Origin of the sequence: Paenibacillus sp. FSL K6-1558 (genome assembly GCF_038002565.1) — a bacterium.
Lineage (GTDB): Bacteria > Bacillota > Bacilli > Paenibacillales > Paenibacillaceae > Paenibacillus > Paenibacillus polysaccharolyticus.
In genome coordinates this window covers 3,460,287-3,517,957 of record NZ_JBBOCV010000001.1, presented here as the reverse complement: position 1 = coordinate 3,517,957, position 57,671 = coordinate 3,460,287, and the positions used below count along the sequence as shown (strand labels likewise).

At 47.0% G+C, this 57,671-nt stretch carries 48 protein-coding genes (1 of these 48 only partly in view); 29 read left to right on the top strand and 19 right to left on the bottom strand.

Going from position 1 to position 57,671, the window contains the following annotated elements; all coding sequences use genetic code 11:
* The first annotated feature begins 132 nt into the window (after nucleotides 1-132).
* Together MHI38_RS15140 and MHI38_RS15135 are read left to right on the top strand one after the other, a co-directional pair.
* Nucleotides 133-1,467, top strand: a complete 1,335-nt coding sequence (locus MHI38_RS15140) for a helix-turn-helix domain-containing protein (RefSeq protein WP_341181374.1) — start codon at nucleotides 133-135, stop codon at nucleotides 1,465-1,467.
* 112 nt (nucleotides 1,468-1,579) lie between these two features.
* Entirely contained in the window at nucleotides 1,580-1,759 is a 180-nt protein-coding gene (locus MHI38_RS15135; RefSeq protein WP_341181373.1) for an aspartyl-phosphate phosphatase Spo0E family protein, read from the top strand.
* A 49-nt stretch (nucleotides 1,760-1,808) separates the two neighbouring features.
* Here the strand turns inward: MHI38_RS15135 and MHI38_RS15130 are convergent, their stop codons facing one another.
* Nucleotides 1,809-2,651, bottom strand: coding sequence for an aldo/keto reductase (locus tag MHI38_RS15130; RefSeq protein WP_341181927.1), 843 nt, complete (start codon nucleotides 2,649-2,651; stop codon nucleotides 1,809-1,811).
* 207 nt (nucleotides 2,652-2,858) lie between these two features.
* Complete coding sequence (locus MHI38_RS15125; protein ID WP_341181372.1) at nucleotides 2,859-4,079, bottom strand: MFS transporter; 1,221 nt, start codon at nucleotides 4,077-4,079, stop codon at nucleotides 2,859-2,861.
* A gap of 168 nt (nucleotides 4,080-4,247) precedes the next feature.
* Here MHI38_RS15125 and MHI38_RS15120 point away from each other — a divergent pair, with 168 nt between their 5' ends.
* The 3 genes from MHI38_RS15120 to MHI38_RS15110 all read left to right on the top strand — a co-directional run bounded on the left by MHI38_RS15120 (nucleotide 4,248) and on the right by MHI38_RS15110 (nucleotide 5,925).
* On the top strand, nucleotides 4,248-4,646 hold the full coding sequence (locus MHI38_RS15120) for a winged helix-turn-helix transcriptional regulator (RefSeq protein ID WP_090921468.1): 399 nt from the start codon (nucleotides 4,248-4,250) through the stop codon (nucleotides 4,644-4,646).
* On the top strand, nucleotides 4,643-5,320 hold the full coding sequence (locus tag MHI38_RS15115) for a TIGR00266 family protein (protein WP_090921470.1): 678 nt from the start codon (nucleotides 4,643-4,645) through the stop codon (nucleotides 5,318-5,320). The genes MHI38_RS15120 and MHI38_RS15115 overlap by 4 nt, the downstream gene beginning before the upstream one ends.
* Before the next feature lie 143 nt (nucleotides 5,321-5,463).
* On the top strand, nucleotides 5,464-5,925 hold the full coding sequence (locus tag MHI38_RS15110) for a MarR family winged helix-turn-helix transcriptional regulator (RefSeq protein WP_154889966.1): 462 nt from the start codon (nucleotides 5,464-5,466) through the stop codon (nucleotides 5,923-5,925).
* A 136-nt stretch (nucleotides 5,926-6,061) separates the two neighbouring features.
* Here the strand turns inward: MHI38_RS15110 and MHI38_RS15105 are convergent, their stop codons facing one another.
* Nucleotides 6,062-7,036 (bottom strand): aldo/keto reductase, encoded by a 975-nt coding sequence (locus MHI38_RS15105; RefSeq protein WP_341181371.1) that lies wholly within the window; start codon nucleotides 7,034-7,036, stop codon nucleotides 6,062-6,064.
* Between the two features lie 112 nt (nucleotides 7,037-7,148).
* Between MHI38_RS15105 and MHI38_RS15100 the strand changes: the two genes are divergently transcribed.
* On the top strand, nucleotides 7,149-8,210 hold the full coding sequence (locus MHI38_RS15100) for an LCP family protein (RefSeq protein ID WP_341181370.1): 1,062 nt from the start codon (nucleotides 7,149-7,151) through the stop codon (nucleotides 8,208-8,210).
* A 127-nt stretch (nucleotides 8,211-8,337) separates the two neighbouring features.
* Here MHI38_RS15100 and MHI38_RS15095 read toward each other — a convergent pair whose 3' ends face one another.
* On the bottom strand, nucleotides 8,338-8,928 hold the full coding sequence (locus tag MHI38_RS15095; protein ID WP_154889971.1) for an AAA family ATPase: 591 nt from the start codon (nucleotides 8,926-8,928) through the stop codon (nucleotides 8,338-8,340).
* A 286-nt stretch (nucleotides 8,929-9,214) separates the two neighbouring features.
* Here MHI38_RS15095 and MHI38_RS15090 point away from each other — a divergent pair, with 286 nt between their 5' ends.
* The 4 genes from MHI38_RS15090 (at nucleotide 9,215) to MHI38_RS15075 (ending at nucleotide 15,210) form a co-directional block, all read left to right on the top strand.
* On the top strand, nucleotides 9,215-10,012 hold the full coding sequence (locus MHI38_RS15090; protein WP_111271245.1) for an IclR family transcriptional regulator: 798 nt from the start codon (nucleotides 9,215-9,217) through the stop codon (nucleotides 10,010-10,012).
* Nucleotides 10,013-10,107: 95 nt separating this feature from the next.
* Nucleotides 10,108-10,752: a bifunctional 2-keto-4-hydroxyglutarate aldolase/2-keto-3-deoxy-6-phosphogluconate aldolase gene (locus MHI38_RS15085; protein ID WP_154889973.1), complete on the top strand. Its 645-nt coding sequence runs from the start codon at nucleotides 10,108-10,110 to the stop codon at nucleotides 10,750-10,752.
* A gap of 293 nt (nucleotides 10,753-11,045) precedes the next feature.
* Nucleotides 11,046-12,362: an MFS transporter gene (locus MHI38_RS15080; RefSeq protein WP_154889975.1), complete on the top strand. Its 1,317-nt coding sequence runs from the start codon at nucleotides 11,046-11,048 to the stop codon at nucleotides 12,360-12,362.
* Nucleotides 12,363-12,624: 262 nt separating this feature from the next.
* Nucleotides 12,625-15,210: a DUF2339 domain-containing protein gene (locus tag MHI38_RS15075; RefSeq protein WP_154889977.1), complete on the top strand. Its 2,586-nt coding sequence runs from the start codon at nucleotides 12,625-12,627 to the stop codon at nucleotides 15,208-15,210.
* A 135-nt stretch (nucleotides 15,211-15,345) separates the two neighbouring features.
* Here the strand turns inward: MHI38_RS15075 and MHI38_RS15070 are convergent, their stop codons facing one another.
* Nucleotides 15,346-15,771 (bottom strand): hypothetical protein, encoded by a 426-nt coding sequence (locus tag MHI38_RS15070; protein WP_154889979.1) that lies wholly within the window; start codon nucleotides 15,769-15,771, stop codon nucleotides 15,346-15,348.
* Between the two features lie 513 nt (nucleotides 15,772-16,284).
* Between MHI38_RS15070 and MHI38_RS15065 the strand changes: the two genes are divergently transcribed.
* Nucleotides 16,285-16,965 carry an FHA domain-containing protein gene (locus tag MHI38_RS15065; RefSeq protein ID WP_123063975.1) on the top strand — a complete coding sequence of 227 codons (681 nt, stop codon included), beginning with the start codon at nucleotides 16,285-16,287 and terminating at the stop codon, nucleotides 16,963-16,965.
* 138 nt (nucleotides 16,966-17,103) lie between these two features.
* Complete coding sequence (locus tag MHI38_RS15060; protein WP_261769302.1) at nucleotides 17,104-17,679, top strand: class I SAM-dependent methyltransferase; 576 nt, start codon at nucleotides 17,104-17,106, stop codon at nucleotides 17,677-17,679.
* 410 nt (nucleotides 17,680-18,089) lie between these two features.
* Here MHI38_RS15060 and MHI38_RS15055 read toward each other — a convergent pair whose 3' ends face one another.
* The 3 genes from MHI38_RS15055 to MHI38_RS15045 all read right to left on the bottom strand — a co-directional run bounded on the left by MHI38_RS15055 (nucleotide 18,090) and on the right by MHI38_RS15045 (nucleotide 22,078).
* Nucleotides 18,090-20,504 (bottom strand): carbohydrate-binding domain-containing protein, encoded by a 2,415-nt coding sequence (locus MHI38_RS15055; RefSeq protein WP_341181369.1) that lies wholly within the window; start codon nucleotides 20,502-20,504, stop codon nucleotides 18,090-18,092.
* Between the two features lie 67 nt (nucleotides 20,505-20,571).
* The gene (locus MHI38_RS15050; protein WP_308722590.1) at nucleotides 20,572-21,252 is read right to left on the bottom strand and encodes a DUF4956 domain-containing protein; all 681 of its coding nucleotides are present in this window, start codon (nucleotides 21,250-21,252) and stop codon (nucleotides 20,572-20,574) included.
* A complete protein-coding gene (locus tag MHI38_RS15045) occupies nucleotides 21,245-22,078 on the bottom strand; it encodes a polyphosphate polymerase domain-containing protein (protein WP_154889985.1) in 834 nt (277 codons plus the stop codon). The genes MHI38_RS15050 and MHI38_RS15045 overlap by 8 nt, the downstream gene beginning before the upstream one ends.
* A 249-nt stretch (nucleotides 22,079-22,327) precedes the next feature.
* Between MHI38_RS15045 and MHI38_RS15040 the strand changes: the two genes are divergently transcribed.
* From MHI38_RS15040 to MHI38_RS15030, 3 genes are all read left to right on the top strand, one after another.
* Nucleotides 22,328-23,005, top strand: a complete 678-nt coding sequence (locus MHI38_RS15040) for a response regulator transcription factor (protein WP_341181368.1) — start codon at nucleotides 22,328-22,330, stop codon at nucleotides 23,003-23,005.
* Nucleotides 23,005-24,405, top strand: coding sequence for an ATP-binding protein (locus MHI38_RS15035; RefSeq protein WP_154889989.1), 1,401 nt, complete (start codon nucleotides 23,005-23,007; stop codon nucleotides 24,403-24,405). Before MHI38_RS15040 ends, MHI38_RS15035 begins: the two co-directional genes overlap by 1 nt.
* A gap of 176 nt (nucleotides 24,406-24,581) precedes the next feature.
* Nucleotides 24,582-24,836, top strand: a complete 255-nt coding sequence (locus MHI38_RS15030) for a hypothetical protein (protein ID WP_145333845.1) — start codon at nucleotides 24,582-24,584, stop codon at nucleotides 24,834-24,836.
* 203 nt (nucleotides 24,837-25,039) lie between these two features.
* Here MHI38_RS15030 and MHI38_RS15025 read toward each other — a convergent pair whose 3' ends face one another.
* Nucleotides 25,040-25,807: an SDR family NAD(P)-dependent oxidoreductase gene (locus MHI38_RS15025; protein ID WP_154889991.1), complete on the bottom strand. Its 768-nt coding sequence runs from the start codon at nucleotides 25,805-25,807 to the stop codon at nucleotides 25,040-25,042.
* Between the two features lie 222 nt (nucleotides 25,808-26,029).
* On the opposite strand from MHI38_RS15025, the gene MHI38_RS15020 reads away from it, so the two are divergent.
* Nucleotides 26,030-26,665 carry a TetR/AcrR family transcriptional regulator gene (locus MHI38_RS15020; protein WP_167375745.1) on the top strand — a complete coding sequence of 212 codons (636 nt, stop codon included), beginning with the start codon at nucleotides 26,030-26,032 and terminating at the stop codon, nucleotides 26,663-26,665.
* A 70-nt stretch (nucleotides 26,666-26,735) separates the two neighbouring features.
* Here MHI38_RS15020 and cobA read toward each other — a convergent pair whose 3' ends face one another.
* Genes cobA through nirB form a run of 4 tightly spaced genes read right to left on the bottom strand, consistent with a single transcriptional unit; the run spans nucleotide 26,736 to nucleotide 31,209 of the window.
* Nucleotides 26,736-27,506, bottom strand: coding sequence for a uroporphyrinogen-III C-methyltransferase (gene cobA, locus MHI38_RS15015; RefSeq protein ID WP_341181367.1), 771 nt, complete (start codon nucleotides 27,504-27,506; stop codon nucleotides 26,736-26,738).
* Nucleotides 27,503-28,384, bottom strand: coding sequence for a formate/nitrite transporter family protein (locus MHI38_RS15010; RefSeq protein ID WP_221790014.1), 882 nt, complete (start codon nucleotides 28,382-28,384; stop codon nucleotides 27,503-27,505). Before MHI38_RS15010 ends, cobA begins: the two co-directional genes overlap by 4 nt.
* A gap of 49 nt (nucleotides 28,385-28,433) precedes the next feature.
* The gene (gene nirD, locus MHI38_RS15005) at nucleotides 28,434-28,751 is read right to left on the bottom strand and encodes a nitrite reductase small subunit NirD (protein ID WP_154889999.1); all 318 of its coding nucleotides are present in this window, start codon (nucleotides 28,749-28,751) and stop codon (nucleotides 28,434-28,436) included.
* Nucleotides 28,752-28,767: 16 nt separating this feature from the next.
* Nucleotides 28,768-31,209, bottom strand: coding sequence for a nitrite reductase large subunit NirB (gene nirB / locus MHI38_RS15000; protein WP_154890002.1), 2,442 nt, complete (start codon nucleotides 31,207-31,209; stop codon nucleotides 28,768-28,770).
* Nucleotides 31,210-31,856: 647 nt separating this feature from the next.
* Between nirB and MHI38_RS14995 the strand changes: the two genes are divergently transcribed.
* Both MHI38_RS14995 and MHI38_RS14990 read left to right on the top strand, forming a co-directional pair.
* Nucleotides 31,857-32,450, top strand: coding sequence for an ANTAR domain-containing response regulator (locus MHI38_RS14995; RefSeq protein ID WP_154890004.1), 594 nt, complete (start codon nucleotides 31,857-31,859; stop codon nucleotides 32,448-32,450).
* An 18-nt stretch (nucleotides 32,451-32,468) separates the two neighbouring features.
* A complete protein-coding gene (locus MHI38_RS14990) occupies nucleotides 32,469-33,545 on the top strand; it encodes an anthranilate phosphoribosyltransferase (protein ID WP_253499260.1) in 1,077 nt (358 codons plus the stop codon).
* A 12-nt stretch (nucleotides 33,546-33,557) separates the two neighbouring features.
* Here MHI38_RS14990 and MHI38_RS14985 read toward each other — a convergent pair whose 3' ends face one another.
* Both MHI38_RS14985 and MHI38_RS14980 read right to left on the bottom strand, forming a co-directional pair.
* Nucleotides 33,558-34,106, bottom strand: a complete 549-nt coding sequence (locus MHI38_RS14985) for an acyl-CoA thioesterase (protein ID WP_186809692.1) — start codon at nucleotides 34,104-34,106, stop codon at nucleotides 33,558-33,560.
* Nucleotides 34,107-34,352: 246 nt separating this feature from the next.
* The gene (locus tag MHI38_RS14980) at nucleotides 34,353-34,976 is read right to left on the bottom strand and encodes an acetate uptake transporter (protein ID WP_090921519.1); all 624 of its coding nucleotides are present in this window, start codon (nucleotides 34,974-34,976) and stop codon (nucleotides 34,353-34,355) included.
* A gap of 484 nt (nucleotides 34,977-35,460) precedes the next feature.
* On the opposite strand from MHI38_RS14980, the gene MHI38_RS14975 reads away from it, so the two are divergent.
* Both MHI38_RS14975 and MHI38_RS14970 read left to right on the top strand, forming a co-directional pair.
* Nucleotides 35,461-40,665: a rhamnogalacturonan lyase family protein gene (locus MHI38_RS14975; RefSeq protein ID WP_341181366.1), complete on the top strand. Its 5,205-nt coding sequence runs from the start codon at nucleotides 35,461-35,463 to the stop codon at nucleotides 40,663-40,665.
* A gap of 424 nt (nucleotides 40,666-41,089) precedes the next feature.
* Complete coding sequence (locus tag MHI38_RS14970) at nucleotides 41,090-41,266, top strand: aspartyl-phosphate phosphatase Spo0E family protein (protein ID WP_090921523.1); 177 nt, start codon at nucleotides 41,090-41,092, stop codon at nucleotides 41,264-41,266.
* Nucleotides 41,267-41,451: 185 nt separating this feature from the next.
* Here MHI38_RS14970 and MHI38_RS14965 read toward each other — a convergent pair whose 3' ends face one another.
* Entirely contained in the window at nucleotides 41,452-42,381 is a 930-nt protein-coding gene (locus tag MHI38_RS14965; protein WP_090921525.1) for a response regulator, read from the bottom strand.
* Between the two features lie 426 nt (nucleotides 42,382-42,807).
* Between MHI38_RS14965 and MHI38_RS14960 the strand changes: the two genes are divergently transcribed.
* Entirely contained in the window at nucleotides 42,808-44,244 is a 1,437-nt protein-coding gene (locus MHI38_RS14960) for an alanine/glycine:cation symporter family protein (protein WP_221790010.1), read from the top strand.
* A 198-nt stretch (nucleotides 44,245-44,442) separates the two neighbouring features.
* Here the strand turns inward: MHI38_RS14960 and MHI38_RS14955 are convergent, their stop codons facing one another.
* Complete coding sequence (locus MHI38_RS14955; protein WP_423246149.1) at nucleotides 44,443-45,282, bottom strand: methyl-accepting chemotaxis protein; 840 nt, start codon at nucleotides 45,280-45,282, stop codon at nucleotides 44,443-44,445.
* A 292-nt stretch (nucleotides 45,283-45,574) separates the two neighbouring features.
* Between MHI38_RS14955 and MHI38_RS14950 the strand changes: the two genes are divergently transcribed.
* On the top strand, nucleotides 45,575-46,267 hold the full coding sequence (locus MHI38_RS14950; RefSeq protein WP_090921529.1) for a Crp/Fnr family transcriptional regulator: 693 nt from the start codon (nucleotides 45,575-45,577) through the stop codon (nucleotides 46,265-46,267).
* Nucleotides 46,268-46,360: 93 nt separating this feature from the next.
* Here MHI38_RS14950 and pepT read toward each other — a convergent pair whose 3' ends face one another.
* Nucleotides 46,361-47,599 (bottom strand): peptidase T, encoded by a 1,239-nt coding sequence (pepT, locus tag MHI38_RS14945; protein ID WP_341181365.1) that lies wholly within the window; start codon nucleotides 47,597-47,599, stop codon nucleotides 46,361-46,363.
* Nucleotides 47,600-47,935: 336 nt separating this feature from the next.
* Here pepT and MHI38_RS14940 point away from each other — a divergent pair, with 336 nt between their 5' ends.
* Both MHI38_RS14940 and MHI38_RS14935 read left to right on the top strand, forming a co-directional pair.
* A complete protein-coding gene (locus MHI38_RS14940; RefSeq protein ID WP_090921533.1) occupies nucleotides 47,936-48,130 on the top strand; it encodes a 2-hydroxymuconate tautomerase in 195 nt (64 codons plus the stop codon).
* 74 nt (nucleotides 48,131-48,204) lie between these two features.
* On the top strand, nucleotides 48,205-49,239 hold the full coding sequence (locus MHI38_RS14935; protein ID WP_221786755.1) for an NADH:flavin oxidoreductase/NADH oxidase: 1,035 nt from the start codon (nucleotides 48,205-48,207) through the stop codon (nucleotides 49,237-49,239).
* A gap of 415 nt (nucleotides 49,240-49,654) precedes the next feature.
* Here MHI38_RS14935 and MHI38_RS14930 read toward each other — a convergent pair whose 3' ends face one another.
* Nucleotides 49,655-50,422: a class I SAM-dependent methyltransferase gene (locus MHI38_RS14930; RefSeq protein WP_341181364.1), complete on the bottom strand. Its 768-nt coding sequence runs from the start codon at nucleotides 50,420-50,422 to the stop codon at nucleotides 49,655-49,657.
* A 196-nt stretch (nucleotides 50,423-50,618) separates the two neighbouring features.
* On the opposite strand from MHI38_RS14930, the gene MHI38_RS14925 reads away from it, so the two are divergent.
* The 5 genes from MHI38_RS14925 to MHI38_RS14905 all read left to right on the top strand — a co-directional run.
* Nucleotides 50,619-51,038 carry an SRPBCC family protein gene (locus MHI38_RS14925; protein ID WP_341181363.1) on the top strand — a complete coding sequence of 140 codons (420 nt, stop codon included), beginning with the start codon at nucleotides 50,619-50,621 and terminating at the stop codon, nucleotides 51,036-51,038.
* Between the two features lie 338 nt (nucleotides 51,039-51,376).
* Nucleotides 51,377-54,472 carry a hybrid sensor histidine kinase/response regulator gene (locus MHI38_RS14920; protein ID WP_341181362.1) on the top strand — a complete coding sequence of 1,032 codons (3,096 nt, stop codon included), beginning with the start codon at nucleotides 51,377-51,379 and terminating at the stop codon, nucleotides 54,470-54,472.
* A 104-nt stretch (nucleotides 54,473-54,576) separates the two neighbouring features.
* A complete protein-coding gene (locus tag MHI38_RS14915) occupies nucleotides 54,577-55,746 on the top strand; it encodes a response regulator (protein WP_308722600.1) in 1,170 nt (389 codons plus the stop codon).
* Nucleotides 55,747-55,941: 195 nt separating this feature from the next.
* A complete protein-coding gene (locus tag MHI38_RS14910) occupies nucleotides 55,942-57,297 on the top strand; it encodes a cryptochrome/photolyase family protein (protein WP_341181361.1) in 1,356 nt (451 codons plus the stop codon).
* 186 nt (nucleotides 57,298-57,483) lie between these two features.
* Nucleotides 57,484-57,671, top strand: partial view of an effector binding domain-containing protein gene (locus MHI38_RS14905; protein ID WP_154890029.1) — the 5' portion only. It continues 301 nt past the right edge of the window; 188 of the gene's 489 nt are visible here — the first part of the coding sequence; it begins with the start codon at nucleotides 57,484-57,486; its stop codon lies off the right edge, out of view.

Sequence of the window (57,671 nt, the reverse complement as noted above, 5' to 3'; positions counted from 1 at the left end):
AGTTTAGATACAGCCTCTTTGGTGCTTTTTTTACGTGCTGGATAATATTTGGACCCATGAATGATTCTTAATTGGTATAGTTATGCACAGGGGATTCAACCCATTACTTGTACGTTTGTGGAGGTGTGTGTGATGGAGTGTGCAAATTCAATTCGAGAAAAATTGATGCAGTACATACAGGATAATCATATTAAACATTCACACTTTGCTGTGACATCAGGCATAAATTCAGGGACGCTCAGCCGTATTTTACAAGGAAATAAACCCATATCTATGAATCAACTTATAGCGATTACCGCGGGTATGGGGTTACCTGAAGATTATTTTTTTGATGATTATATAGACGAGTGTTTTTCAACCCTGATCTCCATCAGACGTATACGGCCGTTTATATTTCGTTGTGCTGATTTGAATCGAGTGGATTGTATCCAGCATATCACCAACCGTATTCTAGAAGACCTTGCTTATGTTCCCGTATTATTTGAAATGGCTGAGGAGTTATTTGACAATAACAAAAAAATGGCTGCAGCAGTTTTATACCGAGGGGTATGTGAAGCGGAAAAGTATCAGCATTCTGAACGTCTTGCACGCTGCCAATATCGTTTGTTTCTAATTGATCTAGGGGACAATATGGAAAAAAATATACGAGCGGCAACTCAGTTTGAGACATACGTGAACCGGCTGGATGAAACCGATCAACTTGAAGCATTAAAGCAGTTATCACATGCATTCGGAATGGCCCATAAATGGGAGAAGGTGAATACACTTGCCAAAGAGATGCAACGAATCGCCACGATACAATATGAATTGCAACACCGTTCTGTTCGTTCGGAAGAAGTAAAGAAGGAGACAGAAAGACCGCTTTATTATTATATTTTATACGCCTATCTGGCCCAAGCTACAGCAAGTGAGAAGTGCGGTGATTACAAAAGAGCACTGGAACTTGTAGGTCTATATGATAATGGGGAACGCTGGATTCGAGAGAAAGACGAGCAAGCTCAGCAGATTATTGGACAATTCTCAGAATGGGCTATTGCGAATACCTACCTGTATCGTCTGATGTCAGGAGAAGTGCAGATTATAAATGAATATGCTGATTATATAGCAACTCGCGAAGGTGAGATATTCATTGCTCTATGGCACATGATCCAGGCAGCGAATATATATCATTTCAATATTGATACGATTTTGGAACGATTTGCAGGATATATACCTTATCAATCGGAAAAAGCTGAATTCGGGGAGTATAAACCGACGATAATAAAAGAAAAATACGTGCAATTTTTAGGGGATTTGGCCGTGTATCGCTTCGTTGAAAGTAAGGATAATCAATCTGCCACAGAGCTTATGTTAGAGGGCTTGAATCTATCCATAGCTATGGGGAGTAGCACAATTCTTAATTCCTGCTTGGCTATTTTCGAAAAAATTAGAGATCGTTCAGAGTTTTATGAAGCTAAGCAAGGCTAGAGATGGGCGTGTATTGGGTCATATTTCATATAATTGCGCTCCTTTTGTGCCTTTAAATTAATAATCTATATTCTGACATCAGATTCTACAATGTTTCAGAGAGGCTGATTTGATGAGAAAAAGTGTGCTTATACATCTGAAAATGGAGCAGGCTAGAAGCCATCTGTACGAACTTGCGAAGAAATATAACGGATTTCTTCATCCTGAAGTAATCAAGCAGTCGGTGATTCTGGATAAACTCATTGACCAGTTTAATCATGAAGCAGAAAGCAAAAACAAAGCCGATGGATGAATAATCGACTTTGTTTGATAGGTTAGTGGTCTTACTTTAAAGAATTGAATTAGAAATCAAAGTTATCCGGGTCTGGGCCTACCCGCACGTTCTCGTTTAATGAGTTGATCTGTTCCATCTCTTCCGTGGACAGCGTAAAGTCAAAAATGGCTGCATTTTCGATGATCCGATGTTCTTTGGTTGATTTCGGAATAGTTACAACCTCATTTTGCAGATCCCACCGTAAAATAACTTGGGCGATAGATTTATCTTTGGATGCAGCGATCTTTGCTAATACTGGATTGTCCAGCAGTTCACCTTGCATCAACGGTGACCAGGCTTCAAGCTGAATGCCATGCTGTTTGCAGAATGCTCGCAACTCGTCCTGTGTTAGACGGGGATGGTACTCCACTTGGTTGACCATCGGTTTCACTTGTGCATCCTGCATCAGATCTTGCAGGTGATGAATTTGAAAATTACTTACGCCAATTGCACGGATTCGGCCTGCTGCGTACAATTCCTCCATGGCTTTCCAAGCACCCTTGTATTTGCCGGCTTTGGGCCAGTGAATCAGGTATAGATCGAGAACTTCCAGTCCCAGCTTGTTCATCGTGGTATCAAATGCGGCAAGTGTTTCCGTATATCCAAGATCAGCATTCCATACCTTAGAGGTAATAAAGAGGTCTTCGCGCTTTAACCCGTTTTCTTGCAATGCCTCAGCGATGGCCTGTCCAACTCCTGCTTCATTGCCGTAGATCGCTGCTGTGTCGATACTGCGGTAACCGTGTTTGATTGCACTTTTCACCGCCTCAATCAGTTCTGATCCCTCTTCGACCTTGAATACGCCTAGGCCAAACCAAGGCATGTGAACACCGTTATGCAATGTTGTAGTCGATTGTAGATTTTTTGCTATTGTCATGAGAAATCCTCCTTGAAATCTGTTTATATTTCCATTTAAAGTGATATTGCCAACAATTCATGATACAAAATTAAATCATACTAGATCAAATAACGCCCAACCTATATAGTAACGTATATAGTCTGTCGATATATAATATGAGGCCGGATACGGATTCGAGCGGTCTCTGATCTATAACGAGAAAGGTGCCTTTCTTCCAGATCAAACCTTAACAGGGTTTGGTTCCAACCTGTCTGAGTTTGTCGTAACTTGCTGTTCAAGATGTTGCGCCCATATTGTCAGGATTGCCGCAATAAGCACCATTAATGCACCGACCCATGTGGTATGGATCAAACCGATGGAGTCATTTACGACTCCGCCTAGATAGGCACCTATAGCAATACCCCCGTTAAACGCAGCAATATTAAAAGCCGACGCGACATCTTTGGCTTGCGGTGCAAGCTTTTCTGCGAGTGTAACCACAACGACTTGAAGGCCAGGTACATTCATGAAAGCAAGCAAGCCCATGCCCATAATGGTCACCAGTGCAGCCCATTTGAATGGAACGGTGAAATACAGGATGCCAAGGATGATCGTTTGCACAATGAACATGACAAGAAGTGACTTCAATGGCTTGCGGTTGGCTGCTTTACCGCCAATCATATTACCAATGGCAATGGCCACACCGTACAACAGCAGAATGATAGCGATCGTTTGATCCGAATAACCGCTGATGTCATGCAATAGCGGAGACAAGTATGTGAACACGACAAATGTGCCTCCATAGCCTACAGCCGTGATGATAAAAGCAAGCATCAGACGACCGCGTGTTACGAGTCTCACCTGATCCCGAAAGGCTGTACGTGTACCACGTTGTAACGTTGAGGGCACAAGCAAGAGGTTAGCGATCAGGGCAAGGATGCCAACAGCTGCAATCAGGATAAAGGCTGCTCGCCAGCCAAGATTTTGGCCTACGAATGTACCGATAGGCACACCGGTTACCGTTGCAATGGTCAGTCCCGAGAACATCGTGGCAATAGCACTTGCTCTGCGGCCTTCTGGTACCAGATCAGCTGCTATGGTGGAGCCAATCGACATGAACAAGCCATGTGCGAGAGCAGATATCACCCGTGCGATAAGAAGTACAGTAATCCCGGTGGATAATGATGCCAGGGTGTTACCGGCAATAAAAACCAACATGATCGCGAGCAGCAACGTTTTGCGTGATATAGCCGATGTAAGTGATGTTAGAATCGGTGCACCGAACATCACACCCAGAGCATATATGGTAACGGTTAGCCCTGCTGAAGATACACTAATATGAAGATCATTTGCGATCAGTGGCAAGAGTCCTACACTGATAAACTCCGTCGTACCGATTGCGAAAGCGCTGATTGCTAGTGCCAGTAGCGCCCAAGTGCTGTGTTTTGTCTCATGATGCATGTCCTGTTCAACTCCTAGAATGTAGATTTGCTTACCGGCAAATGCTATTATGAATTATTCGGTATGACATGAACAGTACGTACTTTTTAGTACCCTACGTACTTTTTGGTGCCTGTACATTAGCATGAACGGAAGCAAATCATAGATGCATCAGGGAGGAAGACAACGATGGAGCGCAAAAAATATAATATATCTGTTGAAGCAACGCTGGAGGTTATTGGCGGCAAATGGAAATGTGTTATTCTCTGTCACCTGACACATGGAAAGAAACGAACCAGTGATCTGAAGCGTATCATGCCCGCAATCACCCAAAAGATGTTAACGCAGCAACTGCGGGAGCTGGAGAATGACGGCATTGTAAAAAGAATCGTGTACAATCAGGTGCCACCCAAGGTAGAGTATGAATTGAGTGAATACGGCCGGAGTTTAGAGCCCATTCTGACCGCACTATGTAATTGGGGTGACCAGCATATCATCAAGGAATATGGCGACAAAGCAGCCGTGCTGGAGGATAATGGACTCAATGACTTTACTACCGACAATGACAGGGAGCTGATGAAACCGTGAAATACGAAATTCTATACGACGGCGCATTTGCTATGCTTAAGGTAGATTTACAGCGTGGAGAGCGTTTCAAGGCTGAAAGTGGAGCCATGGTGTCCATGTCGCCTACCGTTGAACTCAAAGGATCAGCAGAAGGCGGTATGCTCGCCGGATTTGGCCGTATGCTGAGTGGAGAGAAATTTTTCTTTCAGGAATTGACGGCCGCCGGGGGAAGCGCGGAGATTTTGTTATCTCCATCAACTCTGGGCAGTGTGGAGGCTGTAGAACTGGATGGCTCGTACTCTCTCTATGTACAGAAAGACGGATTTCTGGCAGGAACAGAAGGCATTCAGGTGAATACCAAAATGCAGAATCTGAAAAAAGGTCTTTTTTCCGGAGAAGGCTTCTTTATAATTGAAATCAGTGGACGAGGCACTGTGTTTCTGTCCTCATATGGTGCGATACATCCTATACAATTGGCTGCTGGCGAAGAGATTATTGTCGATAATGCTCACTTGGTGGCTTGGCCTCATTACGTTGATTATCGCATCGAAAAAGCATCCCAAGGCTGGTTGTCCAGTGTGACGAGTGGGGAAGGGTTGGTTTGCCGTTTTCGAGGAGAGGGCACCATCTTGATTCAGAGTCGAAATCCGCAGGGATTTGGTCAATGGATAAAACAGTTTATTCCTACACGATAAATCGTTATATTATTTCATAGATGAATGAATAGAGATGCAACGGAAGTGTATTTCGAAGCGTTATTATAACAGATTCGTTATACCATGTATGATATATACATACATCTCTGTTGCACAAGATCGTACATCACGGAGGTAGAACAATGAAAAGCTCACGATACACGAATCCGCAAGATAGTCCCGGATATCTGTTATGGCAGGTAACAACGATGTGGCAGAAGGAAGTGCGCAGGGTATTAGAGCCCCTTGATCTGACACAGCCCCAATTTATTTTATTGCATACTTGTTTATGGCTTAATGAGCGTGACTTGGAAGGCAAGGGAGTTACCCAGGTACAGATTGCTCATTTTGCCAATGTAGACGTTAATGTTACCTCCCAAGTGTTACGAGCCCTCGAAAAAAGAGGTTACGTTAAGCGTGAGCGTCATCAGACGGATACACGGGCGAATATCATTACGACAACACCGGAAGGCACAAGGCTGGCGATTGAAGGCATGAATCTCGTGGAGGAATCGGATAAAAACTTCTTCGAACTTCTCGCGGATCGTAAAGAGGGTTATATGGAAATCATGCAGGAGTTTATTCGGAATAGAGCAGAACATTAATACGGATTACATTTTGATTCATCAGCGGCTTACGTTTACATGAGTGAATTCATGATATATTTTGCGCGAAAAATGACGAAAAATGGATAAACCTCCCTAACCATGTAAGGTTGGAAGGTTTATTTGTCATTAAAATCTAATCCAGTCTGTAGGATGCGAATGGCTGGCCATAACGGAAATCCTCGCTCAGCTGATCCAGTTCAGTCAGCAATTCACCCGAAAGCTTGAGATCGAGGCTGGCCAGATTGTGCTCCAGCTGCTCCGTCTGCGTGGCTCCTACAATTACGGTGGATACGGCCGGACGAGTTAATAGCCAGGCGAGGGATAGTGTACTTGGAGAGCAACCGGCGGCCTCTGCCTTGGCACTTACCTGCTCGCTTAGCCGAATATTGTGTTCCAGCAAGAAGCGGTTGAACGACGGGTCGGTATCTGCTCTGGAGCCAGACGGAATACTGGCTTGTCCATTGTATTTTCCCGTCAGGATACCGCCAGCCAGAGGGAAATACGGGATAATGCCTACACCTTGATCGAGACACAGCGGAACGAGTTCGTTCTCAGGTGTTCGATCGGCGAGCGAGTAACTGGTTTGCGTGGAGATATACCCCGCATATCCGCGCATCTCGCTAATGCCGAGGGCTTTCATTAGCTCCCAGGCGGTGTAATTGGAGGCGCCGATGTAGCGCACTTTGCCGGACGTAATCATGTCGTCGAGCGTGCGCAGGGTTTCATCCAGCGGGGTATGCGGGTCAAAGGTATGGATCTGGTACAGATCAACATAATCCGTCTGCAGACGCCGCAGGCTATGTTCCAGCTCTTGCTGTAGATGGTAGCGCGAGGAACCGCGCCCATGGGGACCATCATGCCGGGGCAAACCGGCTTTGGTTGCAAGCACAGCGTTTTCCCGCCGACCGGCCAGTGCCTGTCCGATAATTCGTTCTGATTCTGTGCCAGCATAGATGTTGGCGGTGTCGATAAAGTTGATGCCACGGTCCAGTGCTGCATGAAGAATACGGGTTGAAGCGGCTTGATCGGCTCTTTTGCCAAATGCATTTGTGCCCAGACCGAGTGCAGATACGCGCAGACCGCTGTTGCCTAAACGTCGATACTCCATCTCTCATCGCTCCTTTGGTGTCCAGTATTTGTATAGCCGATTATAACGTAATCTATTGAAAACGTGTTATTAATATAGTTAAATGAATGAAGAAACCGCAACTAAAGGAGATATGATGGAAAACAGTGCTGCACATTTAACTAGACGGAAGCCGAAGAAACCGAAGAAAAAATGGAAGAAGCCCCTTATCATCATACTGAGTTTATTGATTGTGCTCGGAGGCATCGGATTCATCTATCAGAAACAACTCGTTGTGCTGGCATTTAACCTGTTCGCCTCAGGTACGGTGAAGGAAGCTTTGGATGATTCGTATAAAGCCGCAGGGGATAAGGATGCGCCTGTTGTTCAACATACCGATCCTTTTTCATTGTTGTTGCTGGGCATTGACCAGCGGGATAATGAGCCAAGCCGTTCGGACACGATCATCTATTCTGTCGTGCGTCCAGAGGATAATAAAGTGTTATTGTTATCCATTCCGCGTGACTCCTACACTGAAATTGTGGGTCGTGATGTGAAGTCCAAGATCAACTCGGCTTATGCCCACGGCGAAGCCAAAATGGCGATGGATACGGTGGAGAAGCTGCTGGAGAACAAAGTGGATTTCTATGCGGCGATTAACTTTCACGGTTTGAAGGACATTGTTGATGCGGTGGGCGGCGTGGAGTTGCCAATTAAGAAAGATATCGAGAACAAAAGTAAAGCGCATGAGAAGCTGTTCGTGCAAGCTAACAAACCGATCTATAACGGCGAAGAAGCACTGGGATATGTGCGTTATCGGGAAGATTCCGATTTCAACCGTACGATGCGTCACCGGATTTTCCTAAGTAGCTTCATGAATCGTGCGATGGAGGTCAAAAATCTGACCAAAATCCCGGACATCATCAAGATTGCCGGATCGAATTTTACAACAAATATGAAATCGGACTTTATTGTGAATTTTGCCGAGTCTCTATATATGAAGGACAGCATTCCAACTATCAGCAATTACATGCTGAAAGGTGATGGGAAGATGCGTAGCGGTACGTGGTATTATGACCTGTCTGATGAAGATCTGACTTATGCGCGCGGTATGATTACGAGCTGGCTTGACCCGAATACAACGCAGCTTATCGAACCTGAATCGACGGATGAGAGCGGCACAGTAGAAAAAAGCGATACATCAGATAAAAACTAGGTTTGCAGCAATGTGGAGCCATATGGAGCAATAGGGCTTCGCGTTTTGCTGATGATGAGATAAAGGATACTAAAGTACACTAAAGTACACAGCAGGGCAGATGCTCTCTGTGTACTTTTTTGCTTCCTTAAGAACCAAGTGAGGTTACAGCTAAGGGCAACTGTGAAGTCAGCCGCTCCAGGTCCAAATGTTCTGAACTGTTATCAACAGAGACAAGCTGTATATTTTCCCACGTACAAACGTTGGCTTTCAATCCTTGCACAAAAGTATTCCAGTGCTCCAGCTTCCATCTGTCCCTCTCCAGTCCTCGACTTCGCAAGCGCTGCTCAAGCACGTCCATATTTACATCGACCCGGAGTACAACAGGAATAACCTCTTCCCACCCATACGTGGAAACCAACCCATCAATGTAATCGCTTTTATGAAAATAACCAACAAAAGGCGCATCCAGAATAACCGATCTGCCTAGTTGCAGATTGTCGTTGGCTACGTTGAGTAACGTTTCGTACTCCAGATCCATCACGATATCGCGGTAATAGCTGTTGCCGTCACGATCGTGAGGAGAATACCCTTGCGTTTCCAGAAGTTTGCCTGTAAACGTGTTACACAAAACATCTTTATCCAAGTAACAAAACTGATGCTCGGTGGCTAGTCTCTTGCCAATGGTTGATTTACCCGAGCCAGCGGAGCCAATTAGAAAAATCAGTACAGGTTTCATGTGCTTCCCCCTACAGATGATCAGGATCATATCGATCATGAATAGATTTTACTCTTCATAAAGTTCGCATATACGAACCTTATTCGCGTTGGTGAACATTCGTTTCTAGAGTAAACTGTTTCTCTCAGAAAAACAATCCCTTTTGGAGAAAAAAGAATTCAGAAAAAAATTCGGGAAAGCGGTTGATATTTTCTGAAGGCCTGATCTATAATGAGGGCATCGTTCGGTGATGTGAAATTAGTTCACATATGCGAACTTCGACGTCGAAGAATTTGAAGGAGATAACATGGACAATATTCGCATGAATAAATCTGCGGAGCGTGTAGCGGATTTACTCGTTTTATTTGCCAAAAGTGGTGCTCCGTTAACACTGAATGAAATATGCAAACAGATGAACATGCCCAAGAGCAGCGGGTTTGAACTCGTGCAGACGTTGTTGCACAAAGGGTTTATTGAAATGGACGATGTACGTCTCAAGACCTATCGCCTGGGCATTGCAGTATTTGAGACAGGTATGGCCTATTTGTCCAATATGGGAGTTCCCCATATGGCCCGGCCTTTGCTTCAGGAATTGAATCGTCAGACAGGCAGTACCGCCTTTCTTGGCATTGAAGACAAGGGAAGGATTGTATATCTGGATAAAGCGGAGAGTTATTCCGTGATGCGTCCAACGGCCAAGCTGGGCTCTCGCCGGTATATGCATACGACCGGACTGGGCAAGGCGTTGCTTGCAGCTCTTCCAACCAGCAAGGTACTGGAGATTTTGGGAGAAGGCGAGATCCCTTCGCGCACATCCTACTCCAAAGTGACGGTCCCCGATATTTTGCAGGACATGCAGGAGATTCGTGAGCGCGGTTACTCTATCGATGACCGTGAGGATCATCTGGAGATGTATTGCATCGGGTCTGCTGTCTATGATCAGTGGGACGAGCCAGTGGCTGCAATCAGTGTAGCTAGTATGTATTCTGGAATGACCCCGGAACGTGAGGCTAGCATTGTAAAGCTGGTTAAAGAAGCCGCATGGAAGCTCTCAGGTCAACTGGGCTACAGCGGTGATCGCTTGTATCCGCAAAGACAAGAGTAAGGCGATGTGGAGAGAGGTTATTTTGTCATCGGAGTGAATTGTGTAAAATCTTTAGTTCAATTTATATAGACATATGAGTTAAGGGGGATACAGATATGTGGCGTAAGCTGGAGAACTTGAACACCATTGCCGAAACCGGCATTGTACTGATTATTCGATCAGAAAGTGAAGAAGAGGCACTATCCGTTGCAGAAGCTGCAATCGCAGGAGGAATCCGGGCACTTGAAATCACGATGAGTGTACCGGGAGCGCTCGATGTGATCAAGGTTTTATCACGTAAATATGCTTCCCAAGGCATTCTGATCGGTGCAGGTACAATTCTCGATGGGGAAACGGCGCGAGCTGCTATACTGGCTGGAGCAGAGATGCTGGTAAGTCCTCAACTCAACCCTGATATGATCAAGGTGGCTAACCGTTACCAGGCCGTAACCGTTAGTGGGGCGTTCACTGCCAAGGAGATCGTAGAGACACTTGAAGCGGGAGCGGATATCGTGAAGCTGTTCCCGGCAGAAGCTGTAGGGCCGCAGTATGTAAAAGCGATGTCTGCGCCTCTGCCTCAAGCTGCGATTGCGCCTACGGGTGGAGTTACGCCGCAAAATGTGCATGAGTGGCTTGCAGCTGGCTGTGTTGGCGTTGGTGTCGGCAGTTATATCACCAAAGCAGCCAAGGATTCCGGTGATTACGGACGAGTAACGAAGGCTGCTGAAGAGTTTCTGCAGGCGGTAGCTGCTGCGCGCTAATTAACCCAAGCAGATCGGATAACCCGTGCATAGGTAAACGAAGTTCACAGCGACCAGGATTTTGCACTACGCTGGTCGTTGTGAGTATGCAGGGGGACGAAGGTCTGGAGCGTGTTGGGACAACCACAGAGATATAGAGCGTTTTTAACCAGTTATGAAAACGTATACTTCAGTAAAATCTTTCCCTTGTTGGGGGAAGAGCAGCGCTTGCTCAAACCTATAATTTCCATATTTATTCATTATATATAATATGAGTAATTTAATATTTATGTATGTTGAGGAGAGTGACTTCCATGGCAACATTAAAACCATCACCATCCCCTGCTTCGGTACCTCAAACACCAAAAGTAGGTTTGAGATGGGGCATCATTTTATTATTGCTCCTGGGTGCTATCGTAAACTATTTGGACAGATCTAATCTAAGTATTGCAAATACAACGATAGCAGCGGAATTCGGGCTATCTTCCACACAGATGGGTTTGCTGTTATCCGCCTTTTTGTGGCCTTACGCATTGGCTAATCTGCCAGCTGGCTGGCTCGTGGACAAATTCGGACCTAAAAAGATGTTTACCTGGGCGTCTGGACTGTGGTCTGTCGCAACCATACTCAGTGCGTTTACCAATACGTATTCTCTGTTATACGCGATGCGGATGCTGCTTGGTGTATCGGAGTCTCCCTTTTTCACTTCGGGTTTGAAGGTAACCGAGCGCTGGTTTGCCAAGAGTGAGCGGGGACTGCCAACCTCCATTATTAACACGGGATCACAGATTGCAAATGCTATTGCACCACCGCTTTTGACGGTTCTAATGTTAACGATGACGTGGAGAGGGATGTTTATTTTTGTCGGTGTCATTGGTCTGATTATTATGCTAATCTGGCTCAAAGTGTATCGTGATCCGACATTTGCCGAAAAACAGCTGATCAAAGGACCGGAGGCTGCGACTGAACAGAGCACAGGTACGGATAAAGCAAAAACCGCTGATGCTCCCAAAGCAAACTGGGGTTCTTTGTTCAAACACAAAAGCACCTGGTTTATGATCATCGGAAACTTCGGTATTATGTTTACGATCTGGGTATACCTGACATGGCTTCCAAGCTATTTGGAGAAGGAGCAGGGCTTTACGTTGAAGGAGACGGGGTGGATTGCCTCGATTCCGTTTGTAGCCGGAATTATCGGCGTACTGCTGGGCGGATTAATCTCGGACTTTTTCATTCGAAAAGGAGTAAATGCAGTGACCTCTCGTAAGGTTCCTATCGTTGGTGGAGCTATTTTGGCCGCAGCGTCGGTAGCGCCTATCCCATTCATCGATAGTACGGTCGTGAGCATCGTTCTATTGTCTGTTGGTTACTTTGCTTCGCAACTACCATCAGGTGTCATATGGACACTGGCTGCAGACATTGCTCCGGGTGAACAAGTAGCCTCCTTGGGTGCAATACAGAACTTTGGCGGATTCCTGGGTGCTGCGCTTGCTCCTGTTGTAACCGGATACATTCTGGACACGACAGGTAGCTTTAACAATGTATTTTTGCTGGGCGCAGGTTTGCTGCTTCTGGGTGCATTGTCCTACGGTGTATTTTTGAAAAAACCCATCCCTAAACCGACGCATTGAGTCGATTAACGAAAATGACATTCTATAATTACCTTCCATAGTATAGTTCAATCGTTTTTTTTTTGATATCTCCACGCTGCTTCTATAAATAAGCATCAGCATCTTCTGGCATCTGTGATATCACAGACCTGGAATGCTGGTGTTTTTTTGTGTAGCGGATCAGAATTGTATCCGATGGAAAGTTATCGTGAAAACCTCAATTTTTGACATAAGTATAGTAAAATATAGGAAAACATCTTATGACAACCAATGGAGGAAGTCCATGAAGGAATTTAAGGAGCGGCTTAGGCAGGTTCAGGAGCAGCAGAGGCAACTCGCTAAGGACTATCAAGCCTTACTACAGGAGTATCAGTCCGATGACCTTACGGTTCGCAACGAACAGTTGCTGGAGCAGACGGAAACGCAGCAACTTAAACTGCAACAACTGGAACGTCGTGCACGCCAGATGGAAGAAGAGAATGCGCGTCTTCGCATGGCATTGTCCGAGCAGATGCTGGACGAGAAGCTGAATCTGATCCGGGTATCGCGGGAGAAGATGGAGACCTATTTTCAAGGCAAAACGGCAGTACATAACGACCATATCAGCGAATTGGAGCATCGAACCAAAGCTAATCTGAATACTATCTTCAATCAGGCTTCCCAGCATCTGCAAGAGGATGCGGCTGAAATGAAGGAACGGATTGCCTACCTGGCAAACGAGGTGAAGTCACGGATTGACTCACACAAACAGGCCGTATGGGAGAGAACTGAGGCTGTACGTGGACAGATGCAGCATAGTTATGACCAGATGGCAGATGAGCAACTGAGTGAGGAAACGATCCAGCGCCGAATCAAGCAGAATCGGATGGAGATGCGCATTGGGCTTAGCTGGATTAACAAAGTAGCCATTTTGCTCATTATTTTGGGGGTGGGCGCAGCCTTCCGATACTCGTATACGACGTGGTTTAGCGATGAGATGAAGGGTGCGGGTTTCTTTCTGCTTGGTGCACTGATGCTCGCGGGTGGGGAATGGCTGTTCCGCCGGAAAAAGAAAACATTTGCAATGGGATTGCTCGGCGGGGGAATCTCTGTGCTGTTCGGTTCGATCTTCTACAGTTACTTCCTGCTTCATATTATCGGGTTATATACAGGTCTCGGTCTATCCGTTCTGGTGTCGGCTGTGTCCGTGCTGTTGTCATTGCGGTATCAGTCCAAGACGATCTGTTCCTTTGGTCTTGTGGGGGGATATTTGCCCTTTTTCTCGTACCTTTTTACGTTTGGGCTGGAAGGCACAGCGGTCTATACCGCAATGATCTATCTGTTGCTGCTGAACGGCATCATTGTGTTTATTTCCTTTGGGCAGCGTTGGCCGGTAGTGCACTACATCAGCTTCCTGTTCCACACGCCGTCCATGCTGATTCTGTTGTGGCTGTCGCCGAGTGAACAGGTGGGGATGCTGTATTCTGTGGTGACTTTTGCCCTGTATCTGGGTATTACGCTTGCGTATCCGTTTAAACATCGGGTGAAGCTGACTTGGTGGGATTTTGCCTTGTTAGCAATGAATACGAGCTTGAGTTGTCTTGCTTTATATGTATTGCTTGATGCGGCGGGCTGGAATGATGCGCAGGGCTTGCTTGCTGTTATTTTTGCACTCGTCTATCTCGGACTTGCGAGGTTTGTTCAGCGACATATGGCGCAGGAGAAGCAGACAATTCTACTCTTCTATCTTACGTCGCTCACCTTTACCATTCTGTTTGTTCCGTTCCAGTTTGGTTCGAAATGGCTGTCGATGGGCTGGCTGATTGAAGGCGTGTTGCTTGTTACGTTCGGACATTTCAGAAAATTCAAGGCAGTCGAGCGTGCGGGTTGGGGCATTGTGCTCCTATGTATTACAATCTTCGTGCAGTATGATCTGTTGTCGTTATTCTTTGTAGGGGAACAATCGTACTTCATGTTAAAATACTCCAGTCTCACACTGGGCACCCTGCTCATTACGCTTTATTATGCTTGGGCGCTACGCGGAAATGCCTCCGAAGGAATGGGAAAACAATTTAACTACGCCCCATGGGAACGCGGTTTCCTGGATGGATTCAGGGTGGCAGTCCTTATAAATGTATGGTTATACGTGCTCTATGAATCGAATGAACTGTATGTCAGGACTGTTGATGAAACATTCATCTTACACATGTTCTACAAAATGCTTATGTTCGCTGCGCTGACGATTGCTTTGGCGTATGGACTGGGCAAAGTGAAATGGCTTCGTGACTCGTTCCTGCGGGGATATACACTTTTCTTGCATGCGGTTGGATGCTGCATTGCACTGGCAGTAACCTTGACGATGCCTGCATTGCAGCCAGGTGTAGAGCAGCATACGGCAGCCGAGATTGTCGGACTGGTGGTACTGATTATTTTCAACGTAGGTGTGTTCTTCGCTGGGCGAGACCTACTCATCGCGGGTATCCGTGGTCAGTTCAAAAGTGTCGAGTGGTATCCCGTTATTGCGGGCATCTACTTGCTCGGCGTCATCACCGTGTTCCTGACCATTCAGTTCCAGTGGGGCGACGTAGGACTGATGTTCAGCTTGATCTACCTGGTGCTGGCTATTCTCTATATCGCGTACGGGTTCCGGAGAAAATATGTCATGATCCGGCGTCTCGGTCTGGGCCTGACGTTGTTCGCCACAGGCAAGATGGTGTTCTACGATGTCAGTCTGTTGACGGCGGGCAGCAAAATCATCGCGTATTTCAGCTTTGGTCTGCTGCTACTGGGTATCTCGTATCTGTATCAAAAGGTGTCCAGCCGGATGGAGGAGATTCAGGCGAAGGATCGCGCAGCGAAGGTCGAGGAAACAGATGATGAACAAAATTGATGCAGGCGTATAACCAGTGTTGTTGTACTAATCATGTTAGGAAACGCTGTGCTTGCTACGTTGCATACTTCGTTGAACGTCGTCAAAGGACTCTGGAATTAAAGTGATTCAGAGTCCTTTTTAGTGCAAAAAATGCTATGGGATCGCTTCGTAGAGCTCAGTTATGAGGTCTGCCACTTCGCCCTGTGGCTCGATTGGCTGATGATTTATATTGGTAGGTGTCATATAAAATATGACGTTTTCTTGTTTAAACATGGTCACATGAAATAACACGCCTGTTGTGTCTTCTGCGTCTGGATGCTGAACAATTTTTACATGTCGAATCTTTTCAATCCAGTCATGGATCAACTTGGGATTGGTCGTTCTTTTTGTAGAACCGTCACTGCCACTCATGATTTCAATTGAATCTACTTCAGTGATGTTATCTGGATAGAACGACCCCAGCTCTCGTGGAGTTTTATTTAATTCCACTGGATTGGGAAGATCAGAGCTTTGACAATTGCTAAGGATCAAAGCAGCAAAAAGAGCACATGTGATTGCGTGAATGGTATTTCTTTTCACTGTAATTCCTCCCCTTATATTGTGGAACGAAGGACGTGCTACAAATGTTTCGTATAGATGACATTCGTGAAACGTTTTGTACAGGAGTCGCGTTTATAATAGAGTAGCTGCCACATTTAAGGTTGATTGTTCATTCGAAGCCACGAGATTTCGGAGGCTGATGTCCCTTCTGGTGATACACCGCCATCGTCACTCACGCGTGACAGCAAGGTTAGGGTGATTGATAAAGCGAAGGCAAGCAGCACGTATATCAAAATGTTTTTTTTCTTCATGGGAAATACCTCTCTTGTTGAATAAGCTAAAGCGTCCGTCAGGGCGTTATGAGAAAAAATGCACAACGTCTGGTATAGTTATAGAATGAGTAAAGAATGTTTAAGCCTGTTTAAGTCTATGGTGTTCCTGTATATCACTATATGAAATGGCAGACATGTAAACAATGGAACAAATCTGATGAATTTATCAGTACTCGAATGAAAAGATAGAGATCGAGTGACATTAAAGGTGGGGAATAACATGCGGGAGACGGCAAAAATCGTCATTCGTACGCCGGGACAGGAGAGCGATGGTTCATTCGCCTATGTGAGTCAGGGCCGCTCGATTACGGTGGGGCGTTACACAGGTGTCAGTGAACTGGACTTGTCCATCTATAATCAGATGATATCGAAGCGGCATTGCCGCATTCATTATGACACGAAAGAACAGCTCTGGATCGAGGATCTGGATAGCAAAAATGGAACCGAACTTAATGGGCAACGCCTCGTCCCATATGAGAAATATCCGTTTGGCGAAGGGGACAGCCTGACACTGGTCAACGGTTTGATTCACCTTCGGGTGGAAGGTGATCTCGGGGAGACGAGAGAATATCGTATATCGGACTTGCTCGGCGAGGGTGTGCGTTTACAGGATCATCTGCAGACGGTGCAGGTAAACGAAGATGAAATTCCGTTGTCCAAGAAGGAATACCAATTGTTCAAGCTGCTGTATAGTGAGCTGGATCATTTTGTAACGAGGGAGCAAATTATTGCTCAGGTGTGGCCGGAACGAAGTATGTTGGAGAGTGATCCGGTGGGTATCGACGAGATTAACTCGCTCATCTACCGCACGAATCGCAAGCTGGGCATTCATTTTACGATTAAATCCGTTTACAAAAAAGGGGTATACATGAAATCTCATGTCGGGGAAACTGGCGAATAGTCACATCACTTCCTCTAGACAGAATTACCAAGTAATATTAAGTAATAGTTATCATGCCTTTTAGAAGAATATGGACAAAGGGAAGCTTCCAAGCGATCATAGACCGCCGAAGCTTCCCTTTGTTATGATGAGTTCATGATGATTATTCAATTAATTCCATGGCTGATTGCCGTGTTAACTTTGATTGCCGTTGTATGGATCGTAATCGTAAGCTGGAAAAATGGAATCTCGCCCATGCCGACATCCCGCCCGGTCAGGCAGGTAGTGATACAGGAGGTCAATCGAATAACGGGTTATGCAGATATTATGGAGGCGGGTTCGGGATGGGGAACACTTGGCATGGATGTAGTAAAGCATTGTCCTGGCAAAAGACTGACGGGCATTGAAAACTCACTCATCCCACTGTGGACTTCTCAATGCCTGACATGGCTGAGTATATGGCTCCACCGCGCTAGAGGACAACAGCATTCGTTCAAGGGACGTCTGCGCTTCATCCGCGGCAACATCTATACATGTTCCTATGCGCATGCCGATGGTGTGATCTGTTATCTGTTTCCGGGTGCAATGACTCGGCTCGTGGACAAGTTCCAACGGGAACTGCCGCCGGGTGCGAAGGTGATCAGCGTCTGTTTTGCACTGCCGGGCAAAGAGCCACTGCGCACGATTACCTGCCGCGATGCGTTGCGAACCAAGGTGTACGTGTATGCTTTTTGAGAGTAGGCAGGTTGGAATTTTCTATAGCTGTAAAATGGTTCCCTCCTTATCCTTGATTTCGTCTCAGCTAACTTCTAACGATCCCCAGTGACGCTATTTCGGTAGAAAAGCTATATTTTGGCCGTTTTTTGGCATGTTTCTTGGAAATAAGCTTTGTGGAGATCGTTAGAATTTGAAAAGGGCGTTTTACTGCCAAATAAGCTCCGTGGTGATCGTTAGAAAACCTTTAGAATATATATCCATATTTGCGTTAGGCTTACAGGTTCCTGTTGGATGACCTATCTTCCCCATGTGAAAAACAAGCAAAGTCCGGCTCTGATTTCACCTTGATTGTGAAATCAGAGCCGGACTTTTTAAAGTTGTGTAGGTCAGGGCAGGCTTGCCCTTTCGGCTCACAAGTACATCATCAGTTACTTTGCCGAATCCGTAGTTCCTGTAGTGCCAGTTGTGCTTGTCGTACCTGTTGTATCTGTAGATGTACCGGATTGTGAACGATTTCTTCCACCGCCGAATCCGCCTTGTCCATTGCCACCGCCAAAACCACCCATGCCGGAGCGCGCTGTTGTTACGCCTGATTCATTCACCCAAGTCACATTACTTGTGGATTGGAAAGCAACGATTTGGGTTCCGCCGCTATACGTACCGCCAGTGTAGAGTCCGTCCACCGCTTTGCCTGTTGATGTCCCGCCAGAGAAGATGACATATGATCCATCTTTTGCGAGATCCGGTGAGCTAACGACTACGTTTTGGTAGTCTTTGGCTGGTGCAAACGTCAGAATATTATTTCCTTTGCTGTCCTGAACATGAACCAGTGTTCCAGCTTTTTGTGTCTCAGGGAAGGTCATCACGATTGTATTTTGAGTTGAATCATCGGAAGTGCCTTGCGCCATACCGGAGCTTCCCGCAGCCACCAGATATCCGCCACTGATTACAAATGTGCCGTCATAATCCAGTGCTCCATTACCGTTAGTCGTTGGGCCATTCACGATAACCGTTCCGCCCGTCATTGTGATAGAGCCATTGGAATCCAGACCATCACCACCAGCATTTACGGTAAGGGTTCCGCCGTTGATGTGAAGCTCGTTATTGCCTGATGATTCGCCTGCCATACCGCCAGGGCCACGGGTTTGCTGGCTTGCGTCCGAACCTTGTGCCGACTGATCTGACGTGGATGTGGTACCCGTCGTTCCAGTGGAGTTAGCAGTGTCTGTATCTGCTGATTTGTTTGTGTCGGTAGCAGAACTGCTGTTATTTGTAGCTTTTCCCGTTGTAGTTGCTGTTGTGCTGCTCGTTGTTGCCTCACCACCAGCGGCATTCACCCCATCATCTGACGCCGTTACGTCTACATCCCCATCATTTAGGGTGATAATTGCCCCTTCGAGCCCTTCATAACTTTTCGTAATTCTGATTGTTCCACCGTTAATGGTCAGCGCCTGATCGGCGTGAATGCCATCATCTCCAGACTGAATGTTGAAAGTCCCATCGTTTACTGTCACATTGCTATTGCTGTGCAAGGAATCATCCATAGAATCAATGGTGTATGTTCCGCCATTCACCGTGAGATCGGTTCCTGCTTTAAGTGCTTTGGCGCTTATAGATTCTTCCTCTGTTGTTGTCGATGTATTGTCTGCATCGGCGTTGGTATCAGAGGATACTGTAGTAGTGCTAGTTGTACTCGCATTTGCCGCCTTCGTGGAGTTCGTTGTTGTTCCGCTGCTTGCATTGCCATTTGGCATTGCTGGCATATCGGCAGGTGGTTCACCATCCGGTGGTGTGCCCATATCGGTTGGAGGTGTGCCGCCATTCATTGCGCCATCACCACCGAAGCCACCGCGGCCTCCGCCAAAGCCGCCACCGCCGGGGCCTTCTTCGACCTTGGCAGGTGCATTTGCACTGCCGCCAGCCGTCACGATGTTATACGTACCGCCATCTGTGACAAGTGCGGTTTCCGCCTGAATGCCGTCGCTGCCGCTCTGAATGTTAAAGGTACCGTCTGCAATCGCGACAAACCCTTTGCTGGTATCGGTGTCATTGGTCGATTTAATTCCGTCACCTGTTGCATCAACAGTAATGGTACCCGACTGAATGGCAACCATATCTTTGCCTTTGATGCCGTCGTCGGCTGCCTTGACGTTAATGGAGCCGCTGATGATTTTCAGATCATCTTTGCTTGTAATCCCTTCATTATAGTTGCCTGTGACGGTCAACTGACCTGCACCGTTAAACGTAAGATCGGCTTTGCTAAAGATGGCCGCATCCGGCTCATCGGTGCTGCTGTCTGCATATACGTATGTTTTACCATCGGAAACGGCGTTTTGGGTTCCTTTTTCAAGCGTAATCACCGCTTTGCCTGCCTTTTGAATGTAGATTCCTGCACTGTCATTGTCATGAATAGTTGCGCCGTTCAACACGAGATGTACCACACCTTTATCGGCAACATTGACCACGATCTGGCCGTCGGTTAGCTCACCGCTCAGCACATAAGTGCCTGCTTCCGAGATGGTAACTGAACCGCTCGCTGCCTTTGCACCCGAACCTGTAATTGTTGCTGACGTACCGTTCAGCTTGATCATGGTTGAAGCCGCTTCAGTCCAGCTGACATTCGTATCATCGGCATCCAGGGAGACCAGATCGGCATACTTCACGGACGTAGACTCGCTGACGGATACGATTTTGGTTGTTCCTGTTGTGGAGACGGCTGCATTGGCTGTGTTGCTTGTCGTTGCCGGAGCACTGCAAGCTGCGAGCAGACTGGTAATCATGGCGATGGACCACAGTTTGCTGCCTGTGATGATGTTTTTACGTTTCTGAGTATTTTTCTTCATATATATCGTTCCTCTCCAAATCATAATGGTGGTAATCGAACAAGCGAGCGAACTATTCTTCCAAATTTTAATATTCTGTCGTTGGACTCATCGTTAACGAGATATCCAGATTGCCGTTCCGTGTACGGATGGCATCGAGGAATTGCTTCTGATTCACGCTCTCGTGAATCGTGACGTTATAGACCAGTTCGTACAGGCTACCGAGTTCGGTCGTTCTGATTTTTTTCAGATCAAATGGGATATTAAAGGTATGGAATACTTCGTTCAGAGCCTCTTCATAACTCAAATTCTCGGGAATGGTAACCTTGAGCGTCTTCTGTTGACTCTTTTTCCCACCAAAGTTAAATCGGTTCAGTACAAACATCAGCACGCACAGGATAACGGTGAACAGAACAGCGTAACCAAAAGCCCCTACACCACAAGCCAGACCGGATGCCATCGTGAACAAAACGTAAGCAATGTCTTTCGGATCACCAGGAGCACTGCGGAAACGAATGATGGAGAAGGCTCCCGCCAAGCTGAAGGCCCGGGCGATATTGCTACCGATCAGCAGAATGATGATGGCAACAATCACGGGAAGCACAACCATAGTCAGCGTAAAACTCTGTGAATAGGTGGCCTGGTTAGTTTTCATATAGGTAAGGCTGATGATAAGTCCCAGGAAAATGGCAAGTCCAATCGTGATGACAGCACTGCTGAAACTCAAGGTTGAATCGTCTAGGGCGGAACTGAAAAGGGCATCAAGCATAGAGTACACGCTCTCTTTCTCTAATTAATTTCTCTTGTGAAGTAACCGGGGCCGCATCGTTAGGATTGAAATCAGTACCCGGGATAAGTTCTCGTTCGTTCTGATAATTCAGATTGGTGGTTCTCACCAGATGTCTGTATTCATTGCCGTATTTGGAAAATCCGGTCCGGTACAACCTGTGCTCCGACAGTAATTGGGACAGCCACATCGGAACGGTTTTCTCGGCTTTGACTTCCATCAGCCAGCGCCCGTCTTTCACGAGCGGTTCACCGTAGTCTCCCTGTTCCAGCTTCAGATCATATCTACGGCTGCGGATGTTGGTATCAAAGGTAATGCGAAGATCGCGGCTGTTCTTATCGAACAACGCCTTGCGTTCGTAGGCCAGATAAACTTTAGGTTCAAGATCGTAGAGCCGGAGAAAATATTTGATCTCTTCCAGCACCTGCGGGTTCATGTAGTCGGCCAGCTCTGGCGCTTGTCCCGAGCGGACAAAATCGTAAGCTTCATCCAGCTTCAGCGCAGTTCTGCGTTTGTTGACGAGGCCGAACACTTTCTTTTTGATCTCCAGATATACTTTCGCATTCTCTTCAGGTACACCATAAGCTCGCAAACGCAGCTTTTCCTTGTATTTCGGTTTGGACAAACTCGCTCGAATCAGTGAATCCTGCGGTGTATCGAAGTACAGATTACTGATGGAGTAAAACTCATGTTTTTTGTTGTAGGCATCCAGTTCCATGTAGTGGAGCAGATCATTGTAAAAGTGCTGGTATTGCTCATCGGTCAGCAGGTACTTGCTCTCATATCGGTTGAATACTTCAATCGCCACGACGGTTCAGTCCTTTCGGGTATGGATAAGTTGGTGTATGTTTTGATTATGTTGGGTGTGTGGTGTGTTGCTGTCATGTCTGTATCTTAGCGAAGCAACCTTGAATGAATCTTAAATCGTTTTACATTGCGTTAACATTTCTTTTCCTTCATCTATACCGTGAGGGTGTTCCAATTATTAAGGTTGATTCAAGGTTTAATTGATAGAATAAGAACATACAAACCATCGTGAGCAGAGGATGAATAGAGGATGAGAATTTTAATTGCGGAAGATGAGGTTCATTTGGCAGAGGCCGTATCTCAGATTTTGAAAAAAAACAACTACTCCGTGGACATGGTCCACGACGGCAGGTCAGGACTGGATTATGCGCAGAGCGGCATCTACGACCTGTTACTGCTGGACATTATGATGCCGGAGATGAACGGCATAACGGTGCTTAAAACGCTCCGCAGTGAAGGAAACCATACTCCGGTTATTTTACTCACAGCCAAAGGAGAACTATCGGACAAAGTATCTGGCCTCGATTACGGTGCCGATGACTATATTGCAAAGCCTTTTGCCACGGAAGAATTGCTTGCCCGGATTCGGGCAGCCTTGAGACGCAAAGGGGAAGTGGTTCCGGAGGATGGATTGAAGTTTGGCGATATCGAGCTGAATACCACGCAGTTGAAGCTGAGTGCACAGGGCAAAGAGATCAAATTAAATCTAAAGGAGAACGAGCTGCTGGAGCTGCTGATTACCCGCAAACAGGCGATCACCTCCAAAGAGCAGATCATTGAGAAGTTATGGGGATTCGACTCGGATGTCGAGTATAACAACGTGGAGGTCTACATCTCTTTTTTACGCAAAAAACTAACCTTCCTGAATTCGGCTGTCCGCATTAATACGATTCGGGGCGTGGGGTATGTACTTGAGGTGATGAGCTAATGTTCAAGAAACTCCGTAATCGGTTCCTGATTGTCAATCTGGTGTCGATCTCGATTATGATGCTGGTGGCTTTTGTAACGATTTACACGATTACGTACCAGAATGTGCAACGCGAGACGAATATGGAGCTGTATAAGGTATCTGATTTCTACCATAGCCCGTTTGGTTTGGGTGCTCAGCAGTCACGAGGTGAAGGGCAAAACGGGGGAGCAGGAGTAGGGACAGGAACGGGAACGAATTCCGGATCGGCAACTGTACCCTCTTCTCCGAGTAGGGGCGGGGGCAACAACAGTAACGGCATGAGCGGTGGGAACTTCGGTGGGTATCGAGGACCGGGTGGAGATTTCGGCGCACCTCCTGCCCGGTCGGTTTCTTTTATGATTCAGACCGATAAGCAGTGGAAGATTACCGATACCCATTCGCGGTTTGATATGGAGGACTCGTTTTACACACAGGCTCTGCAAAAAGTAGATCAGGAGAAAACCGGTCAAGGTGACAGTAGTCGGTGGACTGGACAATTTGCACTGGATGGCACGGACTGGGCCTATGTGGTTGATCCAAGCGGGGACGGGCACATGATCGTATTCATGGATGTGACTGCGCAGCAGGGTATCCTGACCAATCTGATTTACACTTTTACCGTGGTTGGACTGATTATGTTGATCGTCATTTACTTCCTAAGCCGTTATTTTGCCAACCGCTCCATTGCGCCTGTGCGTGAAGCGTTTGAGAAACAGAAACAGTTTATCGCCGATGCCTCCCATGAATTGAAAACACCTCTGGCAATCATTAATACGAACACGGATGTCTTGCTGGCGAATCAGGAGGAGACCATCGAAAGTCAGGCCAAATGGCTTCACTATATCAAATCGGAAACCGAGCGGATGTCTGGACTAACGAATGATCTGCTGTATCTGACTCAGATGGAGGACTCACGTTCCAACCTGATCCATACCAGGTTTAATATGAGTGATGCGGTGGAAAGTATTATTTTACCGATGGAAGCTGTGATTTTTGAAAAAAATATCTCCCTGGATTACAGCATTGATCCCGATCTGATGGTTCATGGAAACCCGGAGCAGATCAAGCAGGTGGTTCTGATCTTGCTCGATAACGCTGTGAAATATTCCGGGCCAACAGGGGCCGTGAACATTACACTTCAGAAGCAAAACCATGATGTGATGCTGACCATCTCCAATACGGGTGAGGGGATCGCGCCAGAGCATCTGGATCGAATCTTTGACCGCTTCTATCGCACGGATGCATCAAGAGCGCGTAAACACGGAGGACATGGCCTCGGTCTGGCAATTGCCAAGTCTATTGTAGAGCAACATAAGGGAGAGATTTACGCCAAAAGTGTGGTGGGGGAGGGGGCAGCGTTTTACGTGAGGTTATCGTAGGTGCGGATGCTAAGGTGGAAACTGGCGAAAATGAGCACATTGTCATAAAGGCCGCCACAAAAGGCCGGGCATAAGTTCTGCCCGTAATGGGATAACCTATGCTACAATGACAGCAAGAAGAATAACCAAGGAGATGAACATACGTGGCAGACAACAACGCAATTAATGAGCAGGAAATGATGCAATACATCGCGGACAAAACAAAGGCCAGTAAAGCAAATATCGAACTTGTATTGAAGCATGAGCAAGCTTACATCAACAAGGCACATGAGAATGCTAAAGGTAAAGACGTCGATATTGACGGCGACGATCTGTCTGACTACATTCTAAGCCGCAAAGATGTGAAGCTTGACGAGCTGACTGTCGAAAGTATTTTGGATGCGGAAATGGATTATTTGATGGACAAAGGTCACGCGGGATACGTGGATTAAAAATCCTAACGATCACCAGCGACGCTATTCAGGTGTTTATACCGAAATAGCGTTCATGTTGATCGTTAGCGTAGTGGAGTGGCACAAATAGCACAGATAGTGCCTGATGGATATACGTTAGTGCATACGAGAAAAAAGACCTCAACATCACACAAGGGAAGTGCCCTTCATGGTGGTGTCGAGGTCTTTAGTTTTATGCACTATTACTGACCCATCATGCCGCCGTCTACAGTGTAGAGGGACGCGGTCACGTAAGATGCATCTTCGGATAGCAGGAAGTTCATCACGGCTGCGACTTCTTCCGGTTCACCGTACCGGCCCATTGGAATGGCGGATACCGTAGCGGATTGGTAGTCTTCTACGTTGCCGGAGTTGGCTTCGATCTGACGCATCATACGAGTATTGATGGTGCCTGGCAGCACAGCATTTACCCGAATGTTGAACGGTGCCAGTTCATTGGCAGCGGTACGTGTGAGACCAACAACGGCATGTTTGGACATAATATATGGAGATACCGCCGGAGCGCCCATCAGACCAGCAAGGGAAGAGGTATTCAGAATCGCACCGGATTTTTGTTTTTTCATCACAGGAATGACGTTTTGCAGACCAAGGAATACCCCGCGAATATTTACGTTGTATACTGTATCAAGTGCTTCAACACTCAGGTCTTCAATTAGACCCGTTGGCCCTTCAATACCGGCATTATTCGCAAAATAATCGATACGTCCAAATGCATCCATTGCTTTTTGTACGTAATTTTTAACATCTGCTTCATCGGATACATTGGCTTTGACCGCAATGGTATGCTCTTGATCTAGATTCAATTCTGCAATCGTTTTGGCAATCGCTTCTTCGTTCAAATCAACCAAGACCAGATTGATTTTACGTTCAGCCAAGCGACGTGCAAGCTCTTTACCAATTCCTCCGGCAGCTCCTGTAATGACAGCGGTTTGTGTGTAGGATGTACTCATGATTGAATCGTCTCCTTATAATATATAATGGGCAGGTAATCTCCATAGGAATTAAATAATGAATTCAGTGGGTGAAAACCTGTCGTCTTTAGTTCCTGTCTTAATGTTAAGATATACATAAATATGTGACAATAATCATTGACAGCGCAAATGTCAGCTACTGAACACAGATGTAAGCGTTGTTCATTTAGGTTACAATAATGGACAAAGGAGGCGGAAGTGTTGATTATTGAACACCCTCAGGATCGGAGAGCACGAAGAACGCAGGATGCGATCATCGCTGCGGCGGTTTCTTTAATATTGGAAAAGGGGGCTGACGCCCTGACCATCCGGGATATTACGGAACGAGCCGACTATAATCGGGGGACCTTTTATTTGCATTTTCCCGGCAAACCGGAGCTACTGCAATTTCTTCTGGAAGACTTCCTGCAAGGATTAGGACAGGCTTATGCCTCACCGTATGCTAACCTTACAGAAGTAGATATGACCGGACTGTTACCGTCGACTATGCCTGTGTTTGAATATATTGAAAATCATCAGGATCAATTCAAGGCGCTCATGACAATGCATGGGGATATGGCGCTCAGGATCAACAATGTGTTCCGGGATTACCTTACTCAGGACTTCATTTTGGTAACTGAAGATAGTGAGCAAGTGATCAATTATGACATTATGTTAAGTTATCTCGTATCCGCAACCGTGGGGGTTATTATGCATTGGGCAGAGGTGGGGTTCAAATATTCCGCCCATTATATGGGGGAGCAGCTGACAGCTCTTATTAACATCAAACCGACCCGTCTGCTGATTGAACCAGGGCAGAAGGGTCGGATGATGAATGAGCGTATGTTTTCGGACTAAATACATGCAAATACATGCTTATTATACTATGTGAATGCGTTCCGCTGCGGGATCTGCGTGCAACTGAAGGTTAACCCGTCATTGAAGCAGATGCAGCGCGCTGCATCTGGAGTAATTGTTCGCGGATGAGTACGGACTCTCCAACCATAATTAAAGCTGGATTACAGATGTGATGCATATTAGCTAATGTCTGCAGTTCGGCAAGTGTGCCTGTGACAATTCGTTCTTCACTTGTTGTTCCTCGTTCAATTAGTGCGGCTGGTGTATGCCCGGCTTTGCCATGACGAAGCAACTCTTGCTGTATCTGTGATAACTGGCTTATCCCCATGTAAATCACAAGCGTATCTACGCTATGCGCAAGCAGGTCCCAGCGAACAGAGGATACACTTCCATCACTGCCGGTTCCCGTTACGCAGGCAAAAGAAGAAGCGACCCCGCGATGGGTTAGTGGAATGAGCGAAGAAGCGGAAGTACCCACAGCCGAAGTGATGCCGGGGATAATCTCGTACGGGATACCAGAATCCGCCAGCACCAGCGCTTCTTCACCTCCACGGCCGAAGATGAACGGGTCACCACCTTTAAGCCTGACAACGTGTTTGCCTTCTGCTGCATGAGAAGCCAGCATACGTCCGATCATCTCCTGGCTCATAGAGTGAAGCCCGGGAGCTTTGCCACAGTAAATACGGAGAGCGCCATCCCGCGCCTCAGCAAGTAATTCATCCGTGACAAGTCGATCGTACATAATAACATCAGCAGACTGAATCCGTTTCAGGGCTTTGACTGTAATCAGTTCGGGATCACCAGGACCAGCACCGATGATACTTACCAACCCTCTGCTCATGACCGTGTCCCCCATTTCGAAGTTGTATTGGGAGCTGTTAGCCCTGATCTGCCACCTTGAATGGTCGCTAGCGGAGATGATAGCTTAAGCGAGCTTCCCCAGTGATGCGCAAAATACAGACCAAGACCTGTAAATACAGCGCCGCCCAAAAAATTACCTGCCAGCACCGGAATCTGATTCCACAGCAACCAGTCTGTAATCGTGACATGAGCGCCAAGCATCATGCCGGCCGGGATCACAAACATATTCACAACGGCGTGTTCAAAGCCTTGGGCAAAAAAGATCGTAATGGGCAGCCACATCGCCACGATTTTCCCCAGTGTAGATGTAGAGGTCATCGCCATCACGGCTCCGAGCGCAACCATCCAGTTACATAGAATGGCCTTTATGATGACAAGCACGATGCCTGCCCCGCCCAGATGCTGATATCCCAGTGTTTTCGTTTCGCTGGTTTGAATCAGTGTTTGAACGAGTGGGTTACTCATATCTGTGCCCATTTTGGTTATCGTCAGGCCGTATAATAGTGCGTAAAATGCACATCCGATCAGGTGACCGATAATTACCCAAAAGTAATTACGAAGCATATCGATAAGTTTGACTCTGCGCTTCATCACTGCGAGCGGAATCAAGGCGAAGTTTCCTGTCACCAGTTCAAGACCGAGCAGAATAATGATTGCGAATCCTGCCGGGAAGATGAGTGCACCCGCCAAACCAAGCGAAGTTTGAGACACGGCAGTATACGCCAGTGTAGTGGCAAAGGCAAGGATGGCGCCAGCCAGAAAACCGCGGATCAACATCTGTACCCGATTCATTTTGGCTTTATGTTCACCAACGTCAACCATGGCTTGCAATACTTCTGCAGGTTTAACAAAATCCATCGTGCACCCCTCCTTCTGTCAGCATTGTCTTGTGGCACTAATCAATTGGTTAACCTGCAATCGTAATATAGATATCTCCGCTATCTCCGTCCACTTCTGTTTGGTACGTGTTCAAGCAACCATCGTCCGGTTCATGGACCTTGCCGCTTCGCAGATCAATCTTCCAGTCATGTAATGGACAGTGAACGGCTGTTCCGCAGACCATTCCCTCCGATAGCTTGCCGCCCTTGTGAGGGCAGCGATTCTCTACGGCATGAAGGCTGCCGTCGCTCAGTTTGAAAACGGCAATTTCGGTATCCTCGACCAGAAAGGTACGAGCCCCTTTTTCATCAATATCGGCCAGATGCCCAATGCGAAATCTATTCATCGCTGATCCTCCTCTTCTAGTGAGCTACCGGTTCTGCACCGGACAGTGGGGTGAAGTTTTTACGCAATTTCTCATCTTCAATAATCTCTTTCCAAGGATCTACCGTGTGACCCAGTGTCACTTCCAGACGTTCAACCAGTGCGAGACGTACATCTCGATCTGCCAGAGCCTCCTTCACATGATCCAGACCTACCCGTTCAATCCACGCCGCTGTTCTCTCATTCCATCTTGCGTTCTCTCTATAATATTGCAGGTAAGCATAAGTCCACTCTTCGACTTCAGCATCTGTTTTCACCGTACATAACAGCTCTGCTGCGCGAACCTTCACACCGCCGTTGCCTCCAACATGAAGCTCCCATGCGCCATCGATGGCGACAACGCCCAGATCTTTAATGGTTGCTTCGGCACAGTTCCGTGGGCATCCCGAGACGGCCAATTTTACTTTCGCTGGAGCGACCATCTTGTCGAGTTTCTTCTCCAGACGAATGCCCATCTCGATCGAATCCTGTGTACCGAAGCGACAGAACGTATTACCTACACATGTTTTTACTGTCCGTAAAGCTTTGCCGTAACCGAAGCCGGAAGGCATGTCGAGTTCTTCCCATATCTTCGGCAGGTTTTCCTTCTGTACACCCAGTAGATCGAGTCGTTGTCCGCCCGTAAATTTAACCATCGGTACGTCATACTTCTCAGCAACCGTTGCGATCTTGATCAGTTCTGCCGGGGACGTTACACCACCGTAAATTCGCGGAATAACGGAATACGTGCCGTCCTTCTGGATATTGGCATGGTAACGTTCGTTCGTGAATTTGGATACCCGCTCATCCTCATATTCTGTAGGCCAGATCATACCAAGGTAGTAGTTAAGGGAAGGACGGCATTTGGAGCAGCCTTCTGGCTCATCCCAGCCCAGCACGTTCATGACTTCTTTGACGGTTTTCAGGCCCATTTCCTTGATTTGAGCCACAATTTCATCCCGGTCATAGGAAGTACAGCCGCAGATGCCTTCTTTAGTCTGCTCGCCAACATTGTCCCCTGCATAATACGTGAGCAGTGATTCCACGATTGGTTTACATCCTCCACAGGAAGCGGAAGCTTTCGTGCAGGATTTGATAGCACCGACAGTGTTACATCCTTTATTGAGAACAGCATCACCGATGGCAGCTTTCGTTACACCGTTACAGCCACAGATGATCTCATCATCTGGCATGGCAGCCATGCGCTCGGCTACAGAAGGGCCGGAACCGGAACCGCCAGAAGGCACGCCGAGCAAAATTTCTTTTTCACGACCGCTGATGTCCTCACCGCTTTTAATTAAGGAAAAGAGGGATGCGCCATCGGTCGTATCACCAAACAACACTGCACCGACGAGCTTGCCGTCCTTGATCACCATCTTTTTGTAAACACCGTCTACATCATCCTGAATGCGAATGCTGCGTGTGTCTGGCGAGTCCTTGAATTGTCCGGCAGAGAATACGTCGACTCCCGAAACCTTCAGCTTGGTTGAAGTGACCGACCCTGCGTATCCTTCGGTTGCTGCACCAGCGAGCCGTTTGGCAAGAACCATACCTTGTTCATATAACGGAGCTACGAGTCCATAGGCAATACCGCGATGCTCCGCACATTCTCCTACAGCAGAGATTCCAGGGATATTGGTATGCATATAGTCATCCACGATGACCCCGCGATTAACATCCAGACCGCTGTTTCGAGCCAGTTCGATCTGCGGGCGAATACCGACTGCCATCACAACGAGGTCTGCCTCAAGCACCGTTTGGTCGGTGAAGCGAAGTGCTTTAACCCGGCCTTTGCCTGTAATCTCTTCCGTATGTTTGTTCAAAAGGAACTTCATGCCCTGCTCCTCAAGCTCTCGCTGAAGCATTAATCCAGCAGGCAGATCCAGATTTCGATCCATCAAGTGTCCGTTAATATGAATGACGGTTACGTCCATACCCAGATTTAATAGTCCGCGGGCAGCTTCCAGACCGAGTAGTCCACCGCCGATGACAGCCGCCTTGCGGTACTTTTGGGATGCCGCCATCATCGTTTCACAGTCTTTAATGTCACGGAAGCCGATGACCCCTTCTTTATTCGCGCCTGGAAGAGGCAGGATGAAAGCCTGTGAACCTGTCGCCATAATCAGCTCGTCATAGGATGCGTGGACCCCATTCTGAGATACAACTACTTTGCGTACCGTATCGATCTGCACGACAGGGTCACCCGGATAGACATGGACACCGTTATCTTCGTACCAGCTCCAATCATTAATCACGATATCTTCAATGGATGTTCCGCCTGCGAGAACGGAAGATAGCATGATTCGGTTGTAGTTTGGATGCGGCTCTGCGCCAAAGACGGTAATGTCATATGCATGTGGTGCGAGTTTCAGAATATGCTCAATTGTACGAATTCCCGCCATACCATTGCCGACCAGCACCAGTTTTTTCGTTGTACTCATTGTGGTTAGCCCCCTCAGATCCATTTCTGTATTCTGTTTACTACGCTACCTTCGTCTGTTCCTAAAAATCGAAAAAGCCTGTCATGCCTCGGAGGACTGCGCATATACATACGCATCCCTTATCTCCGAATTTGCAAAACAGGCTTCATTGCCGTTTCAACCAGCTACGTCGTTGTAACTGTGAGTGATCCTTCAGTTATGGAGTTCTTATGGGTTAACTATAAAAGAATGATTTGTTCATGTCAATATAGTTAACATAAAAAAGTATTTGAAATTTGAAGTTAATTATGTTTACATGAGTTTAAAGAAAAGCTGAATCGGCTACGTAAAATATGCTTTAAATTACAAAAAATAAGAAAATAAATCCATGTATCACTTCGTAAACGCCATATAATGTAGGAAATGTGCCATAGTACTCATGATTAACCCATTATTTGTTCCATTTTAATTCATTAGGATCAGACCGAGGATCAGAATGCATCTCATGATGCTACTTACGAATACTTCAGAGCACCTGGAATTTTGAAATATAGATGTTTATTCCTTGATTTTTGTTAGGTAACATGACATTATAACGCTTTCATGTGGTAATGTATTAAAAGTGAGCGTGGGTACTGTATATCAATATAAGGAGGGATTGATCCATCATGCGATCCATATTGGTCATCCGTGTACATCCCATTCAGGCCGGCTCGTCCGAAGCAATCCCTCTAACACCGGAGAAGCTGCTGGGAGCAGTTGGCTATCATGTTAAGGTCTCGGACAGGGAGGATGAGGTGATGAAGCTTGCTCGTGAAGTCGATGCCTCCATCCTGCATTTGTCTCTTGCGGACGTGGCTTATTGGGTAAAGCGGCTGGGTGAGGAGAAGTCGGATACTCCGCTTCTCTGGTGGTGTGCTCCGGATACAGCATCTTCCTCTGTAGAAGACTGCGAGGTTGATACCTCGTTTGATGGCATTCTTACACCGTCTATGGCTGGGCCGGAGATTCATTGGACGCTGCACTTTGCTGCGCGGCGTTATATGGAACGCAAGCAATGGGAGCAAGAGCGAAAGCAACTGCAGTCCAGATTGGAAGATCGGAAATGGATTGATATGGCGAAGGCGATCTTGTGTGATTTAAAGCAGATCTCCGAATCGGAAGCCTATGATCTGTTACGCAAAAAAGCGATGGATGAACGCAAACGGATGGTCGATGTAGCTACAGCGATTGTGAAAGCACATCAACTGCTCCAGTCATAATTGGAAGGAGGATGCTCTATGGATATGTCTCAGATCCTCAGAGAGGTAGGGCGCGGCAAACGAGGCTCACGTGATCTGAATTATGCAGAGGCATTGAACGTTGCCGAGCATATATTGAAACAGCAAGTTTCTCCTGCCCAGACGGCCGCATTTCTTATGGCTGAGCGGATGAAGATGGAGAATGTCGAGGAAATGGAAGCCTTTGTCCATGCGTGCCGGAACAGTGCGGAGCGTTTCTCCGTATTTCAGGATAGCTTGGATTGTGCGGGTCCTTACGACGGACGAACCAAGTCATTTATGGCGACATACCCTGTGGCATTTGTACTGGCGGCAGCGGGTTTACCGGTTACGCTACACGGTAGTGAACCTTTACCGCCTAAATGGGGAGTTACGCTGTCTGTTGTATTGAGAGAGGCAGGGATTGATACACGGAAGATCGACCGGGAAAATGCCCGGAGTGCTGCCCTCCATACAGGTGTAATGTATGTTTCTGCGGAAGACTGGTGTGAGCCGTTACGCAGACTTCGTCCATTACGGGAAGAACTAGGTTTTCGAACGGTACTGAATACAGCCGAGAAGCTGATTGATTATAATCATTCGCCTTATCTTGTTTTTGGAGTGTTTCATAATACGTTTCTGGATCGAATAGCCAAGCTTCTTACTCGTTTTCAGTATCAACGTGCTTATGTTATTCAAGGTATGGAAGGGTCGGAGGATCTCTATATTGATCGTCCTACACGTGTATATGCTGTCGAGGATGGTGAGATGAAGCTTGAACTTGTAGATCCTTCAATCTACGATCTGGATATGCCTGTGCCGGATATGATCTGGACCGCGGCGAAGCAGGTTGAGGTGGCGGAGAGTGTACTACGCGGGGATGGTCATCTTACGTTTGTAAATCAGGTGCTGTTAAATGCGGGCTTTCGACTATATGTTGCAGGACGTGTCCCTTCCATAGAGCAGGGTATATACATGTCTAAGCAGTATATCGAAAGTGGAGCTGCGTTCCGGCTCTATCAACAGTGGTGTGTTTCTATGGGAGGAGAGTTACCGGATAGCAGAACGATATCGATCTATCCGGCATCCTCTGGTTAAACTGTTCTGTGCTTATTCCCAAGGATACGTTACGGTCAGGAAGTCAGCGAACTTTTTGCTCTCTTCCCGCCGTTGTTTCCGCATGGCTGCGCGGTCAGGCGCAGTCTCGTACAGTTTTTTCTCCTCTTCAGTCTCCGGAATAATACGGGGCACGATCAGTTTGCGGTTATTTTCATCCAGGGCCACAAAGGTCAGGAAGGCTGTTGCCGCGATTTTTTTCTCCCCCGTTATCAGATCCTCACGAATAACCTTCACGAAAATTTCCATGGAACTGCGGCCAGTCCACGTAGCGAACGATTCAAGTGTTACGGAGTCCGTAGGATTAATCGGGTACAGGAAATCGACGGAGTCGGTTGATGCAGTAACGGTATTTACCCTGCACAACTTGGAGGCAGCGATGGAGGCAATATCGTCAATGTAGGACATCAACTTGCCGCCAAACAAGGTGTTATGATTGTTGACATCTGTCGGGAATACCCGTGCCGTTTTGAAGCAGCGCGTTTCACGTACATACTTTCTCTCCGTTTGATCCATCTCCGTTGGTTTCGGTATCTCTCTCATGTTTCTTCCTCCTTACAGTATGGCTGCTATGATTGTGTTTCTAAATGCAGCATTTCTTGTGGGCTCTTCTTTGTTCAAAAGGTTTGCTATCTCATCGGAGTGGGCTGTGTAAAATCTTTGAGTTCAACTTATATAGTATAGGTGTCGGTTAGGAACATATTCAAATGTAGAGGTACGAGACGAGGTAATACGAAAAAACCGCCAGGCGCGGACCGGCGCGCAGGCGGTGGAACTTCAATCTGTATATTAAGCCTTAGGTCTGAAAATACCGGACGGTTTGCCGATCGGCAGGAAAGTATAACCGAAGTGAGCATTCAGAACCGAAGCACCTGTACCATACAGTGACACGATACCGATCGCCATCTCAGCGTATGCAGCGATCGTATGGAAGATATGTGGTGCTACGCCGAAAGCGTCAAAGGTCAGACCAAGGAACAAGAAATCGATCAGAATGAAAATGATAAGCAACACTTTATTGGCTTCAACAGCCCCAATCGTCATGAACAAGGTGAAGATCAGGTATCCGGCAAAAGCGAATCCAAGCTGCTTGCCATCGGTTTGCTCAGCGAGTGTAGAGCCGAACACGCCCATTTTAATCATCCAGTTGGCACCCATAGCGAACCAGAAGAAGGCATAAGCGCCGAAAGCGGTGGTGCCGAAAGTGTTATTGCGTTTGGAATCCTGAATACATGCGAATAGTTGGGCGAAAGCACCCAGGAAGATCGCCCACGGAATAGCGTAGCTAAGTCCGTCGGTAATGCCGAGTTTTTGGGAAGAAGCGACCAGGGTTACAATCGCAAGCCCAAATAATCCCATCGCGCTGGGATCGGCGTTTATGATTTTGACTTTAGTCTGTGACTCGGTTTGCATGGTGTTGATAAGCCTCCAATTAATATCAAATCTGGATGATGAACCTGTACAGTGTGCAGGCCATTCTCGAAACTGCATGTTGGCATCCGCCGGACCCGGACACACATATCGCCCTATTGTAACCGAATGACCCGGTTATGGAAAGGGATATTATTACCTGAAACATCGGAAAACGGTTGCTTATGTGACAGTCAGTTGAATGGGGGGATAATATATCGGGTTTGTGGTGAAAAAAGACGGATAATTACATGTTATTTCCAGGACATTAACGTTAGTATCGAGGGGAAATCAAATCTGCAGTTCGGTGTGAGCCTGGAAGCGGCGGCATAAACTGCGGTGGGAAAGGGGGAGGTGGACGTGGAGTCAGAGAGGAACAGGGAGAGTTGTAAGAATCGTAGGAGGGTTGTACATCAACAAAATGCAAGCGCTTACTTTATTTAATTCAGCAGAAGGACATGTTGAAGAAACGAAAGGGTGGGTGTAGATGAGTGCAAAACATACGCGGCAACTCGGTTTAATTGTGCTGATATTCATATTTACGATTTCCAGCTTGGGATGGGGTGCATTCTATGGTACGACAACAGTGAGTGCGGCAGCACCGGATTCAGCTGTTGATACTGGGGAAACAACCGTTTATCGATATGATTTTGGATCAGGAGTCGTGGCGGAGGGGTATACGGGTGTGGGAGCGGATGCCGTTTATACCTCGGAACGGGGATATGGTTTTGCGGATGCATCCAAGGTGACGGTGCAGGATCGTGGAACGAGTGATCCAATCAAGTCTGATTTTGCAACATTTGCTGCAGGTGGACAATTCAACGTGGATTTGCCGAACGGTGACTATACTGTTTCGCTTGTTGCCGGGGATGCAGCCGGAGCTACAGAGATTGCCATCGATGTAGAAAGCATGAACAAGGTGCAACTGAACAGCAAGGCGGCAGGCGAGTATCTGGAGATGGACTTTGACATCGCGATGGTGGATGGTCAGATGAATCTGGTATTTTCCGGTACCGCTGCGAATCTGAATGCATTGGTTATTACCAAGCAAGCTGAGCGTGATGCGGGAAGCAAACCTGTTCTGTATTTGGCTGGAGATTCCACGATGCAGACCTACAATCCGTATTGGGAGCCGCAAGCGGGCTGGGGGCAGATGTTTCCTTCCTTTTTTAACGATACCGTGGAGATCAAAAATCATTCCATCGGTGGACGCAGTTCCAAGTCGTTTATTTTCCAAGGGCGGCTGGATGAAATTCTGAGAGTGATCCGTCCAGGAGACTATCTGTTTGTACAGTTCGGACATAATGATGCGACCATCAGTGTGCCTGACCGCTACGCTTCCCCGGCCGATTACAAAATCTATCTGAAAACCTACATAGACGGTGTGCGGCAACGGGGGGCAACGCCGATTCTGGTAACGCCGATGGGGCGCAGGGACTTCAATGCAAGTACGGGAAAATTCAATGTTTCCTTCCCTGAATATGTTCAGGCAGCCAAAGAAGTAGCGTCCGAAAACAATGTGCTACTAATTGATCTGAGCAAACTCAGCATCGAATATTATGACTCGATTGGGCCTGAGGCTACACTGTCGGTGTTCCTGCATGTTGCACCGGGTATTTATCAGGCGTTCCCTAACGGAGTTGCTGACAATACGCATTTTCAGGAGTACGGTGCCATTCAGATCGCAAGAATGGTTGCTGGTGCGGTGCGTGAACTTGATATTCCACTGGCCGATGCCGTGAAAGATGCTGAAGTGCCTGCCGAGGTTCCAGTGAAGCCAAACGGTCTGAAAGCTGGCAGCATCAGTAATGCCGGTGCTGTATTGAAATGGACAGCAGATGATGCAGCAGATATCTATAAAATCTATCGCAAGCTGTCTTCCGAGCCAGCATCTGCGTATACGCTAGCCGGAACAGCAACGGTTCCAACCATGAACTTATCTGGCCTTACCGAAGGTGAAAGCTATACGGTACGTGTCACTGCCGTGAATGGTCGAGGCGAATCCGAGCCTTCGGACGAGGTGAGCTTCACAACGAAGTCGGCTGCATTTCGATACGATTTTGGCCCCGTTGGCTCTCCAGTCGCGGAAGGGTATAACGAAGTGACTCGGAATACCTTATACACGCCGGAGCGCGGCTACGGCCTAACCTCTTCGGCGAATATGGCGGATCGGGATCGTGGCAATGCCACGGATGCGCTGCGCCGCGATTTTGTCATTTATTTTGGCGGAAGTTATGAATTCAAGGTGGATTTACCTAACGGCAGTTATTCGGTTAAGGCTTACATTGGAGACTGGATCGGCTCCGCACGAACGAATATCAATATCGAGGGCAAGGACTACGGGACCGTATCCTCGGGTGCCCAAAATATCGCTGAGAAGGTTATCAACGATGTTCAAGTGCAGGACGGCCAGATGAATCTGGTGTTCAGTGGACAGACCGCACATCTCAATGGATTGGAGATCACACCAACCTTTATGTCTCCATCCGGGCTTCAACTGAATGAACTCGATCTGAACAGTGATCCGATCCGTGCAGTGTTGTCGTGGGAGGCGGCTGCTGGAGATGTTCAGTACAAGGTCTATCGGCAATCTGCGGGAGCAACTAAATCAGAATTGCTCTCCACAGTTGATGAGCCAGCCTATACGGATAATCAGATCGAACTTGGCATGGATTATGTATACACGGTAACAGCGGTGGATCAGACGGGAACGGAATCGCTCGCGTCCAATGCGCTGAATGTATCTACGATTGATCCAAGTGTAACGAAAGCAGAAGCACCTACCGGGCTGGCGTTACAAGAGATCCGGAAAAACGATGTTTCTTTCACATGGCATGAAGCTGCTGGTGCACGATTTTACCAAATTTACCGTTCCAAAAGCCAGAATGGGCCTTATGAGATGATTGGTCGGACCAAGGAAACTTCGTTTAAGGATTCCACCATTCTCAGTACGGTTCCTTATTACTATAAAGTGGCCTCAGTGAATGCAGGTGGCGTATCCGAGCTGTCCAGCGTGCTTGAAACTCCGGTAGCTACAACGCTGAACCGGGCAATGGAGTATTTGGATCGTGCACCGGTTGCGGTGAAAACGGAGAAGGGAAACTACATTGGCTGGCGCATGCTGGGGCTGGATACGGATTCGATTGCTTTCAATCTGTATCGTGATGATGTGAAGCTGAACGCAGAGCCGCTGACGGGCAGCACGAACTATACGGATGCCGAAGGTACGGACAGTTCTAAATACCGTGTTACGACGGTAGAAAATGGAATAGAGAAGCCGGCGACGAAAGAGTTCGGTGTATGGCAGGAGCAATACCTGTCTGTGCCGCTGCAGAAACCTGCCGATGCGTATACCAAAGACGGGCAGCCGTATTCCTACTATGCAGGAGATGCCAGTGTCGGGGATGTCGATGGGGATGGCGAGTACGAGATCGTGCTCATGTGGTCGCCGAATAACGGTAAGGATAATTCTCAGGCCGGAATTACCGGCATTGTATATATGGATGCCTACAAGCTGGACGGAACCCGTCTCTGGCGGATCAATATGGGGCCGAATATTCGGGCAGGGGCACATTACTCACCGTTTCTGGTCTATGATTTTGATGGAGATGGCCGGGCTGAACTGATGATGAAGACCGCAGACGGAACCGTTGACGGACAAGGGAAAGTCATCGGGGATGCGAATGCAGATCATCGTAACAGCTCCGGTTATGTACTTCTGGGTGATGAGTTTCTAACCGTATTTGATGGAGAGACCGGGGCGGCACTGGATACAGTGAAGTATGATCCGCCACGCGGAGACGTTGCTGCATGGGGGGATGGATACGGAAACCGTGTAGACCGCTTCCTTGCGGCTGTTGCCTATCTGGACGGAGAGCATCCGAGTGCGATGTTTAGCCGCGGGTATTACACGCGTACAGTACTTGCTTCTTACAATTTTCAGGATGGTAAGCTCAGTCAGGTATGGCGTTTTGACTCGAACGATGAGGGTTACGGTTCCTATGCAGGTCAAGGGAATCACAACCTATCCGTAGGTGATGTGGACGGTGATGGCAAAGATGAGATTACATTCGGAGCAATGGCAATTGATGACGACGGTAAGCCACTTTACAACACAAGACTGGGACATGGAGATGCGATGCATCTGAGTGACCTTGATCCAACCCGTCCGGGGATGGAGGTATTCGGGGTACATGAGGACCGAAGCTCGAAATATGGCATGGAGATGAGAGATGCAGCCACAGGTGAAGTGCTTTGGGGAGTGTTTACGGGGATGGACACGGGGCGCGGTATGGCAGCTGATATCGATCCAAACTATCCGGGAGCTGAGGTATGGGCGGCTACGATTACCAATGAACAGCATATTCCGATTACCGGGCTGTATAGTGCCAAGGGAGAATTGATCACAACGAAGATTCCTTCCTCCACAAACTTTGGAATTTGGTGGGACGGCGATCTGTTGCGTGAACTGCAGGATGGTATTCGAATCGACAAGTGGGACTACGAGAATCAGACTACGGTTAACCTGCTGACAGCAACAGGAGCTGCTTCCAACAATGGAACCAAAGCCAATCCAAGCTTACAAGCTGATTTATTTGGCGACTGGCGTGAGGAAGTGATTTGGCGCAGTCAAGACAGCTCCGAGCTGCGGATCTATATCACAACCGATGAGACCGATGTTCGTCTTCGTACGTTGATGCATGATCCAGTCTATCGTCTTGGCGTAGCATGGCAAAATGTTGCTTATAACCAGCCTCCACACACAAGCTTTTATCTCGGTGCAGGCATGGAACAGCCGAAGGCTCCGAATATTCGCTATGTGGGTGGCCCGCAAGAGCCGGAAGACACCACACCTCCAGTCATTACAGGCATGCCAGCGGAGCAGATGAGCGAGGATGATGTGCTTCAAGTGAAGGTGAAGGCTGAAGACCCTGAATCGGGTATTACACATCTGGAGCTGACTTGGGATGGCGAGACTGTGCAGTCAGGGGATGAGATTGTGCTGGCTGGGCTTGTTGGTAAGCATATCTTTACAGCTCGTGCGGAGAATGGTGCGGGACTGATTGCTGAGACAACCGTTGAGATAACGGTGGTGGCTGGGGATCAGGTTACTGGTGCACCTGGAGTGCCTGTTCTATCTGACAATAACGGTCACGGAAACGGGCTTAGTGATGGAACCTACACGGTGACGATGAACATGTGGTGGGGGAACAATGGTACGGAGTATAAGCTGTATGAGAACGGAGAACTGCTAGATCGTCAGAAGTTATCTGCATCTACCCCTGCAGCGCAGAAGGCATCCACTTCCATTCAAGGTCGGGCCAATGGTACCTATATATATACGTGTGAGCTAACGAACGCAAAAGGTAAAACGGAATGTCAACCGCTCACGATAACCGTTCGCAATGCTGAACCATCTCAGCCGGAGCTATCCCACGACAATTGGGATGGAGATGGCAACTATACAATCACAATGAATATGTGGTGGGGCACGAATGCCACATCATACCGATTGTATGAGAATGGTACGGAGATTGACAGCCAGCCGTTGACGGCATCTTCTCCTCATGCGCAGACAGCCAAGGTTGAGATCAAAGATCGTGCCGTCGGTGATTATGAATATGTAGTGGAATGGGTCAATGATCATGGGAAGACAACAAGTGAAACAATACAAGTGAAAGTTACGAACTAATATTCCAAATTTAATAACAGATATCCAATGTATAAATATACGTCAGCATAACAGACAGGACAGCTTCATCCGACATGAATAAGAGATAACCGAGAGCATCTCTCCATTCTCAGAAGGACACCAACCATGGGGTTCGAGATTGGAGGGGTGCATTTTGGTTTATTTTTATAAAATACACAATTATGACACAAAGCCTTTTCGGGCGTGAAGAGTATAAACAAATGCTGCGTATAGAGTGGGAAGAATGTGACAACATGGCGTTACATCTGGTATTTTTCACCAATCTCTATTAGAATGAAATTAGCCCTTTCAAATTTTGGAGAAGCATACAAAACATCCATGTCTCCTATGCCATATGTTAATCCAACTATAGATTGACAGGAAACACTACAATGGAACACAAATGAAGGAGGTATCAGGGGCCATGGTTATGAGTTTGGATTTGAAAAACAAAATAGAAAAAGCCAGGCATAACCTTCATAAACTGGTGGAGCATAATAAGGGAAGGCTTGGACATCCTGAAGTCATTCGGCAGTCGATGGCACTAGATGAATTGATTAATGAGTATAATCGAGTATCCCGGAATCAGACACGCACGTGAAAGTGAACAGAACGGGAATGCAACTATATATTGCAACAATGTATCATGATATGAACTTGTATGGTTTGGGCGAACAGAGTAACACATCAACCCCAATCAAGGAAGGGCATGAAGATCGCCGTCAGGGCTAACCTCACATTACCGTGAGGGAGCTTTGGAGGTGGATCATTCATGCCCTTTTTGGTTTAATGAAGCATGCGCTTGGCTTCCAGGTACAACACCTGCACGAATTTTTTCGTATTGATGCGGGTTTGGGAAAGCGAGGGCTCCACGTTGTTTTGCAGTTCGAGCATTTTTTTGCGAATCTCTGTAAAATCAAAAAATTTAGAGGCGTAGTTCTCGAATTTTGGATGGGTATAGTCTGTCAATCCAAGAGACACCACATGACTTAGTGTCTGAAAAATGGCTCTGCGCACCCGCTGTTCCGATGCTTTCACCTCTTTGGTAATGTCTGCAGCCGATGCAGTCTCTCCTAGTTTACGCTGAGCTACTTGCTGGAAGATGTCTTTGAGCGAAGGGAAGGTGTAAGGTGATAGCTTATGTTCCTCCGTCTCTAGTTGTTCGAGATATTCCAGCATGTCCAGTAGATCTCGGCTGCCAGCCTCCCCGATCATGCCCATCTCGGACAACAGAAAATGACCTGTGGTAGTAATGGTTTTGTCCGGAGCCTGCACCTGCTTGCGCTCACCTGTCTGTAGACCCGTCAGTCCTTGCAGTGTACGCTGGATATCAGCAATAGACTGCTGCATACGCAATCTCTCTTCCACAAGGCGAAGCACGGATAGAATCTCCAGCCGGTTAATCGGTTTCGTAATATAATACTCAATGCCTAAGGAGTAAGCTTCTCCAATCATATTTTTGGACTCAATCTGGGAGATCATCACGATCTTGCCTTTGAACTTTCCTTCAAGTGCACGTACGGTCTGTATCCCATCTTGATGCGGCATCAGCAGATCGATTAGCAGGACATCCACCTTATGTAGTTCCAGCAATTCGGCATGAATATGGGCTCCATCCTCGGCTTCCCCGGCAATGTCACCCAATCCTTCATCTTCAATAATGTCCATTAGCATGGAACGCACGCTTGGATCATCATCCACGATAAAATAACGCAAATTGTTCACGTCCTTTCCAATTCATCACGGTATTTCCCTAAAAAAGCTTTATTTAAACGGCCGTTTGTCTCGCCATAAAATCCTGTTTTATTTTCATCATGCTTATCTCCGTATCCTGAGACATCTCTCCTATCATACTTCCCAAACGCAAATCTGCATAGAAGCTCACATGTAAGGTTAGATGACAATGACTGGATGAGAGAGGCGCATTTTCAAAAAAAATGTCCAGAAATCATGTAGGTATTTGTCTATTTCGGTAGATGCACTTGTAGTATAAGTAACATGCATCAGTCTGAACCTGTCGTTGTGTAAAATGTTGCAAATTTTCAGTTGTTTTAAGCACGGCACTCGGTCAGACACAGGGCTGGGATAAGAAACGAATGTAGTAGTCTTTTTTAATAATACATCATAATAAGGGGCGTATCGATGGAGCAAACAATACAAGATGTTGTCGTTCTTTTCAATGATTTTCTCTGGTCTAAACTGTTAATCATTCTGCTGGTCGTCTGCGGAGTCTATTTCACAACAAAAACGAAATTCATGCAATTCCGTATGATCGGTGATATGGTCAAGGTGCTCAGAGAGCCAAAGAGCAAGGAACCGGGTAAAATCTCCCCATTTCAAGCCTTCTGTATCAGTATGGCCGCACGTGTGGGTACGGGAAACATTACAGGGATCGCACTAGCTATAGCCCTTGGTGGACCTGGTGCTGTTTTCTGGATGTGGGTTATTGCGATCATCGGATCGGCTTCGAGCTTCGTCGAGAGCACACTGGCTCAGATCTACAAAGTTAAAGATAAAGGCGGATTCCGCGGAGGACCGGCCTATTATATGGAACGTGGGCTTGGAAAACGATGGATGGGGGTTCTTTTTGCTATCCTGATCACCCTTTCGTTCGGCTTAGTCTTTAACGCTGTACAGTCCAACACCATTACAGTGGCCTTCCAAAACTCCTTTGGAACAGATCGCTTAACGGTTGGCATTATTATGGCAGTTGTTTTTGCAGGTATCATTATGGGCGGGGTTAAACGGATCGCGAAAGCATCAGAATATATCGTGGTTGTGCTCGCAGTGCTGTATATTGGGGTGGCTGCATTTATCGTGCTCGCAAACATCACAGAACTTCCAGCCATGATTGCGTTGATTGTGAAAAATGCCTTCGGCGTCGAACAGGTCGCTGGCGGGACACTGGGTGCTGCGCTGATGAATGGTGTTAAACGTGGACTATTCTCGAATGAAGCCGGTATGGGTAGTGCGCCGAATGCTGCGGCAACGGCAGATACATCCCATCCGGTCAAACAAGGTCTGATCCAAGCCTTTGGTGTTTTGACAGATACACTAGTTATATGTACAAGTACGGCTATGATTATTTTGTTATCCGGGGTATATCAGGGTTCGGATCTAGGTGGTATTGAGCTGACTCAAGCTGCGCTCAGTGTACACATCGGTTCGTGGGCTTCAGGCTTCCTGGCGGTGATGGTATTTTTGTTTGCCTTCAGCACGTTGATTGGTAATTATTATTACGGTGAAACAAACATTGAATTCATTAAGTCTAACAAAGTTTGGCTCTGGGTGTATCGCGTTGCTGTCATTAGCATGGTGGTATTTGGTGCGGTAGCGAAGGTGCAACTAGTGTGGGATTTGGCTGACCTGTTCATGGGTCTGATGGTTGTCGTGAACTTGATTGCCATCTTGATGTTGTCCAAAGTCACCTTCGAAGCCTTGAAGGATTACAAGCGGCAGAAGGCAGAGGGACGTGATCCTGTATTCACTCGTGACCGGATACATATTCCGGGCGAGATTGAATGCTGGGAGTCGGAAGAGGAAGTAACAGGTGCAGGAAAGCTGGATGCAACAGGATAAGATTGTTTATGATTTAGATTGATGTCATCCTTGGCGCGTCCAAAGTGTCAACAAACGAATAAAGCTTGTTATAACGCACTATAAAACAGGACTTGGACTACCATGATGGCATTCCAAGTCCTGTTTATTACATACCTCAATCTATCAGTAAGGTTTTTATGCGGATCGTTCGTGTATGATTTGCTCTTATTTCTTATGTTACTTTTGGACGGAATAGCTGATCAGTTGTTCGGATAGAGCTTTCATGCGTGCACCCGTATCATTGAGCTTCTCGATGACATCGGTGAAGGATGCAACCAGATTTGCCTGTTCTTGCGAGGAGGCAGCGATCTGGGATACTTCAACCTCCATCTGCTGAATCACTTGTTGTACGTCTTTCAAGCTGGCATCAATATCGGTCGTTGCTTGTTTCGCATCAACGGAGAGTTTACGTACTTCGGATGCCACGACACCAAATCCGGCACCGGCTTCGCCTACACGGGCAGCTTCGATTGCAGCGTTCAAGCCAAGCAGGTTGGTTTGTTCGGAGATTTCACGAATGAAACCAGCAACCTTGTTAATTTGGGATGAGTTCTGTACAGCCAGTCGTGTGTTCTCCAAAATCTGCTCACTGGTAGCCTGCAATTCTTCGGCATGAGCTGCGACATGCTGCACCATGTCAACAAGGTTTGCATTGATGTCTTGATTCTCTTGGATGATATCCTCCAGTTGGTTCTGATTGGATTGGTCATAGGATACACAGAATACAGCCACAACGTTATTATTATCATCAAAGATGGGAACGTTCAGCGTATCCAGTTCTACTCCAAACACTTCTTTGGGCAATGTAGAGAGTGTGGCTTCCCGACCATTTTTCAGAACAGCGAAGTTTTGATAGGAATCGATAAGTTTCATGCCTTTTTCAAATCCAAGATTGAACTTCTCTGTCATAATCACATCTAATACTTTCTCGTGGTCATACACGGTCAAGCTTGCTGGCTCCCGCAGGATCAGGCTAATGTAAGGCAAGGATTTTAACAGTGCGTCAACAATGTTTATGTTACTCATGGAACTCAATCATCCTCTCAATATTTAAATGTAAAGTGAATTGGAAAATTTGCAGAACCTCTATTGTTCATCGGACAAAAATCGGATATCCTGAATGCTTGATTGCATGAAAATCGAACTATTTTCCAAATGATATTCCAACTTTTTCCCATGTGGTGCGTTTTCTTGGATATTAGTTCTAGTTGTAACTGTTTTTATGCCAATTATTCGTTGCTAATTTGATTGAAATATAGGACATGTGTCCACTTTGTATAGCAAGGAGATCACATTGGAGGTGGTTTGGATGAAGGAAGTGTTGAACTTTGAGCTTATGCGACAACTTGTCCGGGAGCATGGATTGGATCAGGTGTTGGACGAAACGTTAATTGCCGAGCTGCGTCTGCTTGAGGCGGAGAAGGGCGAGATTATTTGTGAAAAAGGAGAACGTCCTGAACGTTTATATTTTCTCGTTGAAGGTAAGCTAAAAATCTTCACAACACTGCCGAATGGCAAGTCACTGTTGCTCAGATTCAGTACACCACTCGCCCTTGTGGGTGACTTGGAGCTTGTGAATGGAAAAGAAGCGAACAATATCGTGCAGTCCGTGAATCGCAGTTTGTTACTCGCCATCAGCTACCGTGTCATTCAGAATACGTATGCCGAGAATCCGAAATTCCTCCATTTTATGCTGAGTCAGGTGACACACAAGCTGTACACGTTCTCGAATCTGTCGAGCCTGAACATGCTCTATCCTGTTGAAAGCAGATTTGCCAGCTATATGTTATCTACGGCTGATCAGGATACAGCTGCATCAGAGGAGATTCAGACATCCAAATTGACGGAACTTGCTGATTTGCTGGGTACCAGCTACAGGCATCTCAATCGGGTTATTCAGGACTTGTGCAGACGAGATATTATTCGCAAAGTGGGGCGTAAAATCGTCATTCAGAACGTGGAAGAACTACGAGAGATTGCAGGAGGGAATGTGTACGAGTGAAGTGATACTACAAAGAGCACCCTTCAACGAAGAAGGTGCTCTTTTGCGTTCTGTCTATTCTGTATGAATCAACCTTGATCCCGTCTGCTTCGATCAGACATTCCCGTGTTGCTCAAATAATTGTGCAATCTCCACAATAACCTGTGTGGCCTTGACCATATTATCTACCGATACATATTCGAACTTGCCGTGATAGTTTTCCCCACCTGTGAAGATATTCGGTGTTGGCATGCCCATGTAGGAGAGCTGGGAGCCGTCTGTTCCTCCCCGAATTGGACGAATGATAGGCTCGATACCCAGCTTGGTCATGGCTTCGTGCGCGATATCCACGATCTGGCGAACGGGCTCAATCTTTTCACGCATATTGTAGTACTGGTCGTTCATCTCCACCGTAACGCTTTTATCTCCATACTTCGCTTTCAGTTCGCCCGTAATGTTTAACAGGTTGGTTTTGCGTGCTTCAAACTTCTCCCGATCAAAATCACGAATAATATAGTGCATCTTCGTCAGCTCTACATCACCTTCCATCGCCAGCAAGTGGTAGAAGCCTTCGTAACCTTCGGTAGATTCCGGTGCTTCCTCTACAGGTAGCCGTCCGTTTAACTCCATTGCAATTTTGAGTGAATTCACCATTTTGCCTTTTGCCGTACCGGGATGCACATTCGTACCGCGTACCGTAATCTTGGCCCCTGCTGCGTTGAAACTCTCATACTCCAGTTCCCCCAGCGGCCCGCCGTCTACAGTGTAGGCGTATTTAGCACCAAAGGCAGCGACATCAAACTTGTGCGGCCCACGGCCGATCTCTTCATCGGGAGTAAAAGCAACCCGAATCTTGCCGTGTTTCACTTCCGGGTGCTCGATCAGGTAAGTCATCGCCGTCATGATCTCGGCAATCCCTGCTTTATTATCTGCACCGAGCAACGTTGTACCATCGGTGGTAATCAGCGTATGTCCTTTGTACTCATGGAGTTCAGGGAAGTCTTTGGTGGACAAAATAACGTCCAGCTCCCGGTTCAGCACGAGATCAGAGCCATCATAGTTCTCGACAACCTGTGGTTTTACATTTTTACCGGTAAAGTCGGTAGCAGTGTCGAGATGGGCGAGGAATCCAATGACAGGCACATCCTTGTCCGTATTGGACGGAAGTGTTGCCATGACATAGCCATTCTCATCCATCGTGACTTCTTGCAGTCCGATGGAGGTACATTCTTCGACAAGAAGCTTGCCCAGCGCCAGTTGTCCGGGCGTGGATGGGCAGGTGTCACTATTTTCATCGGATTGTGTATCCATCTGTACGTATGTGCTGAGTCTCTGAATCAATATATCTTTCAAGTGAAATCGCTCCTTTATGGGTAATATATAGGTTGAATATGATCTGCCAGACTGTACAAGTGTAACGTTATCATTGGATTGCATCACATTCAGGATATCAGGCACTCCAGAATGTCTTTGTTCTTGCGGGATGGTGACATCTCCTTGAGCCTTTTAAAATGGAATCCTATTGGTAGGATATCCCTTTTGATGAGTTTGTAACGATATCATACCATGTTTTGATCTTATTTCGAGAAGGGTATTCTGCTGACGGGATGGAAGGGCACCAAAAAGTGCGTACTTGAATTTTTGAACCTCAGGTTCATAATAGCTATGAAGAAAGGATGTGTGTAGATCATGCCATTTATTACAGTGAAGATGCTGGAAGGCAAAACGAAGGAGCAGAAGCGCCAGTTGATCGAACGAATGACCGAGGTTGCTTGCGATACGCTGGGTGTGGAAGCGAGTAAGGTCTTTATTTTCATAGAGGATTTGGAGAAAGATAACTACGGTAAAAACGGGAAGATGTTCTCCGACCAGGAACCAAACTGATTAAGTTCAGGCGGATGACATGTTCACGTAACTAAGCTACAAATATAGACCATGGATAGGAGTTGTACTCAACAATGACAGAGCAATTATTCTCACCTTATCAATATAAAAGCTTAGCGTTACAGAACCGTGTCGTTATGGCACCGATGTGTCAATATTCGGTTACGGCGAAGGATGGCATCCCGAATGATTGGCATCAGGTTCACTATGTGAGCCGTGCTGTGGGTGGAACAGGACTCATTATTATTGAAATGACAGACGTTGACCCGGACGGACGGATTACAGACAATGATCTGGGGATTTGGTCAGACGAGCATATCCCCGCCTTCGCCAAGCTGGTAGACGGAATGCATGCTTACGGCTCTAAAGTGGCGATCCAGATCGCACATGCAGGACGTAAAGCCGAGGATGCGCCCCAGCCTGTTGCTCCTTCTGTTGTCACGTTTCCGGGAGAACAATATAAAGAGCCGCGCGCGTTGACCACCGAAGAAGTGGAAGCGATGGTGCAGAAGTTCGCAGATGGTGTGCGTCGTGCGGTTCAAGCGGGTGTGGATGCAATCGAGCTGCATGGTGCACACGGTTATCTGATTCACCAATTCCACTCTCCGCTGATGAATCATCGCGAGGATGTGTATGGACAAGATCTGTCTCGTTTTGGCGTAGAGGTGATTCGTGCGGTGAAAAAGGAAATGCCTGCTGACATGCCGCTCATTATGCGAATTTCTGCGGTGGAGTATGCGGACGGCGGGTATGATCTCGATCATACCATCGAGATTGGCCGTGCCTATCAGGAAGCAGGCGTGGACATGTTCCACATCAGCTCGGGCGGTGAAGGGCCATCCGGTCAGCGTAAACCTGGGAACTATCCGGGGTATCAGGTTCCTTTTGCCCGTCGTTTTCGGGACGAGTTGAAGGCACCTGTAATCGCTGTAGGCATGTTGGAGGACGCGGCACTGGCACAGGCCGTAATCGGCAACGGAGATGCTGATCTGGTTGCCATTGGCAGAGGCATGTTACGTGACCCATACTGGGCCAATCATGCTGCTCTTGAACTAGGTGTTAGCAAAGAGCAGGCGGCGATTGCCGAGCAATATTCTCGGGGATATTGATGGTGTAGTGGCTGACGCTTCCTATCAGGAAGCAGGGCACCGGGTACTAGGAAAGCCATGCACCAGCTTAGCGGCCGTGAAGAGCGCTAACGATCAGGAGAGAAACCTTATTTAGGCGAATTTAGCCATTCCTATTTTCTAACGATCACCAGAGGCGTTATTTGGCTTATTTTGCTTCAATGGGAACTGTTTTTCAGGTTTTTCGATGAAATAAGCCCACTGGAGATCGTTAGAATTTGGAAAGCCTCGTTTAGGGGCAAATAAGGCCCGTGGTGATCGTTAGAATTTCTGCATCCTATTTTCTTGAATCGTTAGTGTATCGTTGGTAAGGCGTTCGTGGTGGCTAATTTAATGAACCATCGTTATTTGTTGCATATCTTATGGGTAGTTCAAATCGTGCACCAAACTCATATAACTATTTCTTGCGTCTTGCTTCATAGACGAACTTTTGACTGGATTGTGTAGGAGCTTGCTCGGGATTAAAGTCTGCATAGACTTCGATATCGGTGAATCCAATCTTCTCCAGCACAAGACGTAACTCCTCCACGCCATACCATCTTAGGGTGAGTTCCTGCATCTCCGTGCCGACGAGTTTACCTTGGTGCCATTGTTCATAGCGCATCAGGTTTGTTTTGTACTGGTGCAGCAGATTGATTTCGGTCGTTCTCACTTCAACGGTAATCGTGTCTCCATCTGGTAAGCGGACAGTTGATGTATCAATGGAAGCGGGCTTCGTCACGTCTGGCAAAAAGAGGTCAAAGATTAACCTGCCCTCTGGCTCCAGGTGATCATACAGATTTTGCAGGATTCGAATAGAAGAACCACGATCCTGAATAAGCATCAGTGATCCGCTTGGAATTATAATGGCTTCGTAACGATAGGGAAGCTGCAAATTTTCGAGATCGGCTACAAACAGCTCAGGCATAGGTAGATTACGTTCGGTGCATCGGGAACGGCAGGACTGAACCATAGCTTCTGAATAATCGACTCCATCAATTTTCAACCCTGTTTCGAGTAATGGAATGAGCATTCGGCCAGAACCTGACATCGCTTCAAGGATGCGTCCGTTGCAATGCTGCAGCAGGTTGCTGTAAAATTCGATATCGCCTCCCAAGGAGTGTCCGATAGGCTTGGTAATATCGTATACCTTGGTGCATAAAGGGCCGTAATAACTGAATGACATTGTATAATACCTCCACTAGTAAGTATGTTTAAAACAGAAGTGTGGAAGGTAAATTCTTGCGGAACTATCCCTTCCGGCAACCGTGTTTGGAAATGGATTTTTCAGAGCAGACTATCATAGGAATCACACACCTTATATGTAAGATAAACCCATTATAGGTTGAGTTAGAAAAAAGCGTCAAGGAGGTAACCCAGGAATGGAATCATCACCAACGGCATTACCGGATATTAAGGAAGAACTTGTATTGATGGCATCTGTTGAAAAAGTATGGCCTAAGGTCTCGACTGCAGAAGGACTGGGGTCGTGGTTTATGCCCAGCGATTTGGAGCCAGTCGAAGGACATGAATTCACACTGGAAGCAGGACCTTTTGGACAATCCCCTTGCCAAGTAATTGAAGTGCAACCGCAACAGAAGCTGAGCTTTCGCTGGGGAAAAGATTGGACGTTAACATTTGAACTTGCAGAACAAGCGGAAGGCACCCATTTTACATTGATTCATAGCGGCTGGGATGCGGATAAACTGACTGAATTCGGACAGGCTCATGCGGTGATCCGTGAACGTATGGCTCAGGGTTGGGCCGGTCTTGTACAGAAGCTGGTTCAGGTCGTTAAGTAAAGCTTAAAACAGCCACCGAATAACACGAAATGCAGGATGTGCGTTGCGTATCCTACGTACCTACGTGCCTACGTACCCTACCCTAAGAGCATCCCTAAGCCCCGGCTTCTCCCTGGTTTCCATCTGGAGAGAATAGTTCGGGGCTTTTTGGCCTGCCTTTTCCCATAAGAAAGCCTCAAAAGTATTTTTTTGCTATGAAATGAGCTAAAACTGTTCATGAACTATTTCCGTGAGCACCGGAAACGTGTAACATGGATCTATAGAAAAAATCGACAAAAAGTGATATCTGTCGCTGTAATGAGGGTGGAAGGAATACATAGATGAGAAAACACTGGATCATGTTGACGCTAAGTTTCATTTGTGTTGTTCTGCTTCCGCTGGGATGGATCGCCCAGGTATGGATCAGCGAGCGGGACAATCCTCAGGTTATAAAGGGGCGTATAGATTTACGTCAATGGGATTTCAGCCAGGAAGGTGCCGCTCGGCTTAATGGCATCTGGAACTACTATCCTGACAAGCTGCTCGGTCCGGAAGATTTTGAAGCGGATATGTCAGGCCGCAGACCCTTGTCCGCTCCTATGGATGTTCGGGTTCCGTCCAAATGGAATGCAGCACTTGGAAAAGGACAAGGTTATGGAACATATCACTTGCAAGTGCAACTCACCCCTAGCCACTTACAAAAACGTTATGGGATTCATACACAGAATATACGCATGTCACATCGCATTTTTATTAATGGAAATCTCATAGGGGGTATGGGTTCTCCTGGGGTAACCAAAGATTCAGACCGTCAAAAGAATCTACCCTTTACAGGCTTTACTTCCATAGAGGGAGATACAGCTGACATTATTATTCAGGTATCCAATTATAGCTATGCCTCTGGAGGTATAGTTGCATCTGTTTTATTCGGGGATGAGGCTAGTATTTTCCGAAGCCAGCAGTTGGACGGGCTCAAGGATCTGATGACCTTGTTTGGATTTATTCTGCCCGCTGTTTTTTTTCTCGTGTTGTTCAGGCTGCGCCGCAGTGAGAAAGAGCTCCAATTTCTAGGACTGTTCAGCCTCTCGGGTGCATTGTATGCCCTCACGCATGGTGAGAAGCTGCTGGCCACATTTATACCTTTACTGACGCACGATGTGATGCTTCGACTTCAACTTCTCAGCGGAGCATTCTCGTATTATTTTTTGCTTCGATATCTGGCTGCATTAGTGCCGGGGGCCGTCCATGGTTGGTTTGTGCGTTTGGGCTTTATTCTGCTTGTTGCTCAGTCTCTGATAGGTCTTACTTTTCCCACCACACTATTCTCGGCCTTTGAAGCACCGATGCTGCTTATTTCGTTCTCGGTGTTATTCTATGCGATACGAACCATGATCTTTTGGTCGCGTAAGAGGACAAACGACAGCCACTTTGCGTTGGTCGGCCTAATGAGTATTATCATGGTTGTTGTGTTGTTCACGATCGGGGCATTTGTGGCCATTGATACCGCCTTTCTAGCATTGCTTGAACTTCTGTTATTTGTTCTGATTCAGATGTTTGTTACAGCTATTCGTTTTGCGCAGTCATTCCTTGAAGTGGAAGCTTTGTCGGAGCGTTTGCTGGTGATTGACAGCCTCAAGGATGAATTCATGGCGAATACGTCGCATGAGCTGAGGACACCGCTACATGGCATTATTAACATTGCGGAGTCTATGCTGGAAGGAGCGGCAGGAGCTGTTACGCCAAAACAAGCCAAAAATCTGTCCATGATTACTGCTACCGGGAAAAGATTATCTCTGCTAGTCAATGATATTTTGGACTTCTCCAAACTAAAAAACAGTGAAATCGAGTTAAATCGCGTCCCTGTTGATCTGGAGTCGGTCGCTCGAACAGTGGTTGAGGTTTCGGGGTTTACGTTCGATGACAAGCCCATTGTGCTGATTCAGCAATGGCCTGATGCATTACCGTTGGTGGAAGCAGACGAGCATCGGTTGCGGCAGATTCTCTATAACCTTCTTGGCAATGCTTACAAGTTTACGGAGCATGGCGTGATCCGGCTGTATGCCTCTGTGGAAGGGGACAAGGTCAGAGTATCTGTTGCGGATACTGGCGTGGGTATTGCATCCGAAAGGCTGCATGATATTTTCCAATCTTACGAGCAAAGCAATGGAACGATGGAACGGGCTTATGAGGGGACCGGGCTGGGTCTCAGCATCACGAAAAAACTTGTTGAGTTGGGTGAAGGCGAAATATGGGTCGAATCAGAACCGGGAGTCGGATCGACGTTTCATTTTACGTTACCCATTGTACAATTACCGTTACTACAAGAACAGATCAACCCCGTGCCGGCTCGTTATGTGACAACACAAGGGAAAAAGGCGAAGGACTATGTTGCCGGGGATTTGAATGACTCCAGTCCAATGCAGGAACAGGATGGGAATCATGTTGGGGAACCTACGATTCTGATTGTGGATGATGATCCTGTAAATCGACATGTGCTTCTGAACTTGCTCTCTACGGAGCATTACCGGGTCATTGCAGCAGACAGCGGTTTTAAAGCAATCGAGCTGTATGAGCAACACCCATCCATAGATCTGGTTATTACCGACTGGATGATGCCCAAAATGTCCGGTCCGGAGCTTTGTCGCAAGCTTCGGGAGCATCGTTCGTTGTCCGAATTGCCTATTCTGATGCTGACTGCTCGTGGATTACCCGAGGATATTCGGCATGGTTTCCAGGCGGGGGCAAATGACTTTTTGAGTAAACCTGTCGATGCGGGTGAATTACGGGCGCGGGTTCGAACGCTGATCGACCTGCGTACCTCTGTACAGGATACGATTCGGGCGGAGATGGCCTTTCTTCAGGCGCAAATCAAACCTCATTTTCTCTACAATGCGCTGAATGTAATTATTGCAACTTGTGCTGTAGATCCCGATAAGGCAACGGACCTGCTTATCGAATTGAGTCATTATTTGCGAGGTAGCTTTGATTTTCAGAACAGGGATCAACTGGTTCCGTTGTACAAAGAGCTCGAATTGGTAGAGTCCTACGTTCATCTGGAACAGGCGAGGTTTGAAGACAGGCTTGTCGTTAAATATGAAGTACAGCCGGATTTAAGGTTGTTTTTACCACCGCTCACCATTCAACCGCTTGTAGAGAATGCGATTCGTCATGGGGTTATGGAGAGGGCTGCAGGCGGTACGGTGCGGCTTCATATTTTCCAGGAAGGTGACGATGTCATCGTTCGTGTACAGGATGACGGTGTGGGTATACCTCCTGAACGTATGGCTCAGGTGAAGTCAGGTCGAACAGAAGGTCCCGGAGGTGTTGGGCTTCAAAATATCAATCGCCGTCTTATGTCGCTCTATGGACAGGGACTGAATATTCAGAGTCATGTAGGAAGCGGTACACAAATTCAATTTCATATTCCGCTGAACCAGGTTAATCATTTTACATGAGACTTTGAGTTCATGGATTGGGTAAGTATGGTTAACATGAATAAGCTAAAGCCGATATAGCGGCTATCCATATTAAATCTCTCATGGCAGGAGGTTGGGGAACGTTGAGAGCCATAGTCATTGATGATGAGAAGCCAGCGCAGCTTCATCTGCAGCGCCTGCTGCAGTCAGATGGAAGAATTAATCCTGTTCAATGTTTTTCAACAGCACGCGAAGGTATTCATTATTTGACCATTGATCGTGTGGATGTTGTATTTCTGGATATTGGTATGCCAGAGGTTAATGGTCTGGAAGCGGCTGAATATATACAGCAACTCGATTCAAGCATTCGAATCATATTTGTAACCGCGTATGCGGACCATGCGGTGGAGGCATTCGAGTTGCATGCTCTGGATTATGTATTAAAACCGGTCAGTTCTGCCAGACTTAGCAAGACCATCGATCGTATTGCAGGTACAATGTCTTATCACGCTCAGACAGCAGCGGCGATGGAGGTGCAAGAATCGGAACCTGAAGCCCAGGCCGAGGAGTTGGAATTTAAAGCACCTGGTTTGTTGACTTTTAAACATCTGGATATATTCAGAAGTATGGATCATAGCGCCGAGAAGCATAAATGGCGCACCACCAAATCTCAGGAGTTATTTGCATTTTTGTTTCATCACCGGGAAGAGTGGGTAAGCAAGGAGGTTCTGCTTGATAAGCTTTGGGCCGATGTATCTCAGGATAAAGGGCTGACGCTGCTACATACTTCTGTCTATCAGATTCGCAAATTATTGAAGGAATGGAACATGACAGGCAAGCTGGAGTACAATATGAACCGTTATCGTCTGCTGACAGGTAACTTGGTGAGCGATATTGAACAATTTGAGCAGGCCTTGTCCTATGAAGCTGTTACTTCGGATAATGTGAACGAGCTGAGACACGTCGCCCTGCTGTATCGCGGCGATTATCTGGAGGAGCATGACTATGATTGGGCCAGATCCAAGAGCAGGGAGCTCCGTCGTAAGTATATGGGACTTGTCATGGATATCGCTCATTGGGAGATGTCTCACAAGCGGGGCGAGCAGGCGATTGAGCTATTAATGGAATTGCAGGAACGTGAGCCTTATTCAGAAGAAATCTGCCGGTTAATGATGGAAGTCTATGCTTCCATGGATGATCAACAAGGCATATTGCGACTGTATCATTCCTTTACATTGACCTTGAAAGAGGATTTGGGTCATCAGCCCGAACCTGAAACGAGCAAACTATACGAAAGTCTGACCAAACAATAGACAATAGATATTTAGGGCGTGTCTGAAAAATCTAAAGAAGGCAGATTTTGCTGAATTTTCGTTCCAAGCAAGGAAGTTTTCTGCAGGCGTGCCGGGGCACGTCAAGGGAAACTGACGCAGCGGGGGGCGAAAAAGCGGTGAAAGATGCACTTCAGTAGGTTTCAAGACACGCCCTAGGCAGAAGGGGTGTAGCGCATGAAATTATTCATACACCGCAAAGATCTGCGTACAGATGATCTAAGCGCTTTGGATTATTTGCGTGAGCAGGAAGAAGAGAGCCTGCATGTGTTGATCTATGATCCATTCCTGCTCCGGCAAGGCCGGGAGAAGGAGCATAGCGGTGCAAACTTCCTCCGTCATGCCGGAACACTGGGCAGAATGTATAAGAAAGCGAAACGGCAGCTGCAAGTAGCTTATGGCAAACCCGCCGAAGTGGTGGATTGGTTACTGAGCCACATGGAGGACAAGATCAGTGAGATTGTCGTCCATCGGGACATGACGCCATATGCGATGGAACGGGATCGAGAGATACGTAAAGTCTGTGAATCCTATGGGATCACATTCACCCAACTGACGGATCATTTGCTGGTTGATCTGAAAGCCTTCGCCAGTTTCACAGGCAAATCAGAACCCTATAAAGTCTTTGCCGCCTTCCATCGACGCTGGGTTGAATTCATGAATGAACATCCTAATCCACCATCGGCAATCACGATTGCAGACGTGGACGTCACTGAACGAATTGTGGATTGGCCGCAGGCTATGAAGGTTCCTCATGCTTTGTTGGAGAATTCGGATGAGGCAGGAGATGAAGAGAATCCACATATGTTGCTGGATCGTTTTCTTTCCGAACGAGTAGCAGATTACGGGGATCATCGGGATGAGTTCGAGGCCTATGAGCCAAGCCATCTCAGCTCATATGTAGCTGTGGGGGCAGTATCTATTCGCAAGATGTATGATGCTGCACAGCGTATCTCCGAAGCTGGAGAGTGGATCAGACAGCTCTGTTTCCGCGATTTCTACTTGTACAGGGCAGTCTATGAGCAAGATTATTTTACGTATGAAAAAGTGTATGATCTCTCTGTTCTTCAAGATACTCATTTCGAACGTTGGTGCAGAGCGGAAACGGGCATTCCGATTATTGATGCAGCCATGACAGAACTGAACGAGACCGGGCATATGCCCAATCGGCTCCGCATTCTGACAGCGATGTTTTTGACGAAAAACCTTCAGTGTCCGTTCACGATGGGTGAAGCATACTTCAGAAGGAAGCTGAAAGATTATGATAACATCCAGAATCGGGGGAACTGGCTGTGGTGCGCCTCGCTGGGTGAAAATGCTGCGCCATATTTCCGTGTGAATAATCCGGTTACGCAGTCTGAGAAGTATGATGCTCAGGGCGACTATATTCGCAAGTGGCTACCCGAGTTGAAGGATTGGCATAGCAAGGAGATTCACCAACCACGCAAGGATGCGATCGTAGATCTGAAAGTTTCCAGACAGGCAGCCATTGACGTGTACAAGCAGATTCTGGCGAGTCGGGAGAAAAACTGAATTTTGAATGATGATGAAGGCAGGGAGGAAACTCCTTGCCTTTTGTTATATAAATTAGGACATGTGCAAAATGTAATTAAATATGGTATTTAATTACAGAATTTGATGCTGTTTTAGTATAAGATAGAGTTAGAACAGGAAAACATGGCATTGTCGATTTTATTGTTGAACGAAGGGATGAGGTGTATGAAACAAATACAATCTGCAGAGTTGATCGGTAAAGAGGCCGCAACAATGATTGGTCTGAAATGGGAGGGGACGTTCGCTGAGGCAGGGACTGGAGGTATTCGCAAGGTGCAGACCGAATTTAAGCGTCGCCTGCATGAAATCAAGAATATGATGCACCCGGATGAGCTATTGGGTTTGTCGTATCA

What these genes read in the sequence shown, in the direction of transcription:
- MHI38_RS15140 (WP_341181374.1), top strand. Translation starts at nt 133, where the DNA reads ATGGAGTGTGCAAATTCAATTCGAGAAAAATTGATGCAGTACATACAG.
- MHI38_RS15135 (WP_341181373.1), top strand. Translation starts at nt 1,580, where the DNA reads ATGAGAAAAAGTGTGCTTATACATCTGAAAATGGAGCAGGCTAGAAGC.
- MHI38_RS15125 (WP_341181372.1), bottom strand. Translation starts at nt 4,079, where the DNA reads ATGCATCATGAGACAAAACACAGCACTTGGGCGCTACTGGCACTAGCA.
- MHI38_RS15120 (WP_090921468.1), top strand. Translation starts at nt 4,248, where the DNA reads ATGGAGCGCAAAAAATATAATATATCTGTTGAAGCAACGCTGGAGGTT.
- MHI38_RS15110 (WP_154889966.1), top strand. Translation starts at nt 5,464, where the DNA reads ATGAAAAGCTCACGATACACGAATCCGCAAGATAGTCCCGGATATCTG.
- MHI38_RS15105 (WP_341181371.1), bottom strand. Translation starts at nt 7,036, where the DNA reads ATGGAGTATCGACGTTTAGGCAACAGCGGTCTGCGCGTATCTGCACTC.
- MHI38_RS15100 (WP_341181370.1), top strand. Translation starts at nt 7,149, where the DNA reads ATGATGGAAAACAGTGCTGCACATTTAACTAGACGGAAGCCGAAGAAA.
- MHI38_RS15095 (WP_154889971.1), bottom strand. Translation starts at nt 8,928, where the DNA reads ATGAAACCTGTACTGATTTTTCTAATTGGCTCCGCTGGCTCGGGTAAA.
- MHI38_RS15090 (WP_111271245.1), top strand. Translation starts at nt 9,215, where the DNA reads ATGGACAATATTCGCATGAATAAATCTGCGGAGCGTGTAGCGGATTTA.
- MHI38_RS15085 (WP_154889973.1), top strand. Translation starts at nt 10,108, where the DNA reads ATGTGGCGTAAGCTGGAGAACTTGAACACCATTGCCGAAACCGGCATT.
- MHI38_RS15080 (WP_154889975.1), top strand. Translation starts at nt 11,046, where the DNA reads ATGGCAACATTAAAACCATCACCATCCCCTGCTTCGGTACCTCAAACA.
- MHI38_RS15075 (WP_154889977.1), top strand. Translation starts at nt 12,625, where the DNA reads ATGAAGGAATTTAAGGAGCGGCTTAGGCAGGTTCAGGAGCAGCAGAGG.
- MHI38_RS15065 (WP_123063975.1), top strand. Translation starts at nt 16,285, where the DNA reads ATGCGGGAGACGGCAAAAATCGTCATTCGTACGCCGGGACAGGAGAGC.
- MHI38_RS15060 (WP_261769302.1), top strand. Translation starts at nt 17,104, where the DNA reads ATGATTATTCAATTAATTCCATGGCTGATTGCCGTGTTAACTTTGATT.
- MHI38_RS15055 (WP_341181369.1), bottom strand. Translation starts at nt 20,504, where the DNA reads ATGAAGAAAAATACTCAGAAACGTAAAAACATCATCACAGGCAGCAAA.
- MHI38_RS15050 (WP_308722590.1), bottom strand. Translation starts at nt 21,252, where the DNA reads ATGCTTGATGCCCTTTTCAGTTCCGCCCTAGACGATTCAACCTTGAGT.
- MHI38_RS15040 (WP_341181368.1), top strand. Translation starts at nt 22,328, where the DNA reads ATGAGAATTTTAATTGCGGAAGATGAGGTTCATTTGGCAGAGGCCGTA.
- MHI38_RS15035 (WP_154889989.1), top strand. Translation starts at nt 23,005, where the DNA reads ATGTTCAAGAAACTCCGTAATCGGTTCCTGATTGTCAATCTGGTGTCG.
- MHI38_RS15030 (WP_145333845.1), top strand. Translation starts at nt 24,582, where the DNA reads ATGATGCAATACATCGCGGACAAAACAAAGGCCAGTAAAGCAAATATC.
- MHI38_RS15025 (WP_154889991.1), bottom strand. Translation starts at nt 25,807, where the DNA reads ATGAGTACATCCTACACACAAACCGCTGTCATTACAGGAGCTGCCGGA.
- cobA (WP_341181367.1), bottom strand. Translation starts at nt 27,506, where the DNA reads ATGAGCAGAGGGTTGGTAAGTATCATCGGTGCTGGTCCTGGTGATCCC.
- MHI38_RS15010 (WP_221790014.1), bottom strand. Translation starts at nt 28,384, where the DNA reads ATGGATTTTGTTAAACCTGCAGAAGTATTGCAAGCCATGGTTGACGTT.
- nirD (WP_154889999.1), bottom strand. Translation starts at nt 28,751, where the DNA reads ATGAATAGATTTCGCATTGGGCATCTGGCCGATATTGATGAAAAAGGG.
- nirB (WP_154890002.1), bottom strand. Translation starts at nt 31,209, where the DNA reads ATGAGTACAACGAAAAAACTGGTGCTGGTCGGCAATGGTATGGCGGGA.
- MHI38_RS14995 (WP_154890004.1), top strand. Translation starts at nt 31,857, where the DNA reads ATGCGATCCATATTGGTCATCCGTGTACATCCCATTCAGGCCGGCTCG.
- MHI38_RS14990 (WP_253499260.1), top strand. Translation starts at nt 32,469, where the DNA reads ATGGATATGTCTCAGATCCTCAGAGAGGTAGGGCGCGGCAAACGAGGC.
- MHI38_RS14985 (WP_186809692.1), bottom strand. Translation starts at nt 34,106, where the DNA reads ATGAGAGAGATACCGAAACCAACGGAGATGGATCAAACGGAGAGAAAG.
- MHI38_RS14980 (WP_090921519.1), bottom strand. Translation starts at nt 34,976, where the DNA reads ATGCAAACCGAGTCACAGACTAAAGTCAAAATCATAAACGCCGATCCC.
- MHI38_RS14975 (WP_341181366.1), top strand. Translation starts at nt 35,461, where the DNA reads ATGAGTGCAAAACATACGCGGCAACTCGGTTTAATTGTGCTGATATTC.
- MHI38_RS14970 (WP_090921523.1), top strand. Translation starts at nt 41,090, where the DNA reads ATGGTTATGAGTTTGGATTTGAAAAACAAAATAGAAAAAGCCAGGCAT.
- MHI38_RS14960 (WP_221790010.1), top strand. Translation starts at nt 42,808, where the DNA reads ATGGAGCAAACAATACAAGATGTTGTCGTTCTTTTCAATGATTTTCTC.
- MHI38_RS14950 (WP_090921529.1), top strand. Translation starts at nt 45,575, where the DNA reads ATGAAGGAAGTGTTGAACTTTGAGCTTATGCGACAACTTGTCCGGGAG.
- MHI38_RS14940 (WP_090921533.1), top strand. Translation starts at nt 47,936, where the DNA reads ATGCCATTTATTACAGTGAAGATGCTGGAAGGCAAAACGAAGGAGCAG.
- MHI38_RS14935 (WP_221786755.1), top strand. Translation starts at nt 48,205, where the DNA reads ATGACAGAGCAATTATTCTCACCTTATCAATATAAAAGCTTAGCGTTA.
- MHI38_RS14930 (WP_341181364.1), bottom strand. Translation starts at nt 50,422, where the DNA reads ATGTCATTCAGTTATTACGGCCCTTTATGCACCAAGGTATACGATATT.
- MHI38_RS14925 (WP_341181363.1), top strand. Translation starts at nt 50,619, where the DNA reads ATGGAATCATCACCAACGGCATTACCGGATATTAAGGAAGAACTTGTA.
- MHI38_RS14920 (WP_341181362.1), top strand. Translation starts at nt 51,377, where the DNA reads ATGTTGACGCTAAGTTTCATTTGTGTTGTTCTGCTTCCGCTGGGATGG.
- MHI38_RS14910 (WP_341181361.1), top strand. Translation starts at nt 55,942, where the DNA reads ATGAAATTATTCATACACCGCAAAGATCTGCGTACAGATGATCTAAGC.